The organism is Martelella mediterranea, assembly GCF_004342225.1.
Lineage (GTDB): Bacteria > Pseudomonadota > Alphaproteobacteria > Rhizobiales > Rhizobiaceae > Martelella > Martelella mediterranea_B.
Genome location: NZ_SMAR01000024.1, coordinates 1 through 56,848, shown reverse-complemented (window position 1 = coordinate 56,848; position 56,848 = coordinate 1). Strand labels below are relative to the sequence as shown.

57 protein-coding genes and 2 pseudogenes are annotated in these 56,848 nt (G+C 57.9%); 28 read left to right on the top strand and 31 right to left on the bottom strand.

Going from position 1 to position 56,848, the window contains the following annotated elements; translation table 11 throughout:
• Window positions 1-407 precede the first annotated feature (407 nt).
• The 3 genes from EDC90_RS14430 (at window position 408) to EDC90_RS14420 (ending at window position 2,100) form a co-directional block, all read left to right on the top strand.
• Complete coding sequence (locus tag EDC90_RS14430; RefSeq protein ID WP_132312827.1) at window positions 408-989, top strand: L,D-transpeptidase; 582 nt, start codon at window positions 408-410, stop codon at window positions 987-989.
• Between the two features lie 126 nt (window positions 990-1,115).
• Window positions 1,116-1,448 carry a hypothetical protein gene (locus EDC90_RS14425; RefSeq protein WP_132312825.1) on the top strand — a complete coding sequence of 111 codons (333 nt, stop codon included), beginning with the start codon at window positions 1,116-1,118 and terminating at the stop codon, window positions 1,446-1,448.
• A 319-nt stretch (window positions 1,449-1,767) separates the two neighbouring features.
• Window positions 1,768-2,100, top strand: coding sequence for a DUF736 domain-containing protein (locus tag EDC90_RS14420; RefSeq protein WP_132312823.1), 333 nt, complete (start codon window positions 1,768-1,770; stop codon window positions 2,098-2,100).
• A gap of 62 nt (window positions 2,101-2,162) precedes the next feature.
• Here the strand turns inward: EDC90_RS14420 and EDC90_RS14415 are convergent, their stop codons facing one another.
• From EDC90_RS14415 to EDC90_RS14375, 10 genes are all read right to left on the bottom strand, one after another.
• Window positions 2,163-3,083 (bottom strand): DUF2493 domain-containing protein, encoded by a 921-nt coding sequence (locus tag EDC90_RS14415; protein WP_132312821.1) that lies wholly within the window; start codon window positions 3,081-3,083, stop codon window positions 2,163-2,165.
• Window positions 3,084-3,358: 275 nt separating this feature from the next.
• Entirely contained in the window at window positions 3,359-4,405 is a 1,047-nt protein-coding gene (locus EDC90_RS14410; protein ID WP_018067308.1) for a DUF7146 domain-containing protein, read from the bottom strand.
• A complete protein-coding gene (locus tag EDC90_RS14405; RefSeq protein ID WP_245511063.1) occupies window positions 4,402-8,760 on the bottom strand; it encodes a strawberry notch family protein in 4,359 nt (1,452 codons plus the stop codon). The genes EDC90_RS14410 and EDC90_RS14405 overlap by 4 nt, the downstream gene beginning before the upstream one ends.
• An 899-nt stretch (window positions 8,761-9,659) precedes the next feature.
• A complete protein-coding gene (locus EDC90_RS14400; protein ID WP_132312819.1) occupies window positions 9,660-10,151 on the bottom strand; it encodes a hypothetical protein in 492 nt (163 codons plus the stop codon).
• Window positions 10,152-10,194: 43 nt separating this feature from the next.
• Window positions 10,195-10,368 carry a hypothetical protein gene (locus tag EDC90_RS20915; protein WP_165972849.1) on the bottom strand — a complete coding sequence of 58 codons (174 nt, stop codon included), beginning with the start codon at window positions 10,366-10,368 and terminating at the stop codon, window positions 10,195-10,197.
• A 76-nt stretch (window positions 10,369-10,444) separates the two neighbouring features.
• A complete protein-coding gene (locus EDC90_RS14395; RefSeq protein ID WP_132312817.1) occupies window positions 10,445-10,744 on the bottom strand; it encodes a HigA family addiction module antitoxin in 300 nt (99 codons plus the stop codon).
• 12 nt (window positions 10,745-10,756) lie between these two features.
• Window positions 10,757-11,032, bottom strand: coding sequence for a type II toxin-antitoxin system RelE/ParE family toxin (locus EDC90_RS14390; protein WP_132312815.1), 276 nt, complete (start codon window positions 11,030-11,032; stop codon window positions 10,757-10,759).
• Window positions 11,033-11,081: 49 nt separating this feature from the next.
• Window positions 11,082-11,639: a hypothetical protein gene (locus EDC90_RS14385; RefSeq protein WP_132312813.1), complete on the bottom strand. Its 558-nt coding sequence runs from the start codon at window positions 11,637-11,639 to the stop codon at window positions 11,082-11,084.
• 126 nt (window positions 11,640-11,765) lie between these two features.
• Window positions 11,766-13,727, bottom strand: coding sequence for a ParB/RepB/Spo0J family partition protein (locus EDC90_RS14380; protein ID WP_165972848.1), 1,962 nt, complete (start codon window positions 13,725-13,727; stop codon window positions 11,766-11,768).
• A gap of 291 nt (window positions 13,728-14,018) precedes the next feature.
• A complete protein-coding gene (locus EDC90_RS14375; RefSeq protein WP_132312809.1) occupies window positions 14,019-14,915 on the bottom strand; it encodes an ArdC family protein in 897 nt (298 codons plus the stop codon).
• Between the two features lie 169 nt (window positions 14,916-15,084).
• Between EDC90_RS14375 and EDC90_RS14370 the strand changes: the two genes are divergently transcribed.
• Both EDC90_RS14370 and EDC90_RS14365 read left to right on the top strand, forming a co-directional pair.
• Entirely contained in the window at window positions 15,085-15,717 is a 633-nt protein-coding gene (locus tag EDC90_RS14370) for an SOS response-associated peptidase (protein ID WP_132312807.1), read from the top strand.
• Window positions 15,718-15,754: 37 nt separating this feature from the next.
• Complete coding sequence (locus tag EDC90_RS14365; protein WP_132312805.1) at window positions 15,755-16,192, top strand: hypothetical protein; 438 nt, start codon at window positions 15,755-15,757, stop codon at window positions 16,190-16,192.
• Window positions 16,193-16,219: 27 nt separating this feature from the next.
• On the opposite strand, the pseudogene EDC90_RS14360 reads toward EDC90_RS14365, so the two are convergent.
• Window positions 16,220-16,642, bottom strand: a pseudogene (locus tag EDC90_RS14360) (transposase); the annotation flags it as partial.
• 89 nt (window positions 16,643-16,731) lie between these two features.
• Between EDC90_RS14360 and EDC90_RS14355 the strand changes: the two are divergent.
• Window positions 16,732-18,083, top strand: a protein-coding gene (locus EDC90_RS14355; RefSeq protein ID WP_132312803.1) for an IS3 family transposase whose coding sequence is annotated in 2 segments (ribosomal slippage) — window positions 16,732-17,073 and window positions 17,076-18,083 — 1,350 coding nt in all. Because the reading frame shifts where the segments join, the coding sequence is not laid out codon by codon here.
• A gap of 74 nt (window positions 18,084-18,157) precedes the next feature.
• Here EDC90_RS14355 and EDC90_RS14350 read toward each other — a convergent pair.
• Together EDC90_RS14350 and merR are read right to left on the bottom strand one after the other, a co-directional pair.
• Window positions 18,158-19,045 (bottom strand): annotated as a pseudogene (locus EDC90_RS14350) (ISL3 family transposase); the annotation flags it as partial.
• A gap of 78 nt (window positions 19,046-19,123) precedes the next feature.
• The gene (gene merR, locus EDC90_RS14345) at window positions 19,124-19,570 is read right to left on the bottom strand and encodes an Hg(II)-responsive transcriptional regulator (RefSeq protein WP_006911920.1); all 447 of its coding nucleotides are present in this window, start codon (window positions 19,568-19,570) and stop codon (window positions 19,124-19,126) included.
• 73 nt (window positions 19,571-19,643) lie between these two features.
• Between merR and merT the strand changes: the two genes are divergently transcribed.
• From merT to EDC90_RS14315, 6 genes are all read left to right on the top strand, one after another.
• Complete coding sequence (gene merT, locus EDC90_RS14340) at window positions 19,644-19,994, top strand: mercuric ion transporter MerT (RefSeq protein WP_006911919.1); 351 nt, start codon at window positions 19,644-19,646, stop codon at window positions 19,992-19,994.
• A gap of 13 nt (window positions 19,995-20,007) precedes the next feature.
• On the top strand, window positions 20,008-20,304 hold the full coding sequence (merP, locus tag EDC90_RS14335; RefSeq protein ID WP_006911918.1) for a mercury resistance system periplasmic binding protein MerP: 297 nt from the start codon (window positions 20,008-20,010) through the stop codon (window positions 20,302-20,304).
• Between the two features lie 2 nt (window positions 20,305-20,306).
• Entirely contained in the window at window positions 20,307-20,564 is a 258-nt protein-coding gene (gene merF / locus EDC90_RS14330) for a mercury resistance system transport protein MerF (protein ID WP_021031449.1), read from the top strand.
• 73 nt (window positions 20,565-20,637) lie between these two features.
• Window positions 20,638-20,883 carry a mercury resistance system transport protein MerF gene (gene merF, locus EDC90_RS14325; protein ID WP_006911916.1) on the top strand — a complete coding sequence of 82 codons (246 nt, stop codon included), beginning with the start codon at window positions 20,638-20,640 and terminating at the stop codon, window positions 20,881-20,883.
• Window positions 20,876-22,525 carry a mercury(II) reductase gene (merA, locus tag EDC90_RS14320; protein ID WP_008957401.1) on the top strand — a complete coding sequence of 550 codons (1,650 nt, stop codon included), beginning with the start codon at window positions 20,876-20,878 and terminating at the stop codon, window positions 22,523-22,525. Before merF (EDC90_RS14325) ends, merA begins: the two co-directional genes overlap by 8 nt.
• A 330-nt stretch (window positions 22,526-22,855) precedes the next feature.
• Complete coding sequence (locus EDC90_RS14315) at window positions 22,856-23,305, top strand: hypothetical protein (protein ID WP_132312801.1); 450 nt, start codon at window positions 22,856-22,858, stop codon at window positions 23,303-23,305.
• A gap of 287 nt (window positions 23,306-23,592) precedes the next feature.
• Here EDC90_RS14315 and EDC90_RS14310 read toward each other — a convergent pair whose 3' ends face one another.
• The 7 genes from EDC90_RS14310 to EDC90_RS14280 all read right to left on the bottom strand — a co-directional run bounded on the left by EDC90_RS14310 (window position 23,593) and on the right by EDC90_RS14280 (window position 30,218).
• Entirely contained in the window at window positions 23,593-24,105 is a 513-nt protein-coding gene (locus EDC90_RS14310) for a thermonuclease family protein (RefSeq protein WP_245511062.1), read from the bottom strand.
• A 25-nt stretch (window positions 24,106-24,130) separates the two neighbouring features.
• Window positions 24,131-25,423, bottom strand: a complete 1,293-nt coding sequence (repC, locus tag EDC90_RS14305; RefSeq protein WP_132312799.1) for a plasmid replication protein RepC — start codon at window positions 25,421-25,423, stop codon at window positions 24,131-24,133.
• A 385-nt stretch (window positions 25,424-25,808) separates the two neighbouring features.
• Entirely contained in the window at window positions 25,809-26,129 is a 321-nt protein-coding gene (icmT, locus tag EDC90_RS14300; RefSeq protein ID WP_132312797.1) for an IcmT/TraK family protein, read from the bottom strand.
• Entirely contained in the window at window positions 26,129-27,421 is a 1,293-nt protein-coding gene (locus EDC90_RS14295; protein ID WP_132312795.1) for a DotG/IcmE/VirB10 family protein, read from the bottom strand. The genes icmT and EDC90_RS14295 overlap by 1 nt, the downstream gene beginning before the upstream one ends.
• Window positions 27,418-28,395: a DotH/IcmK family type IV secretion protein gene (locus EDC90_RS14290; RefSeq protein WP_207903919.1), complete on the bottom strand. Its 978-nt coding sequence runs from the start codon at window positions 28,393-28,395 to the stop codon at window positions 27,418-27,420. Before EDC90_RS14290 ends, EDC90_RS14295 begins: the two co-directional genes overlap by 4 nt.
• 41 nt (window positions 28,396-28,436) lie before the next feature.
• Window positions 28,437-29,078 carry a type IVB secretion system apparatus protein IcmL/DotI gene (locus tag EDC90_RS14285; protein ID WP_106308663.1) on the bottom strand — a complete coding sequence of 214 codons (642 nt, stop codon included), beginning with the start codon at window positions 29,076-29,078 and terminating at the stop codon, window positions 28,437-28,439.
• Between the two features lie 3 nt (window positions 29,079-29,081).
• The gene (locus tag EDC90_RS14280) at window positions 29,082-30,218 is read right to left on the bottom strand and encodes a DsbA family protein (protein ID WP_132312793.1); all 1,137 of its coding nucleotides are present in this window, start codon (window positions 30,216-30,218) and stop codon (window positions 29,082-29,084) included.
• A 144-nt stretch (window positions 30,219-30,362) separates the two neighbouring features.
• On the opposite strand from EDC90_RS14280, the gene EDC90_RS14275 reads away from it, so the two are divergent.
• The 12 genes from EDC90_RS14275 (at window position 30,363) to EDC90_RS14220 (ending at window position 42,123) form a co-directional block, all read left to right on the top strand.
• Complete coding sequence (locus EDC90_RS14275) at window positions 30,363-30,845, top strand: hypothetical protein (protein ID WP_132312791.1); 483 nt, start codon at window positions 30,363-30,365, stop codon at window positions 30,843-30,845.
• An 8-nt stretch (window positions 30,846-30,853) separates the two neighbouring features.
• The gene (locus tag EDC90_RS14270; protein WP_132312789.1) at window positions 30,854-31,396 is read left to right on the top strand and encodes a hypothetical protein; all 543 of its coding nucleotides are present in this window, start codon (window positions 30,854-30,856) and stop codon (window positions 31,394-31,396) included.
• 14 nt (window positions 31,397-31,410) lie between these two features.
• Window positions 31,411-31,785, top strand: a complete 375-nt coding sequence (locus EDC90_RS14265) for a hypothetical protein (protein ID WP_018067328.1) — start codon at window positions 31,411-31,413, stop codon at window positions 31,783-31,785.
• Between the two features lies 1 nt (window position 31,786).
• Entirely contained in the window at window positions 31,787-34,813 is a 3,027-nt protein-coding gene (locus EDC90_RS14260; RefSeq protein WP_132312787.1) for a hypothetical protein, read from the top strand.
• Entirely contained in the window at window positions 34,810-35,646 is an 837-nt protein-coding gene (locus tag EDC90_RS14255; RefSeq protein WP_132312785.1) for a hypothetical protein, read from the top strand. Before EDC90_RS14260 ends, EDC90_RS14255 begins: the two co-directional genes overlap by 4 nt.
• Complete coding sequence (locus EDC90_RS14250; RefSeq protein ID WP_018067331.1) at window positions 35,643-36,362, top strand: hypothetical protein; 720 nt, start codon at window positions 35,643-35,645, stop codon at window positions 36,360-36,362. The genes EDC90_RS14255 and EDC90_RS14250 overlap by 4 nt, the downstream gene beginning before the upstream one ends.
• A complete protein-coding gene (locus EDC90_RS14245) occupies window positions 36,359-36,952 on the top strand; it encodes a hypothetical protein (protein ID WP_132312783.1) in 594 nt (197 codons plus the stop codon). The genes EDC90_RS14250 and EDC90_RS14245 overlap by 4 nt, the downstream gene beginning before the upstream one ends.
• Window positions 36,952-38,061, top strand: coding sequence for a hypothetical protein (locus tag EDC90_RS14240; protein ID WP_132312781.1), 1,110 nt, complete (start codon window positions 36,952-36,954; stop codon window positions 38,059-38,061). Before EDC90_RS14245 ends, EDC90_RS14240 begins: the two co-directional genes overlap by 1 nt.
• The gene (locus tag EDC90_RS14235) at window positions 38,061-38,576 is read left to right on the top strand and encodes a hypothetical protein (protein ID WP_132312779.1); all 516 of its coding nucleotides are present in this window, start codon (window positions 38,061-38,063) and stop codon (window positions 38,574-38,576) included. Before EDC90_RS14240 ends, EDC90_RS14235 begins: the two co-directional genes overlap by 1 nt.
• A gap of 81 nt (window positions 38,577-38,657) precedes the next feature.
• Window positions 38,658-40,799: a DotA/TraY family protein gene (locus EDC90_RS14230; RefSeq protein ID WP_165972847.1), complete on the top strand. Its 2,142-nt coding sequence runs from the start codon at window positions 38,658-38,660 to the stop codon at window positions 40,797-40,799.
• Window positions 40,792-40,989 carry a CopG family ribbon-helix-helix protein gene (locus EDC90_RS21565; protein ID WP_081725712.1) on the top strand — a complete coding sequence of 66 codons (198 nt, stop codon included), beginning with the start codon at window positions 40,792-40,794 and terminating at the stop codon, window positions 40,987-40,989. Before EDC90_RS14230 ends, EDC90_RS21565 begins: the two co-directional genes overlap by 8 nt.
• A 297-nt stretch (window positions 40,990-41,286) precedes the next feature.
• Window positions 41,287-42,123, top strand: coding sequence for an IS5 family transposase (locus EDC90_RS14220; protein ID WP_026173651.1), 837 nt, complete (start codon window positions 41,287-41,289; stop codon window positions 42,121-42,123).
• Between the two features lie 198 nt (window positions 42,124-42,321).
• Here EDC90_RS14220 and EDC90_RS14215 read toward each other — a convergent pair whose 3' ends face one another.
• The 5 genes from EDC90_RS14215 to EDC90_RS14195 are packed head-to-tail and all read right to left on the bottom strand — an operon-like array spanning window position 42,322 to window position 46,807.
• Window positions 42,322-42,915 carry a methyltransferase family protein gene (locus EDC90_RS14215; protein WP_018065861.1) on the bottom strand — a complete coding sequence of 198 codons (594 nt, stop codon included), beginning with the start codon at window positions 42,913-42,915 and terminating at the stop codon, window positions 42,322-42,324.
• 8 nt (window positions 42,916-42,923) lie between these two features.
• Window positions 42,924-43,391 carry a DUF411 domain-containing protein gene (locus EDC90_RS14210; protein WP_018065860.1) on the bottom strand — a complete coding sequence of 156 codons (468 nt, stop codon included), beginning with the start codon at window positions 43,389-43,391 and terminating at the stop codon, window positions 42,924-42,926.
• Window positions 43,392-43,407: 16 nt separating this feature from the next.
• On the bottom strand, window positions 43,408-44,031 hold the full coding sequence (locus EDC90_RS14205; RefSeq protein ID WP_018065859.1) for an SCO family protein: 624 nt from the start codon (window positions 44,029-44,031) through the stop codon (window positions 43,408-43,410).
• Window positions 44,028-44,528, bottom strand: coding sequence for a copper chaperone PCu(A)C (locus EDC90_RS14200; RefSeq protein ID WP_018065858.1), 501 nt, complete (start codon window positions 44,526-44,528; stop codon window positions 44,028-44,030). The genes EDC90_RS14205 and EDC90_RS14200 overlap by 4 nt, the downstream gene beginning before the upstream one ends.
• 38 nt (window positions 44,529-44,566) lie before the next feature.
• Entirely contained in the window at window positions 44,567-46,807 is a 2,241-nt protein-coding gene (locus EDC90_RS14195) for a heavy metal translocating P-type ATPase (protein ID WP_207903918.1), read from the bottom strand.
• Between the two features lie 66 nt (window positions 46,808-46,873).
• On the opposite strand from EDC90_RS14195, the gene EDC90_RS14190 reads away from it, so the two are divergent.
• Entirely contained in the window at window positions 46,874-47,275 is a 402-nt protein-coding gene (locus EDC90_RS14190) for a MerR family transcriptional regulator (protein WP_018065856.1), read from the top strand.
• A gap of 69 nt (window positions 47,276-47,344) precedes the next feature.
• On the opposite strand, the gene EDC90_RS14185 is transcribed toward EDC90_RS14190, so the two are convergent.
• The 6 genes from EDC90_RS14185 to traA all read right to left on the bottom strand — a co-directional run bounded on the left by EDC90_RS14185 (window position 47,345) and on the right by traA (window position 54,915).
• The gene (locus EDC90_RS14185) at window positions 47,345-47,665 is read right to left on the bottom strand and encodes a YnfA family protein (RefSeq protein WP_018065855.1); all 321 of its coding nucleotides are present in this window, start codon (window positions 47,663-47,665) and stop codon (window positions 47,345-47,347) included.
• A gap of 409 nt (window positions 47,666-48,074) precedes the next feature.
• On the bottom strand, window positions 48,075-48,380 hold the full coding sequence (locus EDC90_RS14180) for a hypothetical protein (protein ID WP_018065854.1): 306 nt from the start codon (window positions 48,378-48,380) through the stop codon (window positions 48,075-48,077).
• 27 nt (window positions 48,381-48,407) lie between these two features.
• On the bottom strand, window positions 48,408-49,616 hold the full coding sequence (locus EDC90_RS14175; RefSeq protein WP_018065853.1) for a type IV pilus twitching motility protein PilT: 1,209 nt from the start codon (window positions 49,614-49,616) through the stop codon (window positions 48,408-48,410).
• Window positions 49,616-50,530, bottom strand: a complete 915-nt coding sequence (locus EDC90_RS14170; RefSeq protein ID WP_245511061.1) for a type IV secretory system conjugative DNA transfer family protein — start codon at window positions 50,528-50,530, stop codon at window positions 49,616-49,618. Before EDC90_RS14170 ends, EDC90_RS14175 begins: the two co-directional genes overlap by 1 nt.
• Complete coding sequence (locus EDC90_RS14165) at window positions 50,527-51,030, bottom strand: DotD/TraH family lipoprotein (protein WP_132312773.1); 504 nt, start codon at window positions 51,028-51,030, stop codon at window positions 50,527-50,529. The genes EDC90_RS14170 and EDC90_RS14165 overlap by 4 nt, the downstream gene beginning before the upstream one ends.
• Before the next feature lie 129 nt (window positions 51,031-51,159).
• Complete coding sequence (gene traA, locus EDC90_RS14160; protein WP_132312771.1) at window positions 51,160-54,915, bottom strand: Ti-type conjugative transfer relaxase TraA; 3,756 nt, start codon at window positions 54,913-54,915, stop codon at window positions 51,160-51,162.
• 209 nt (window positions 54,916-55,124) lie between these two features.
• Here traA and EDC90_RS14155 point away from each other — a divergent pair, with 209 nt between their 5' ends.
• The 3 genes from EDC90_RS14155 to EDC90_RS14145 form a co-directional block, all read left to right on the top strand.
• Window positions 55,125-55,364, top strand: coding sequence for a TraC family protein (locus EDC90_RS14155; protein WP_132312769.1), 240 nt, complete (start codon window positions 55,125-55,127; stop codon window positions 55,362-55,364).
• Window positions 55,365-55,389: 25 nt separating this feature from the next.
• Entirely contained in the window at window positions 55,390-55,581 is a 192-nt protein-coding gene (locus tag EDC90_RS14150; protein WP_165972846.1) for a conjugal transfer protein TraD, read from the top strand.
• A partial coding sequence (locus EDC90_RS14145) for a type IV secretion system DNA-binding domain-containing protein (RefSeq protein ID WP_132312765.1) occupies window positions 55,578-56,848 on the top strand: 1,271 nt, incomplete at its 3' end. The genes EDC90_RS14150 and EDC90_RS14145, both read left to right, overlap by 4 nt.

The following is a 56,848-nucleotide window of genomic DNA, read 5'->3' as shown; positions in this document are numbered from 1 at the left end:
GACTGAATTCATGTTGTATTTAGTAAGCGTGAACCACGCCGTGATACGATGTAGACGACGTCAGAAACTCCCACTCCATTATCTTTGAATGAAAAATCGCCATACAGTCACCGCAACTACCGCGAATCGTGAGTTCTAGAAAACGGCCAAATGGGTGCTATTTTGCGGGTGGGCACAGCGGCGCAGACCGGAAGTTTTCATGCTCCATTTGGGCTGCACCTTTCCATTCAGTCATGGCTTTGGGTCGGTGGATGTGAATAAGCCGAACGGTGCTCTTCGCCACCGGATTGCCTGGACTGTTTGAGGCCCAGCTGTGAAACTCCTCGTCGCTGATGCCAAGGCCATCAGAATCGCGCGTGTCAACACCATTGCCGTCTTTTTGCTCGTTGAAGTAGATGTAGCTGGAAATGCCGAAACCAAATCAGATTACGGGAGCACTGGCGTCCCTATTCATAGTTTTCCTTCTTCTCGGCTGCGTCGGAGATCCTCCGACGGAAGCGACTAAAGTTGCCGGCCTGCAGAGAAGGGGCGCGGGGCCATCGCTGATTAGCTTCAAGACAACAGAACCGCCCGGAACAATCGTCGTAGAGCCGGCCCACCACAAGCTCTATCTCGTCAAGGAGGCCAACACGGCGCTGGCCTATAACGTCGCGGTCGGTCGAGAAGGCCATAACTTTTCAGGAAAGGCTGTCATTGGAAGGAAAGCCGAATGGCCGACCTGGAAGCCAACAAGCTCCATGATCCGCGACCATCCAAAGGCGAACGCACCGTTAGCCACGGGATTATCCGGCAGCGAGGTGAATCCGCTAGGCGCTCGTGCCCTATACCTTTACCAGGATCGCACCGACACGCTTTATCGCATCCACGGCACAAATGACCCGTCTTCGATTGGTAAGTCAGTGTCGAGTGGCTGCATCCGCCTGCTCAACAGCGATGTCATTGATTTATATGACCGTGTCGGCGTGGGCACGCATGTCATCGTCCGCTAGGACTTATACGAAAGTCTTAGTGAAAACTGTCATCGTATAGTCTGGATTTATTGACACGTCGCAATTTGACCGGTTGATTAATGGGTATAGTACACCTCTGCAATGCATCGAATACGGAAAGATATCATGCCTCAAGCACGCAATTTTCTTCGCTTTACCAATGAAGCCGGCCTTGAGGGTGAAATTCATCATAACGGTATGCTGTATCATATCATTGGCGAACCGTCGGGACCTTATAACTTCCAGATGTTCGGGTATTCACCGCGCGGCCGAAAAGTCGCGATCGGCGGCATCGGAAAACGCTTCGACGCGAATGGGAATGAATATCTGCATTTACGCGTGTCACTCCCAGGCGGCCCGTTCGAAGCAGACTTGACCGATGATCCACGAACAGTCGCATTCCTGCCTCTTTCTTCTCAAAACATCGCGACGACGTCTGATACGGCGACCGCGGTTTAAACAAGCGCGCGCAAAGTGCTTCCAGCAATAAGGTCGCGGCCAATTGGCTGCGGCTTTGTCTCGAAGTCCGCCGCCATCTTTTCCCTTCGCTGTCAATGACCAAGCATCTGCAAGGCAGATGACATCTGTTGAACCGTGCCTCGGCTTCGCCTGCGGCCGCACCACCTCAACAGATGTGTCATGACCGCGAATGAAAAAGCCGTCGGGCGGGCAGCACCCTCCCTCCTTTGCCCCCGGAAAACTTGGTTTTCCAGGGAAAAGGAATGGATGCCTTGCCCATGGCGGACCGTTGAAAACAACGCAATCGACGGAGCAAGAAATGAAGAATATGGAGCGCTTGAACTACGTGCAGTTTGACGGAACGCGGGAAACATTCGAAGGGAATATCGCATCGCTTGAGTTTGACGAAGACATTCGCGGCATCAAACTTGACAGCAACAATGAAGGCTCACCTGCATATCGCGTTTACGGCAAAACCCCGAAAAACCGGGAGCTGGAGATCGGGGCAGTTTGGCGGCGTAAGAACGAACAGGGTCAGGAGTACTTTCAGATGTCGGTGCATATGCCGGGACGCACTGTGCGGGCAAATCTTGGCAAGTATCCGGGCGAGATCGATGACAAGCTCATGTCAGTGATCTTCTGGCGCGATTAGACAGCCAAATCCAGGGCCGGCGCTTCGGCGTTGGCCCTTTGCTTCAGGCGATGGAGATCGGCCTAGAAGCCGATCTTCATGAGCGGAATGCCCGCCTTGCGTGCCTTGTCGGCCAGGTTCTGGTTGATGCCATTACCAGGCGTGACGATCATCCCCTTGGGCATCATTTCGACAATCTTGTCGTTGCGCTTGAAGGGCGCGGACTTGTTGCGGTGCGCGGTCCAGTCGGGCTTGCAAACCACCTGCGCCACCTTGCGAAGTTCTGCCCATTTGGCGGCGATGAGCTCGGCCCCCTTGGGCGAACCGCCGTGGATCAGAACCATTTCCGGGTACTTTTTGTGCGTCTGGTCGAGAGCATGGAAGATGGTCTCGTGGTCCTGATAGTCGGCGCCGCCCGTGAACGCGATCTTGGTGCCGGTCGGGCAATAGATTTCCTTCTCTTCGTGGCGCTTCCTGGCGAGATAGTCGCGACTGTCGATAACCGCTGCGGTAAGCCCATTGAACGAGGTCTTTGAACCAGTGCGCGGTAGCCATTCACAGCCGACACTCACACGGTAATGGTCTGCGGCCAGATCTCGCATTGCCTCGAAGGCATTGCGTATTTCAGTCAGCGTATCCCCTTCGGCAGCTTTCCTTTCCAGTTCGACGCTGCTGATCTCACTGCCATCCTGCACGGCGATCAAGCTTCGCTGTTCGGCTTCATTGTCGTCGAGCTTCTTCTGCGCTCGGGTCAGACGGCGGTGAAACACATTGGCGACGGCCCACAGCACCTCGGACAGTTCGTCTTCCAGACGGGTGTTGGTGAACATGGTTTCAAGGCTTTCGAATATGCCGGCGACACCAATCTCAACAGTCTCTGCGTTGGGAAGAGGGCGGTAGTCGTGCTCATCGCCGTTCGGGCGGTAGCCAAAGAGGGCGATTTCTTGGAGGAGGTGCGCGGTTGGGCTCTGCGGCTGCTGAACTTCGGTTGTGTAGGCGTTCATCGGTTCGTCCTCTCGTTTTCCTTGCGGTTTGTATGGGGCGATAAAAGAACCGAAAGGGCAGGGCTGACACCCGTAGGGCCGAGCGCAAGCGCTGGACCCCGACCGAAAAGAAAAGGGGAGGGTCCGCCGAAGGTGGAAACCGCTTTTGTTGAGAGGGCGGGGTTGTCCTTTTTCCTGTCAGACCGCCTTTGCGGTCGGCTTTCGGTTCATCGGCAAAGCCATACAACCCGCTACGGAAAACGACTTGTCAGGCGAAACTGTGCGTCGGCCAAACGTTATGGCATGCGCAGACCAGCCCATGGTACCGGCCTGGTGATCGCCGCCATGATCTGCCGGTCGAGGTTTTCCCGCAGGACCTGCCTGCCCAACTTGCGCAGATCGTCGTTGAAGTCGTCGAGCGTCGGCACAAGATCGACCACCTCGATGCCTCGCTCTTCGGCCCGGCTGCGCAACTGGCGGCTTGCCAGTTCGCCGGCATCGTCTCTGTCGCGGCCGATGAACAGCCGCGTGCAGCTCAATGGCGGATCGAACAGAGACAGATGCGTTGCCGTCAGGCAAGCGGCCAGCTCCGCGACTGGATACACCGAGCCGATGGACAGCACTGTTTCAATGCCTTCTCCGGCAATGATGTCACCTCCCGCACTGCTTGAGTGAAACCGCACGGCGTTGCCGTAGAGCTGGCCCGAAACCCGCTTGGGTTCGATGATGCGCGCGACAGAGTTGTTTTTCAGATCGAGCCAGGTTCGCGCACATGCCATGACCGCGCCGTCATTATCCGTCACGGCCGCCAGCATGGCAGGCAACTGCCGGGACTGACCGTCCTCATCGCGAAAGAAAACGCGGGGATGATACTTGAGGGCTGGCCCGAAGCGGCTGATATCCCGCCCGCGCAGATAGCGCTCTACGGGCGTATCCTTGAACGGTTTGCCGTAGGAGAAGAGCTTGCGGCCGGATTCGACCTGATCGACATTGGAGGGTGGCTTCTCGTGATCATTCCCGGCTCGGCCAGGATCAGCCGACACCTCCGGCAGATTCAGGAAACGACGGGCTTCCTTGCAGGTTTCGGAAAAACTGCCTGCCCCGACGATACTCTCCAGCAGATCGAGAAGATCACCATATTCATGGGTCGCACGATCGGCCCACTTGCCAGCCCTGCGCGTGCCGGCGTCTCTAAGACGCACGGCCATGGATCTACCGGGGTCACCGTATTTGTTGCCCACCTGCCAATAGTTGCCCGCCCGCCGACCGGCGGGCAGATAGGTACGGCAGAACTGTTCGGTTCGCGCAGCGAGCTGATCGGAAAGTTGGGAGGCAGAAATCATGTCCACCTCTCCCTGACTGCGACGATCTTCGTGCCTTCCAGCACTTTTGCGAGAACGCTTTCGTCGTCCGGAACGAAAAGGCGTGTCTTCCATGCGATGGTCTCCGTATAGCAGCCAAGCGCTTTGAAAGCTTTCAAATCCCCCGGTTTGAAGTCTAGCATCTCGATGCGGTGGCGATCCATCACTTTCGACCTCCGAAGCTTGATTTTATTGGACAATGTGAATTGGGCGTTGCCAATGAGGAGGGCTTGCAGCACCTCCTCGGGATCAAGCTTGATGGCATCCGAAACGCCGAGCTGAGCCGCGAGATTGACCGCATCGATATGGGTCAGCATGCGGCCGAGAACACGCTCTCCGTCCTCGGCAGTGAGGCGGTAGACCTGCGTGTTGGACTGTGGAAGGTGCTGCCAGATTGGCAGCAGAAGGCCAGCCACAATCGTGATTGTCGATGTGTCCAATTGGGGGATGGTCTCGACCTTGGTTGCCCATGCCCTTTCGAACGCAGCACGCTCGACGGGCTTCCAGCTGGAATCCGCCAGCGTCGATCGGTGCATCGCCTTTCTAAACATCGGCTGGATCAACTGCACGCGCCGGATCGGATCGCCCGCTTCGGTGAACCAGGTCGCCGATGGGATAACAATGGCAGCGGCGCCGGTCTTCTTGTCGAGATAGGTTTGGGCGTCAGGCTGACGCTCCAGAAACCGGCGCGCATCGTCGAGCGACATCGGTTTGTTTCGGGTCAGCCTCTCGATCGTCAGGATCTCGGTCTTGCTGTGACCGTGTTCGTAGATCGGTACGCGCTTTTTGACCATGAAGCGTTCACCCGTGAGCGTCTCAAGGCCGACCTCATAGGTGCCAGCCTCAATCGCCTCTTCGACGATCCCGTCGAGGATTTGGGTGAATGCTTCAAACACCGTGTTCTGCATAGCAATCGTGAGCGCAAGGCAGCGATTGAGAAACTGGCTGATCGGGGGCAGGGTTTCGCGTAGCGACCCGTCATGATCGGTCAGCGCCAGACCGGTCACCTCCTCGAACTTCGTCAGCGAGCACGACGGAATCTTGCCAGCATAGAGCTGGCTGAAGAACCTGCGCAATGCAGCGCGGGCGTAGTCGCTCTCCAGATTGTCTTCCGGTCGGAACATATTTTGACCGCCAGTCTGGCGCTGACCTTTGGTGATGGCGCCAAGACTGTCGAGGCGACGTGCGATCGTGGACAGGAACCGCTTCTCGCCTTTCACATTGGTCGCACAGGGGCGGAACAAGGGCGGTTGCGCCTGATTGGTCCTGTGCGTGCGTCCAAGCCCCTGAATGGCCGCATCCGCGCGCCATCCGGCTTCCAGCAGATAGTGGACACGTTTGCGCGTATTCGTCGCTGCAAGATCGGCATGATACGAACGACCGGTCCCGCCGGCGTCCGAGAATGCCAGGATTTTCTTGCTGTCGCCCATGAACGCATCGGTTTCGGAGTAGTTCGACGATGCCGGACGGCGCTCCAGTGTCATGCGCCCGTCGCGCGTCTTGACGATCCGGCGCGAACGTCCGGTGATTTCGGCCACCTGTTCGGTCCCGAAATGGCAAATGATCTGGTCAAGGGCCGACTGGACTGGAGGCAAGGCGCCAAGATGCTCGATCAGGTCGTCGCGGGCCTCGACCGCTTCACGGCTGACAACCGGATTGCCGTGTGCATCGTGAACAGGGCGTGAGCGCAGTTCCCCGTTCTCGTCCTCGAAGGCTTCGAAAAGCTGGATCGGAAACGAGCTGTTGAGATAGTCGAGTACGTATTCGCGCGGAGTTACATCAACGTTGAGGTCATTCCATTCCGACGGCGGGATTTCCGCAATGCGGCGTTCCATCAGCGCCTCACCGGTCGATACGATCTGGACGACGGGCGCGTGGCCGTCATCGATATCCGCCTGCATCGCCCGCAAAACCGAAGGGCATTTCATGGCGGTGATCAGATGGTTGAAGAACCGTTGCTTGTTGCCCTCGAACGCCGATCGCGCAGCGCTCTTCGCGCGCGGATTGAGCGTTGCTCCATCGGCAGTAATGCCGACGGCTTCCAGTGCCTTTTCGAGGTTCTGGTGAATGACCTGATAGGCGTTGGCATAGGCATCGTAGATCTCGGTCTGTGCCTCGGTGAGGTCATGGACGAGCATATCATACTCGACATTTTTGAATGAAAGCAGGCGAGCCGTGTAAAGGCCAAGCGCCTTCAGATCGCGTGAAATCACCTCCATGGCAGCGATGCCGCCGTCCTCCATGGACGCGATGAAATCGGCCCTTGTGCTGAAAGGAAAGTCGCCGGTCTGCCAGAGGCCGAGCCGTGAGGCATAGGCCAGATTGCTGACCGTTGTGGCACCGGTTGCCGAAACGTAGAGAACCCGCGCGCCAGGTACGGCATTCTGCAGCAGAAGACCCACGCGACCCTGCTCCGACGGCTTGCGTTCGCCGCGCTCGCCCTTGGCGCTGACGGCGTTGGCCATTGCATGGGCTTCGTCAAACGCGATCACGCCGTCGAAGTCATGACCGAGCCAGTCGAGGATCTGTGCGAGGCGGCTTTTCTTGTCCTGCCTGGCCTGGCTGCGAAGCGTGGCATAGGTCACGAACAGAATGCCCGGCTGATCAGGGATCGACCGGCCCTGCGGAAAGCTGGAAATCGGCATGATATCGGCGGCCACCCCGCCGAGCGCCTGCCAGTCTCGCCGGGCATCCTCGATGAGCTTGTCGCTGCGTGAGATCCAGAGCGCCTTCCGGCGTCCCTTCAGCCAGTTGTCGAGGATGACGGCGGCAACCTGTCGGCCCTTACCGCAACCGGTCCCATCACCAAGGAAGAAGCCGCGCCGCAACCGTGCATTTTTCAGGACGGTCTTCGATGCGTCATCCGGCAGCGTTTCGACCGAAAAGGCGCTGGCTTCAGCCTTTGACGGCTGGATCGACGCAAAGTCGTCGACGACATCGTAAGCGCCTTTCAGAAACGTGTCGTGGGCCTCACCGGCATAGATCACGGTTTCGAGCTGAGGGGCTGACAAGATGCCATCGGTAATCAGCTGCGCTGGAAGGCGGGGCCGATAAGAAGGAAGCGGGGCCTGCACGGTCGCCATGGCGGCCGACTGGACCAACTCGCCGGGATGCGACTTGGCGTGATCGATCGCGATCGTCTGAACCTCGTAGGGCTCATAGATATCATCCGAGCCTTGACCGTCGGCGCTCATGTCGTCGCGGGCCTGATAGGCGACGTCGCAGATCTCGGCGTTGTCCAAGGGATGCGCTGCGGTTTTTTTGGCGGCCGCGCGTGCATTGGCGCGGATCTGCGCCAATGCCGGGGCGCCCGGAGCCAGGTGCGACGTTGTCGAGGGCGTTGTCGTTGCCAGCCGGGCAGGGCAGTGCTCGACCACAAGGTCCAGCAGCGCGTCTGCGGTTTCGCAGCGTGCAAACGCCCGCGGCTCGACCGACTGCGGCTCCTTGTCGAACACGGTCACGCGCGTTTCGACTGTCGTGCCATGCCGCGCATAGGCTTTGCCCGAAATCGAAGCGGTGAAGACAACCGAAGCCGTTTGCTGCAGATCGCTAAAAAACGAACGCCACGAATGCGACTGCGCCGTAAAGGAAGCGCCGGAAATCAGCACAAGTCGGCCGCCAGGGCGAAGTCGGGCGAGGGCAGAGCGCAGATGATGCGCGGTCGCGGCCCTGTAACGGCGAGTGACGCCCGGGGCGGCCGAAAATGGCGGGTTCATGAGAATGGCCGACGGATCGACCGACGGGTTGAGCCGGTCATGGATTGTGCCGGCATCATGGCGGGTAACGTCTGATCCGGCGAACAGCTCAGTCAGCAAGGCAGCGCGCGTTTGCGAAATCTCGTTGAGATGCAGGTCTGCGCCGGCCATGGCGGCGAAAGCAGCCAAAAGTCCCGAGCCGGCCGATGGTTCAAGAACAAGGTCGGCGGCGGTGATCGCCGCCGCACGCGCGGCGGCGAACGCCAGGGGCAGGGGAGTGGAAAATTGCTGAAGGGCCTGAGATTCATCGGAACGCTTCGTCTGGCTCGGCGACAGGCTGGCGATGGTCTCGATCATCGTCACCAGTTGCTGCGGCGTCTTCGCCTGCTTGCACATGGTGGCGCCGTATTTTTGCAGGAACAGAACCTGGGCGCATTCGGCGGCCTCATAGGCGTGCTTCCACAGCCAGGTTCCGTCTGTATCGGAACCGCCTGAGGCTCGCTCCATGGCGTCTCGCAACGCAGATGACGAGATACTGGTCCCGCTTTCGAGGATCGGCAACAATATCCTGGCTGCGTTCAAAATGGCGGCGGGATCATCGGTGACGGGGGTTCCGGTCGTAACGGCTTCGACGATGGTCATGGGGATCTCCGGCTTGGTTGACGGTTGAGACCTCCCCTTTCTCTGTCCTGGGAAGGTTCAAACCTTCCCGGTCCCCCTCTTGCTTTTGGCTTCGCAGGCAAACCGCAACATAGAAAAAGCCGCCCGGTTTTTCGGACGGCTTTTGACTTGTCGATCTGGGCCGATACCTATGCGGCGAGTACACTATGCGCTTCCGTCAGGCAGTCAGTCATTGTTAAAAAACCCCAGCATGAATCGATGACATTATCGTCGTCGCCCATGATCTCAAAACCGCAAAAGTCTCCGCGAAGATAGGCGTCGTAAACAGGGCGTGTCGCAAAGTTTTCCAGCGGACGCAGTTATTCCGTAACGGGTTGCATTTTCATGCTTTGTTAACCTTTTGCAGTCCGAAGAGGCGCGCGATGAGATCGTTCTGGTCGTTGACGGTCCAAGGGCAACCCACCCAAGAATGAAGGTGCGGCGTTCTTGGCCTATTGCAAGAAGCACGAGAAGCTTCGATAGGATACATCGGCGGCACGTTCGCACTGTCAGATACAGAACCAAATGTAAGAAGGTGAGGGCTATCTATGAGGATTTCTGAATTCTTGGCTCGCGAGGGCGAATTTGAAATATCTCCCGAAGATGCTCAGGAACTAAACCGAAATCTATCGGATCTGTCCGCGTCCGACATTCCACTGGAAAAGGTCGATCAGGTTCTTGATTACCTGATTTTATCTCTAAACATGGACTCAGTTGACACGACAATTAGAGCTAGGATCGACAAGTTAACAACGGACCTTCAAGAAATACGATCCCAGTGTTGAGTTTCAAAAAATGACAATTTTCCTGGAATGATGGATTACGCATCCTAAATATTCTGCCCTAAGCAACGGGGTCGAATGCTAGACAAATGCGGCATATCATTTCCAGTCGCTCGATCCTTTTACCCCGCGCGCCATATCCCCAATTTCGCTCGCCTTGCCGTAGTAGAATGCGCTCATGTAGACACCTTCTTTGGGATGCGGCTTGAACTCTAAATTATAGTAACCGTCGCCAATGATGGCGTGGCACTGAACGAATCCAGGTGCGCACAACGGGCTCTTATCCTTCGCGTAATCAGTGGCTTCTTTGAGAGAAAGAAAAGGTAGAACTCCCGTCTTTTGGCCACTGTCGACCAAGGAAAGAGCAATCTTCTCGATTGTAGCAGAATGATCTTTTTTTCTCTTCCAGAACATTGTGCGCGCCCGTCCTATTCCTGCAATGTCATTAACATCGTTCAGCGTTATTACACAGATCGCCATGCGCGTGCAATGGATCCAAAAATCAGGCGACCATCCACCGGACAGGCTACGCTTCTGGTGTCCGTGGCAGGCATTCATGATACATGCGATCACCCGAAGAAGCGCATCCAAAAGGTACGCTTATCTGCGATTTTGAAGCCTTCTCGCTGGTCGGTTAGAAGCGCATTAAGGCGCGTCCTCTCTGCTTCTGCACCGTCCAAGCGCGCTCGCAAATCCTCGATCTGATCGTGCCCAGCGTGTCGCACTCGACACGCAGGTTCATCGGATCGGGATCGGGGATGATCCGGATTGTCTTGTCATTGAGGGTTTCGCGGTGCAGTTCAAACATGCCGTGCTCCTTGTTCAGATGCACGGCGAAAGCGCCGTCCTCGAACATCGAGGCGGCGCTTTTTGCAAGGCAACTTCTATGCTGCCGTATCGAGCGTCGGAATGCTGGATACGTCGACGGTGCGTTCGGCGTGCCAGGTATCATAGGCACTCTGCATGCGCAGCCAGAGGCCGGCGCCATTACCGAACAGCTTGCCAAGCCGAACAGCAACTTCAGGGCTGACCGGCTTACGCTCTGCCAGGATGGCATGGAGCTGCTGACGCGATATGCCAAGAAGACGGGCGATCTCGCTGATGGACTTGCCCGTGGCCGGAATAACGGTTTCACGCAACAATTCGCCCGGATGCGACGGGCAGCGGTCAGGATTGCGGGCCATAATCGTCACCTCTCAGTGATATTGTTCAAAGTCGACCACATAGGCGTCCCCATTCTCGAACTCGAATGTCACGCACCAGGGGCCATTGACATGCACCGTATAGCGGGTTGGGCTAAAACCGGTGAGGCTATGAAAATTGAAGCCGGGAATGTTTAAATCCTCCGGCTTTGAAGCCGCGTCCAAAGCATCGAGGCGCAGCAGGATTCGCTTGTGAAGACGGGCGTCTATTTTCGACTTTCCCGTCTTCCACAGCGCCTTGAGTTGCTTGTTGGCGAAGCCTTTTATCATGACAGAACCGTAAACAATCTGATTACATATGTCAACCGATAGATTACACCTACGCATAGTGCGATGCGTAGCACGGCTTTCCATCCCACAGACGGGCATGAATGAAGGATTCCGGGCTGAAGCCACTGTTGGAGATCCTGACGCGCCGGGCAGGACCGATGAAGTGATCGGAATGTGGAACGACATGCTCGGTCATCGGCATTTCGTTCTCACTCGATGCGTCGATCGATCCGATCGGCCGGATCTCGGCCATGGACTTGCCGATGAGCTTTGTGACCTGCCAGAAATCGACGTTTGTCTGATCATAGCCCCAGGACGCCACGAAGATATGGCCGATCTCGATGCCGGCATTAGACGGCCGATAGCGATTTTTGCACGCAAGCGTCCTGCGGCGATCCTGGAAGCCCTCTTCGATCCGCTTCTCGCGCGCTTCCGGACTTTTGAACCAGTAATGCCACTCGGGGCGCGCGCGCTTGCCGACGAACAATTTGGCGCAGGGCCTGCCGCGGTTTTCGAATAGATAGGCGACGGCATCGGATTCCGGATCGGAACGCACGTCAGCACATGCGGGGATGAAGTCTTCTCGTTTCGGTCTGTAAGCTCGCATGGATTTTGTCTCCGTATCGAACGGCGGAGAAAACAACTTTCTCGCTCTTGTTTTCCGTTCACGTAAAAGACGGCCGCCCTCTAACTTGAGAGCGACCGTCCACCGGAGACCTGGTGATGATGAGATCTATTCCGCGGCTGTTTTCAGGAACGCCGGCAGCACATCGGGTTCCGGGTTTTCGACTTCGCCCTGCGGCTGCTCATCAGAACTTTCGAAGGCCATGCCCTCGGGCAGCCAGAGCGCGGTGCGCTTGGCCGTTTCCGGATTGATGCCGACCCGTTCGTCCGCGCCCTCCCGGAAAGCCGCTTCCATCGAGGCGGCGAGCGCGTCTTTCTTGAAGTCGCGGCGCTCATCGGCCCACTTCTGTCCGATAACCTCCGCGGCAACGGAAAGGGCATGCTTTTTCGGGACGCGCGACCAGTAGTTTTTCGCGTCCGGACGCCAGCAATATGCAACATCGGTGCTGCAACGGCGGCCAATCTCCTCTAGAACCGGCGAGCTATGGTCATCGTTGGCCAATTGCTGCTGAACAGCCTGCGCCGTCGCCCAGGCGAACAGCGCCTGCTTCTTTTCCATCGGCAGCGCCGACATCGTGATGAAGTCCTGCGGACTTTCGAGCGAGATCCATGACAGGTCGAGCGTGCTCTTGATTTCCTCAAGCATGGCAGCCGCGACTGTATCCTCCAGATATTCACGGCTCTTGAAGACCTCCGCCTGACGCATCGAGATATCGATCGGCGCGGCGGCATAGGCGATGGGCAGGCGGACGATCATCGAGTAGAGCATCGCGTCGAAGGCGGTTTGATAGTCGCTGGCAAGGTGGGCCTGCAGGTTCTGATGCCGGATGGCGCGCAGATCCGCCGAAAGCGAATTCGACACGCCGGCCTCCTTGCGTTTTTCCTCGGCCGACATCGTTTCAGAGCCGCCAGAGCGAACCTGCTGTCGCTTGTCGTCCGGATGCACCAGTCCGGTCTCAACCCTCAACGCCCCGCGGTGATCGATGGACACAACGCAGCCTGCCCGGGCGCGCTGTTCATCGGTGTACTCCGACCGGTTCACGTCTGCGGATAGCGCCTCCAGATCGTTATGGAGTTGATCCCAGCGCGCCTGCACCTCGTCGGTCCAGGCCTCCTCGCCGATCTCCTCCATCTGCTCGATCTCACCGTTCAAGGCATCGAGCTTAGCCTGATCCTCGGGGGCCGGCTCGACGGGGAGGGGGTATTCGCGACCATAGCGCATATACTGGTCATAGGTGACCGAGAGATGCACATCGACCCACTTCCACTCTCCCCTCAGCTTTTCGGCCTCGGCGTTCAATGCCTCGGTCGCCAGACGATGCAACAAAGCAACATCTTCCAGAACAACATTGTCGGCTTCGGAAAACAGATCCCTGCGCACCGTTCCACCGGCGGCCGTATAGGCATCGACGCCGACAAATTGAGCGACACTATCGCTCGCCGACACTTCGTCCTCCGTAGCCAGGTGGCGAACCTGATAGGCGTTGATGCCGTGATAGGTAGACTTGAGCTGTTCGAAGATCTCGACCTGACGGCTCCGATCCTTGCAGATCGTGAACGCCGTCAGCGCGTCCAGGGAGAGCTCGTCGTTGCGGAAAGCCGTGAGAAGAACCGGATCGACCTCGGCCAGTTTGAGGCGGCGCTGCACGAGGTTTTCGGTCACGCCGAACTGATTGGCGATTTCGGTGGTCTTGAAGCCCTTTTCGATCATCGCCGCGAAGGCTTCATACTGGTCGGCGGGGTGCATATTGGCTCGCACGACGTTTTCCGTGGTCGAGCTGATGATAGCCTGTTCCTCGGTCTCGACCTTGCAAGGGACGGCCGTGTCGGCGGGCAGCGCCCCTTCCTCGATCAGCGCCTTCAGCTGCTTCAGCCGGCGACCGCCGCCATGGACCAGGAACTTGTTCTTGCCTGCGGGATAGACGAGCAGGTTTTGCTTGATGCCGCCGTCGGCTTTGATCGAGGCTTTCAGCTCCGCATCGGCGGCCGGTCCAGCCTGCGTCTTACGGACATTCAGCGGGCTGAGAGCAAGCTGCTTGATGGGGATGAGCTTGATAGTCGTAGAGGTCATTCTTGTTCTCCGGTATCGGCCGGGAGGAAAGACTTTCTCTCCTTTTGGAAGCCCGGCAACCGGGCTTCGCTGAACTCTTGCTCTATCGATCAGTGAAACCGACACTGCTGGCAAAATCAACGTTTCGGTTGCTTTTTGTTCTTTCATATGTTGCATAAGTGTCGTTGCGGACATTTCGCAGCCAAGCCCCCCCACTTTGGCGAAACCCCTGTTCGAGGCAGGTGCCGTAACAAAAAAACGGGCTTCGCGCGGCGGCGAAGCCCGTTTGATTTACTAAGATTTTCGGGCTCCTCATGCCGCATGTTGGATGGTTTGTTCGGAAGACGCCTGCAGAAGATAGTCCGCTGCTTTCTGGGCCTCGCTAGCGGCGCGGAAGATGAACTTCTTGTCGTTCTTCAGTGATCGAAGCCAACTCTCCACATAGGCTGCCGATTGTGCAAAGTCGGGAACCAGCTCCAGTGAAACGCAAAGCATGGCGGAACCGATTTCGGCACAAAGCTCCTCGAAGGCGATGTCGGCTTTGCGGCAAAACCTCTGATTCCGATCAAGCCGGCCTACATGGCTGGTAGCGTGCACCATTTCATGGGCGAGGCTGGCATAGTATCCGTTCGCGGAGTGAAACGTCGCGATTGGTGGCATGTGCACATAGTCATCGAGAAGATGATAGAACGCCTGAGGTTCATCAGTCGTTCGTATCTCGATACCGGTCGCAGCGAAGAACTGATCCAGCTCGACATTGGGTTTCGTGCCGAGATCGCGCGGTTCGTCCGGGTCAGCGCCGTAAAAGTAATCAGGCAGGCCGTCGATCTGATCGGCATTGAACACGCGATAGCCGCGCGCATATGGCCGGGTGACAGCTTCGCCGCTATCGGGATCGTCGACCTCGAACGTGCCGAATTTGACTACGGGAGCCGACTTCTCCCCTCGGCGAACCTGGGCATCCATGGCCTTTGCCTGTTTGTAGGTCAGCCAATAGCTTGATCGGTATCCGTTTTCGGCCGCGATGCACCACAGTATGATAACATTGATGCCCTTATAGAACTCGCCGTTTGAGCGGCGGGGGAAGCCGGCGAAGCCGGCACCTCCCGTCCACGGCTTCTGCCAGGGTGGGGTGCCTGCCTCGATCGCCTGGATGATCTTGTCGGTGACGAGCTGATAGACGTCGGCTCCGGTTTTCTGTTTGGTCACGGTCTTGCTCCTTCGTTCGAGCAGGCCGGAACAGCTTTCTCTTCCTTTTAAGCCCGCTCGCCGGGCTCACACATCCCTCTATCTCTTTCGGCATCAGGACAACGGTTCCAGTTTGGCCCGAACCGCCCTATCTTGTCCGACTTGGATGCCGCCTAATCGGAGACGATCGATGTGCAATTTGTATCGAAATGGCTCGACCCATGAGAACATGCGGCGGCTGTTCAAGCCGACGGCCGATTTGACGAACCGGGCCGATCCGACCGGCGAATTTTATCCGGATCGACCTGCGCCCGTTGTGCGCAACAATGGCGGGGAACGCGAGTTGGCCTTTGCGACCTGGGGCATGCCGTCGCCGGTTTTCGCGACCAAAGGGAAACCGGATACGGGCGTTACCAACATTCGCAACACGTCCTCGCCACACTGGCGCCGATGGTTGAAGCCGGAAAACCGCTGTCTCGTGCCGTGGACGGAATTTTGCGAGTGGGAGAACACCAAACCGAAAAAGACAAAGCGGTGGTTCGCGATCGATGCGGACAAGCCGTTGGCGGCTTTTGCGGGGATCTGGACGACGTGGGAAGGCGAGCGTGGGTCTCAAAAAAATCCGCGGCCGGGCACCCACGAGTTATACGGATTTTTGACCTGCGACGCCAACGCCATTGTCCGGCCGATCCATCCAAAGGCCATGCCCGTGATCCTCACAAAGGAAGAGGAAATGGATATCTGGATGAGGGCTCCTTGGGACGAGGCAAAATCGCTCCAGCGGCCTTTGCCGGATGATGGCCTGATATTGCTGTCACTCTGAGTATCAACTACGTTGTCGACAGAAAGTGGGACAAGCAATGGTAGGTTTTTCAGATTTATTTTCGAAGAGCGGACGAAGGATAATAAATGCCAAATACGACTACGAGAAGTGTGAAAGGTTAATAAAGGACAGTAAAGCCTCTTTCCGCCAAAATTTTGCTAGAGATATAATTTTCCAATATCCAGATTGCAAGATCCTGATGAACCATTGCGATGATATATTTTTCGCATTGATTCCGTCAAAAAGATCATTGCTATATGGCGGTTTTGCTGATTACTATTTTCCAGACCTACGTTATCGTTATAACGAAAATAAAGTAAATTTAGCAGAGCTATCTGTTAGAGAATTTAAGGAAGAGATTAGTAATCTTATAGGCGTCATACGTGATAATTATAAAAGCGAATTAGAGCGCGGCCTTATGTCAAGACCCGATGAATTCCACAACTTTATAAAGGGTATTCGGATTAAGTGGTAGATGGAGCCCCCTTGCTCCTTCGAACCCTTAACTCTCCCAGAAGGTTGATAGATCGACGCCGTAGTTTATCTCAGGCTCGGGAAGACCCATGCTGTAGGTCATGGTGGCCTTGCCCAGGAAGGGGGATTCCTTGGTCTGCGGCACCTTCTTCTTGTGCTTGGTGGTGTAGAGCATCCGGGCCCGCATCACCTCGAATGAGTAGCCACGGCCATCGCGGTTCTTATCCTTGGCCAGCCGGTTGATTGACTCCGTGAAGGCGTTGGTGATCGGGATGTCGGTCTCGAAGTAGGTCAGCATCTCCTCATGCCAGCCACTGATAGCACTGACGAGATCTTTCCAGACCTCCTTTTGCCCCTGTGGGATGTCGTCAATCCAGGCAGTCAGCGCCTTCTCGGCGTCACGCCGGGTTGTGGCGTCCCAGATGTGGAAGAACCGCTCCTTGTGCTCGTAGTGTTCCGTCTCAACGCCTTTGAGACAGATTTGGCTTAACGGATAAGGGAGGAATTTGGCTCATCATAGCTCACGCAAAGGAAGTGACGATGAGACAGAAATCCGGTCAGCAGAAGCCGAGTGCAGACAAGGCGATCAAGGATATCCGCCGAGCCACGCGCAAATCCTATTCCGCTGAGGAGAAAATCCGCATTGTGCTGGAAGGCCTGCGCGGCGAAGACAGTATCGCGGCTCTTTGCCGCCGCGAGGGCATCGCCGAAAGCATGTACTACACTTGGTCGAAGGAATTTCTAGAGGCCGGCAAGAGACGGCTGGCCGGCGATACGGCACGGGCCGCGACCACGGATGAAGTAAAATCTTTGCGTCGTGAAACACGCGATCTGAAAGAGGTCGTGGCCGAGCAGACGCTGGAGCTGCGCCTGCTCAAAAAGAGCATGATCGGGGATGGGGACGCAGACGAATGAGATACCCCGCATCCGAGAAGCTGGAAATCATCCGGCTTGTTGAACAATCGCATCTGCCGGTGAAGAAGACACTGGAACAGCTCGCCATTCCACGGCAGACTTTCTATCGCTGGTATGACCGGTTTCAGCGGTTTGGCATCGAGGGACTGGAAGACCGCTCATCCGCCCCGTCACGCGTGTGGAACCGCATTCCCGATGCGATCAGGGACGAGGTGATCGAACTGGCGCTTGAAGAGCCGGAGCTCTCGCCCCGTGAACTGGCGGTAACCTTCACCGACACAAAAAGCTATTTTGTATCAGAGGCTTCCGTCTACCGCCTGCTCAAGGCCCATGACCTAATAACTTCGCCAGCCTTCATCGTCGTCAAGGCGGATAATGAGTTCAAGGACAAGACCGTTCGGCCTAATGAGATGTGGCAAACCGATTTCACCTATTTGAAGGTGATCGGCTGGGGCTGGTTCTATCTGTCCACCATTCTCGATGACTTCTCGCGTTACATCGTGGGATGGAAGCTGTGCACGAACATGAAAGTCGGGGATGTGACCGATACGCTGAATATTGCACTGGCCGCATCCGGCTGCGACAGCGTCAAGGTCGAGCACAAACCGCGACTGCTGTCAGACAATGGCGGATGCTACATCGCCGAAGATCTGGCGGATTGGCTGAAGGACAGGAAAATGGAGCAGCTTCACGGTGCACCCGGTCATCCGCAAACGCAGGGCAAGATCGAGCGCTGGCACCAGACGTTGAAAAACCGGATCCTGCTCGAAAATTACTTCTTCCGGGAAGACCTTGAGGCTCAGATCGGTGCGTTCATCGACCATTACAACCATCGCCGATACCACGAGAGCCTCGGCAATCTCACGCCGGCGGATGTCTACTTCGGCAGAGGAGACCAAATCCTGAAACAGCGTAAGACGATCAAGGAACAGACCATTTTGAACCGACGCTTGCAACATCACGCAAACGCAGCTTAAATCAACAAATAAGACGAGCCAGATCCTCCTGATATCCAGACCCCATTCTGTCCATAATCATTCGATGACGGACAGTGCTCGTAGGCCGCCAAGAGCTGGGGGAATGCCCCTGTCCAGGTCTCCATGATGAGCCGTTCGCGATCTGAGACATCGTGAGCGCGCTTCAGCAGGATCTTCCGGTCACCCTTGAGGGTTCGGCGCTGGTTGGACGTCAGCTTTTTCCTGAGCCCCTTGCGGACCTTTTCCAAGGCCTCGTTGGCCATTCGCACGACGTGGAACTTATCGACCACAATGCGAGCCTGCGGCAGCACCGCCTGGACAGCACGGCGGTACGGTTTCCACATATCCATGCTGACGATCTCGACCTGGTGGCGCTCGGTCATGCTCATGAGGCGCCTCGTCACCGCGTCCTGCTGGCGACCGGGCAGCAGGTCCAGTAGGGTACGCTCCTCCAGGTTGGTCAGGATGCAGCGGTAGCGGCGGTTCAGGTACAGCTCGTCGATCCCCAGGCAGCGGGGTGTCTCGAAGCGATGCCAGGCTGCCAGGAACTCAGCCTTCTTCTTGAATATCTCGCGGACAGTCTTCTCGTCGAGGCCCGTGGTATCAGCCACGTAGGCGTAGGGGTGATTGAAGGCTTCCTTCTCGACGTGGTTGTAAAGCCTCCGCGTCATGCGGTGATCGTCTACCATTTCCGGAAGAGCTGGCCGGAACGTCCTTCCACACGCCCGGCAGGTGTAGCGGCGACGGACCACCCAGAGGGTGACCCGCTTTCCGTGGATGTGTAGGTCGCGATAGGCCACATCGCGCTTACCGAACCTGACAAACTCACTCTCAACGCCGCATTCCTCGCAAGCTAGAGGCTCAGGAGCTTCAACCTGGTAGTGGAGATCATGCTCTTCCATCTTGGTGGCTAGGACGTGGTACTCGGGAAGGTGAAGGATGTTGTCAGGCAAGCTGGTCATGCAAACTTTCCTTGTCGACATGGTCTATAGATGATCGCGACTCTTTGACCGCGTTGTTTTCTACGAACTGAAGGTGAGTTACTCCCTTGGGTCTTCTGCTTCTCTGAGCCCTTCATGCAATGACGCAATTAGCGGGCAAGTGATATTGCCTTGTTGTGCATGGCATCGGTCGACCATTTCGCTCAGCACCTTCTCAATTCTTTCAAGCCTGTCGATCTTCTCGCGAACGTCCCCTAACTTGTGCTCTGCGAGAGCACTGGCTTCTTGACAGTGGGCGCCATCTTCCAGCCGAAGTAGGTCACTGATCTCATCCAGACTAAAGCCTAGCTGCTGCGCCGTTTTCACGAACGTCAACCTGTCGATATCGGCGGCACTATAGCGTCGAATACCTCCGGGAGGTCGTTCGGGCTCCGATAATAGCCCTCGTCGCTGGTAATAGCGGATTGTCTCGACATTGACGCCGGCCGCCTTGGCCAGGCCGCCAATGGTCATGGTGTCCGCCACTTTATCTGCATGTCTCTTCATGATGCTTGACTCCGTACCAAGCTACGGAAGTAACCTTATCGTAGCTCCCCCCATCCCGAAAGGAGAATCGTCAATGCGGACATCTAAAACGGGGCGAGGGCCCCTGGCCGCCGGAGGAGTCGCGGCCCTCCTGGCCTCGGCGTGTTGCCTCGGCCCGCTGGTTCTGATCACGCTGGGCGTTTCCGGCGCCTGGATCAGCAATCTGGCGTCGCTGGAGCGCTATCGCCCGCTCTTTATCGGCGTCGCGCTGGTGGCGATGTTCTTCGCCTGGCGTCGCGTCTTTCGGCCAGTGGAAAAGTGCCAGCCGGGAGAGGTGTGTGCCGTGCCACGGGTCAGGACGGGCTACAAGGCGATCTTCTGGCTCGTATCGCTGCTGGTGCTAATCGCCCTGGTATTCCCCTACGTCTTGCCCTTGTTCTATTAAAAGGAGATCTACCATGAAAGCTCGTTTCGCCTTCATCGCGCTACTCGCCCTGCTCAGCACGCCCGCCTTAGCGGCCTTGCAGACCGTGAAGCTGTCGGTGCCGGGCATGACCTGTGCCGCCTGCCCGATCACCGTCAAGGCCGCCCTCAACAAGGTGGACGGCGTCTCGCAAGTCGACGTGAGCTACGCGGATCTCGAGGCCGTGGTCACCTTTGACGACGCCCGAACGTCGGTGGAGGCATTGACCGAGGCCACCACCAACGCTGGGTATCCATCAACCCCGACATCCTCGCAAGCGGATCGAGAGTGATCATGAAGAATCCCAAGACCCTGCTGCGCGTGAGCGTGATCGGCACCGTCCTGGTGGCATTGTGCTGCTTTACGCCGATCCTGGTGATCCTGCTTGGCACGGTGGGCCTGGCGGCGCTGACGGGCTATCTCGACGTTGTGTTATTGCCGGCCCTGGCCTTCTTCATCGGCCTGACCATTTATGCGATTTGGCGTAAGAAGCAGTTCGACGCCTGTTGTGACAACTGCTCTATCAAATCAAGGAATACGCCCCCTGAGTGACATCAAGCAGCTGCACATCGCGGTCATCGGGTGAGTTGTTTACGAGCTTGTCCGTCACGGTGAAGGAATAAGCGTGAAAGATTCGCAGAAATTTTTAAGCGTCGTGCTTGGCACCGGGTTGATGGTGCTGTGTTGCGCCGGGCCAATCGCCCTGGTGCTATTCGGTACGGCGGGCCTGGCCGCGTTGGCAGGCTATCTCGATTACCTGCTGTTTGCCGTCCTGGCCATCGTCATCGGCTTACCTCTCTACGCGCGATACCACAAGCGGAAGCAGGATGCCGGCTTTACTAATGAAGACTCGGAGAAACGTGATGATTGAACTCAACGTGAGCGGCATGACCTGTGACCGCTGTGCGGATCATGTCAGGGAAGCCTTGGAGAAGCTGCCCGGCGTGCAGTCGGTGGAGGTATCCTATCCTCAGAGGACGGCATCGGTAGCCGTTGATCCGGGGACACCGGCCTCGGCGTTGACGTTTGCCGTGACCCGACTTGGCTACCAAGCTCGACTGGCCAACAGTGGGCCCACTTCCCCGGCAGGCGCATCGGTGTCCAAGGGCCGTGATGAAGACGCCCCGCACATCGCGGTGATCGGCAGCGGCGGCGCCGCCATGGCGGCGGCCCTGAAGGCCGCCGAGCGCGGCGCCCGGATCACCCTGATCGAACGCGGCACCGTCGGCGGTACCTGTGTCAATACAGGCTGTGTGCCTTCGAAGATCATGATTCGCGCGGCCCATATTGCCCACTTGCGTACGGAAAGTCCCTTCGATGCAGGCCTGAGCGCCCAGGCGCCGGTGGTGGATCGGGCCAAGCTGCTCGAGCAGCAGCAGCGACGTGTCGAGGAACTGCGTGACGCCAAGTACGAGGGGATTCTGCGCGACCACCCGGCCATCACTGTCCTGCACGGCGAGGCCCGGTTTATCGATGCCCATAGCCTGATGGTCAAGCTGAACGAGGGCGGCGAGCAGGTCGTCCACTTCGACCGCGCCTTCATCGGTACTGGCGCCCGACCGGCAGTACCGCCGATCCCGGGTCTTGCCGACACCCCCTACCTGACCTCTACCAGTGCTCTGGCCCTGGACACTCTTCCCGAGCGGCTGATTGTGATCGGCGCCTCGGTGGTGGCCCTGGAACTGGCCCAGGCCTTCGCCAGGCTGGGCAGCCGGGTCACGGTGCTGGCCCGCAGCCGCCTGCTCTCCCAGGAAGACCCGGCGGTAGGGGATGCGGTGGAGGCGGCGTTTCGCCGCGAGGGCATCGAGGTCCTCAAGCAGACCCAGGCGAGCCGTGTGGACTACACCGACAATGAATTCATTGTCGACACCAACGCCGGCACCTTGCGGGCGGATCAACTGCTGGTGGCCACCGGACGGACACCCAATACCGAGGCCCTGAACCTGGCGAGCCTCGGCGTGGAAACCGCACATGGGGCTATTCTGGTCGATGAGCATCTGCACACCACGGTGCCGGGGCTCTATGCCGCCGGTGACTGCACCGATCAGCCGGAGTTCGTCTATGTCGCCGCCGCCGGGGGCAGCCGGGCTGCCGTCAACATGACCGGGGGCGAAGCCACCCTGGACCTGAGCGCCATGCCGGCGGTGATCTTCACCGACCCCCAGGTGGCCACCGTCGGCCTGACGGAAGCCGAGGCCATCGAGCAAGGCTTCAGCGTCGATACCCGTGAGCTGGACCTGGAAAACGTGCCGCGTGCGCTGGTGAATTTCGACACCGGTGGTTTCATCAAGCTGGTGGCCGAACGCGACTCGGGCCGGTTGCTGGGGGTGCAGGCGGTGGCGGGGGAAGCCGGTGAGCTGATCCAGACGGCGGTGATGGCGCTACGCGCACGCATGACCGTACACGACATCGCCAATGAGCTGTTTCCCTACCTGACCATGGTGGAAGGGCTCAAGCTCTGTGCCCAGACTTTCACCAAGGATGTGACGCAGTTGTCCTGCTGTGCCGGGTGAACGATATGAGCGCGACCGTGGTGCCACTGGGCGGCGGCACCACGGGTTTTGGGCATGGACACCACAGGGAGCCCTGTCACGATGAACACGACACTACCAGATTGCGGGATGATGGGGGCGATGGGCTGGATAATGCCAGTGATCGGAATTGCCCTACTATTGCTACTGGTCCTGGGCATCGCCTGTTTGGTGAAGTATCTGCTCTCTAGCAAGTGAGCGTACTCAGCGAGCCATCAACCAGCTAATCCGTTGTGGATTGAGTTTGTCGGCCACCTTTAGCTCTCGCATACCAACCAGATAATCCGGATACCCTTTATAAATAAAGGATACATGGTAACCGATGAAATCAGCTTGGAAGATATCGCTGGCGGAGCTCTATTTCTCGACGGGGAGCAAATCGCGCTCTCAAGTGTATTCGACACGCAACCCAAAGGCCATTTTACTCAAGCACTGTTGACCAATGTTATTGACGGCGGAGAGCGTAACCCGAACATACGTTCACTGGTGTTTAAAACGGCTAAATGCACCATATTGGATGAAATGATGGGTTTTGGTATCGAATACCTATACAATAAATCTATGATTGCTTTCGATCCGGATGCCAAACGCGATTTTATCACTTATATAACACAACTTAGAGATTTTTTATATTGTATAGAAGATTTCTTTAATGGAATTATACCCGGTACAAACGAAGATAGAGGTTCATGGATGTCATTGAGTGTTGAAGAGATTCTTTTTGATAAATCTCCGCGTCGAGAAATTCCTTTACTTATCTAGATCTTTTACAAAACACTATGAACCTTCATCGGAATTCGAGATAGGTTTTTGGACGAGCGATCGTGACCCGCATGGGCGAAGACGGCCTTTGGGCGGCTTCGTGCCGCAGGCATAGAGCGCGGTCGGCCATCGGCCGAACGGCCAAGATTTCGCATGATGACAATTCTTGGTCAGTTGAAATCCATTACCCTTGATGCTGACCAACGCAAAAATATACCACCATCGCCTCCGATACAGACTTCATCGCCGTCATCGCCGGCGGCATCGATTTCATATATTCAAACAGATCACCCGCACCAATGGCGCTTTCGCTCGTTCCAGGCGACCGAACCGCCCCGATAACGCAAAGCAAGTCCCTCGCTGACAAGGATTTTCCCGACGTCGCGACCATCGATCTCGACATGTATCAGATTCCGACCGTATTTGTCGGTGGTCCCGCTTTCGATGATTTCGACGGTCCCGGCCTTGCCGATCAGCTCTCGCAACCTGTCGCGGGCTTCATAACCAACCTTTTCCTCGTAGCTACATCGCGGCTTTGAAATTTCGGGCGTGTCGATATCGAGCAATCGCATCCTCTGACCACCAATTTTGATGGTATCCCCGTCGTAAACATAGATTTGGCCAGCGCTGGTGACCATTATCGTTTGCTTGGCATATCGATCCGCCTCTCGACCGATCTCCCGAAGGACCGATTTGGAAATGCCAATGGACCGAAGGAAGCTTCCGGACTCCGGAACAGCGGCGATAATTGCGATGGCCCCGGCAAGACCGAGCAACAATTTGGATCGCATGCGTTTCATGTCAGGTTTTCAGCCTCCTAAACCTCTAATGGAACAGCTCGGCGCCCGGCTGAGACGCGCGCACGGCCAATTTCCGAGCGAGCAGCCCGTGCAAGGATTTTTCGAGATGCAAATCGCCGGATTTGGCCTTCCGGGTCATGCCCCGGATATAGCCTCCCGGCGAACTCACCTCGCCGTCGGCTTGTTTTTGGGCGGTAATGGCGAGGGCGAGCGCAGCGAGCCCTTGCCCTGCGACCTGTCGCATTTCTGCCCACGCCTGGGCCGACACGCCGAGCATGGGGCGAAGTTCAGCCGCGTATGCGTCGAGATCGCGCCAGCTTCGCAGCGGTTCGGCGGAAAGCTCGGTGATGATCGGGCATGCCGTCAGCACGGTTCGTAGATCTATCCGTCGGCCGGATTTCACTGATTTTTCGGGTTGCTCATGCCCCTCAACTTGCCGAGGCTCATTTTCAAGAGCCATTCTTTCAGCGCCGTAGGCGCTGTCAGTCTTCAAAGCTGAGTGTTGCGCGTCAGCGCAACTCCGTTTCTCATTACAAGATACGATTTCAGGTTGGGTTGTAGGTTCTAATAGGTGTCCGTCAGATGACGCCTTGGTGTCAGTTTTCTTGTCCAAGTCACTCATGACGAGGGCATTGAGCGCCTTCCTGAGGCGTTCGAAATCGCGGTGCATCCGCTCCAGATGCTCGACGCTGGCGCGGCCGATCTTTCCGAGAAAGGCCCTGAGCTGGTCGAAGCGCTGGGCAATTGAATGCCAGCGCGACGGCTTGACCGTCTCCTTGGCGATTTCGAGCGTTGCCATGATATCGCGCCGGAGCGACGTAATGTCGTTGCGGAGGACGCGGCGGCGCTGATTGTCCAGGTCGTACCTGTCGGCTTTCGCTGTCAGCTCATCAAACCGCGCTTCGAGCAAAGCGAGGCTGATGCCGTGGGCGTGAACGATGCGGCCGGAACGATCGCGCTGGCCGGATCGCCGACAATTGGCGCTGTCGTGATGCGAGATGATGCCCATGTCGGTCAGTGACCGTAGCGCGGCGCGTGTCGCGTTGATGCTGATATTGAGCTGGCGGGCCATGGCCTCGTTGGACAGCCAAACGATCGGCTGAGATCCGTTTTTCCAGTCCTGGTCATAGGTGGCGTCGAACAGGATATTGAGGAGCAGCATCTGCGTGGTGTTCGTTTTCAGAACGGGACGTATGCGGTTCAGGAGCCGCCTGATTTCGGCGCGGCTATGGTCTCCGATCGGGGCCTTGGCCGCGAGATCGGAAAAATAGGCACGCTCGGGTGTCTGTTTTCGCCACCCGGTCGATGATTTTAACATTCCGCTTTCCTTGCTTTCGAGCAGGAAGCAGGCAAAGGGGTATCGTGCGCAGAAACTGCGTTTTTCCTCTTGCCTACGATGTCGGGTGAATGCTAAAAAGAGCCTATCAACATCTTGGCTATTTTTAGCACCAAGCCCCCGCCGGTTGCAGCCGCGCGGGGCTTTGTCGTTTTGAGGCTACCTCAAATTGTCTCTCCTTTTTGTCGCGCTGAGTTTGACTTCACCGAAGCCAAAGTAGATTCAGCGGCATCCGCCAACTGGTTCTGTCTCGTGTTGATCAGGCGATAGTCGCCACCCCCAGCGCGAATTGCGCTGCCGCCGGCAATGCCTTCCGAGAGCACACATGCGCAGACGGGAGCTTTGGCTGTGTTTGTTCGCGCTATGCTCATCCCTGAACCTCACGCGTCTCAAAACCGTAGTCGATCATTGACCGGTATCTGTAGCCGGGCAGGGCGGGACGTTGGCGGCCAGCAACAAGACTGCGAATGGCCCTCAGTGCATTCGGGAAAGCGTACCCATAGCGCTCGATGAGCCAGAACGCGCAACACGCGAGGAGCAGAGCGATGAAGGTCCATAGCCGCAGGTGCAATGTCAAAAGCAGGAAGAAGAATATCAGGCGCGCATCGAAGATAAGCAGGCGCGGCGTTCGCACTGTTTCCCGCCAGTAAATCGGCGTGCCATAGATGTTGAAGCTGCTTTCCGCCATCAGTTCGCCACCCCGACATTTTCAAGGAACAGGATGCCGATCATTTGACCGGCCCGAACCTTGACCAGGGGTCCGTTCGGCGCGTTGTTGTTGAGGTCGCTGGAAATGGCGTCGCCAGCTGCGGCGAAGCCGGCATAGATGCTTTCGTTCACCGTCGGCTTGTTGGTGATGATGGAGCCAATATTGTCGGAAATGCCAACATATTGCTGTTGCGGTTGAGACAGAGAGCCGCTCAGACCGGATATGAACGCGGCCGCCAGTTTACCGCCGTAGCGCTGAAAATAACGACGATCGATGTCTGTTTTCACGGCGATGGTCGACTGCTGTGCATCGATCGCGTAGGCGCTGGTGTCGTAGTTTGCGCCATCGGGCATCACGATCCGATCGAACTGGATGACGAGCGCGCTCTGCGTCTTGTTCACCTCAAAAGCGCCAATGGCGCGGGCGCCATCAAGGGGGCCATTGATGATCTCGGCGATCACCGGTCCGGGCGTATCGGAATCGGAAGCGTTCTGGATGCGCGCCATGACCGTATCGCCAGCGACCGCATAGGTTTGAACCGACGAAGCTCCGGACGACTGGACGGAACCATTGCCACCGCCCTGTCCATTGCTGGCCGTGAGCGGTTCAGGCGGCGTATACAGGTCCTGTTCAATGACAACCGTTGCCTGTGAGGCCACAGGCTGCCATGACTGAAGCAATCCTTGCTGTTGTGCGCTCATGGCGCTCGCAAGCTGATCGATGCGTCGATAGTCAGTCTGCGGTTTGGGGGGCTGCCGCCGATCGGCGGTTCGGTACTCAACAGGCTGGTCGCGACGCTCAATGACATTGGCGGGCGCGACGGGTCGTTTGACCGGCGGCGGATCTTTCTTCTGCCCAATCGTGTCGATCGACCGCATGGCTTCGTCAGGTGTCGCGATGAAGCTTTCGTCGTTTTCGAAAGCACTCTTGGCACCGGCCTCGTTCGACTGATCGAGCGTATTCTGGTAGCGCTCTGACCGTCCTTGCTGTTCGCCGCCGGGCGTACTCTCGACATTCGGTGGGCGTGCAACGCTCGACGATGGAACGGGCGAAGACGAATAACTCTGCCACAGCACGAAACCAAGACCCACCGCGATCACCAGGATGCCGCCGTAGACAATGCGATTGTTGCGCTGCGCGCTCCGATCAATCGTGGAACGCCGTTCATCGTTCATGGGCGATTCCGTTTCGACTTCCGGCGCGGCCTGGTGCGTTTCGCTGGTGTCGGGGTTGTTGTGGTTCTCGTCAGATCGGTTTTCTGCATCGGTCATTGGAAAATTCTCACTTTCTTGACAGAGCCATCGGACGAGATCAGTGCAACGGGCGTCGGTTTGAGCTTGTAGGCGTGCACCGAGCCAGGACCGGTCTGGCTTTCAGTCCAGGATGGTGAAAGCAGCGTGCTGGTCGTGCGGATGTAGAGATCCTTTCCGTATCGCCATGCCGATACGGACGGTTCGTCCGTGGAAAGCCTCGTGGCGTTTTGTGGAATGCCGGCGCCTTGGACGAACGCCATCATGACCTGGTTGGAGGCGCGGCTCGGCGGAGCGCTGACGGCCGTGGAAACATGCGCGTTCGGGCCAAGACCGTCGACCTGATAGTCGCGCCGATATTGGGTGACCTTTTCGTTTGTTTCGACGTCGATGATTAATGGCCGGTCCTCACCGACCAGAGAAACGGTCAGGTTTGTAAAGGCATGCGGAAGAAGCGGCGTGATCATGAGCTGATTGCTCCCCTCCTGCATCGCATAGACCTGAAACGCATTGGGGCGACCGACGCCATAGCTGGCAATGGGCCAAGCCTTTCCGGTGCGGTCAAAGAAGGCGAGGTTGGAGATCGTTCCGGGTGAGGTTTTGATCGCGGTGGTTTGGGCGGCTGCCTCGAGCGAAACCTGAACCTGATCAGAGATCGCCTTCGGCCGAAAGCCGGTCGCGGGTTGAGCTGCGGCTTTCTGGCTTTCATTCACCCGACGCTTGTAGTCGCGGATCAACTCGGGGGTCATCGGCATTTGAGATTGAACTGCCGCGCCGTAAGCCGTGATTTCTTCCGGCGAAAGCGGGCGGTCCAACTCATCGAGCGACTTGAGTAGGTGGTCTGACCCAATGACAGGAAACTCGCTGTCGGGCTGCTCGTATTGTTGCTGGTCGGCTTGCTGCTGATTAATCTGTTCGGCGCGCTGCGTGCCTTGTGCAGCCGCCTGGGCAAGTCCGCTCGGCGCGTCCTGCGCGAGAGCAGGTGCCGTGGTCATTAGTAGAACGCATAGAACGGCGCCTGAGGTACGCATTGTCATTAGGCGCCTCCACGCGCTGCGATAAAGCGGTTGATCGCGACGGCTTCAGGGGTCTGATAGGTTTCCATCCGATTGATGGTAACTGTCACAAGAAGATCCTGCCCCGATACTTCACTTGCGGATTCATAGGTGATGCGGAGCGGAATCTGCACGACCCACTGATAGACGCCACGAGCGTTTGGCCCCTGTGAAAGGATCACTGCGTCTTGAGCAACCGCCGTGGTATTCAGCCTGCGCTCCTTCACCATTTCGAGCTGACCGCTCTTGTCGAGAGCGTCGATGAACGAGTTCCATCCGGCGGGCTGCGTGAAATACTTCTGCACGGCTGTGAGGTCGGCGCGATAATTGGTGAAGGAGTAGGTCAGCGCTGCGGTAACGGCCTGGGTGGCGAAGTTGGCGACTTCGTTTGCATTGAGGTGCGGTTTATCCAACGCCACCAATGGCAAGATTTGGCCGTTGGTTGTTGTCGCAAAGTAGCGGGGCTCGGGCCGATGGGTGGCAAGGTAGGCCGCTGCGCCCACCGAAACGACGGTTGTGACCAGAAGCGCACAGCTGATTACCGACATCACCCGGAAAGCCGTCCGATACGTCTGTGTGCGCTTCATGACGGTTTCGAGTGCGCCGTAGGATTGCTCGCTCATGCCTCACTCCATTGTGAGCGCTGTATCGAGCGCTTGTTGGGTGAGGTTGCCAAAAGCGAACTGTCCGCCCTCGGGTGTCTTGTAAATGAAAAAGGGAACACCCTTGATCCCGTTCTGGCGCATCCACAACACGTTTCTGCGCAGAATATCAGCCGTCTGATCGTCGATTTTGTCGGAAGCGATCGCAGCAACCTTTTGGCCACCAACGCTTGAAGTCGCGGCATACTCATTTTTCAAGAAAACCGTGCCGACATTGTCCGACTGAAGGATGGCCGCAGAGACATTGAAAGCCGCCTCGCTGAGGATCGGGGCAAGAATGATGCGCAGGTCGATATCGCCGTTCTGGATGAGCGGTTTCATTGAATCGATCGACCATGCACAATGCGGGCACGTGGGATCGGCAAGCAGGAAAAAGGTCGGTGCGTCGGGCTTTGGATTGCCGACCGGAAACCACGCGCTGAAATCATGGGCCTGCTGCACCAGCTCATCCAAAGTCTGGGCGATCGGAATGTCTGGTGTATTTTGAGAGCCCACCGACGCCAGTTTGGGCGGTTTGCTTGCCTCAACCTGATCGGCCGATGCGGCCCGCGTGGCATCGTAGCTCGGTTCAACTACATCCGAAGACGGTGCTTTGACAGGTTCCGCTTCCGCAGGAACTGCCTCGGTCAACCGACCGGGGGGTTCGAGAGCGCTGGGGTTCGATGCAGCGGGCTCCTCGTTGGCGACCTTCGGTGAAGGGGGCCGTGAAGAAGAGGGAGTGTTGGCGGTTTCCAGTGAAACGGTATTAGGCCTGGTCGACAGCAACGCGCCGGAAATGTCCTCGCCTTGCGGCCCGACGACCGAGCCGAAGATCGTCAGTCCGTCCTCGGTTGTCAGCGCAAATTTCTCTGTGCCGTCACCCTGCGGCACAGCCCATGCCTGCATACCACCGACCTTCATCAACGGGCGCGCGCCGTAAAGGTTGAGCTGGTTCTCGATGAAAGGTGCTGCTGATGTGCTGCAACCGACAAAGGTGGTCTGCCAGGGCAGATCGATGTCGGCCTGAGTCACGTTTTCGGCGATCGCCCCGAGTGGCCACAGGCCGAGTAAGGCGGCGGGGAAAAGGACGGACGTAGAAAGCGCCGACTTGCGTTTGAACATTAAGGAGGCCCCCGGTGCTAATTTGTTCCTGTCAATGTTGCATTGAATGGCGTGAGCCTGTAATACATCAAGACATTGGAGCTGTGAAGTCCCCTTGGAAGACGGGTGATTTCGGGGAAAAATCAGACCTCATCGGGGGCTCTCGTGACAAATCAAATTGAGTTATACGAACACGAATCGTATCGACGCAACCCTAATTTGCTGAAAATTGGCCCTAAATCGCTTGTTTTCATGGCGATCGTGGTCGCTGTGGCCGTGTCGGCGGTCAACCTCTACCTGTTTTTGGGTCAACCAAAGGCGGTCAAATCAGGTCGGGTCTCCGATGCAACATCGGTGCAGGTCTCAGAGCTACATTCAGAGGTACAACGGCTAAAAACCGCGCAGGCTGACCTGGTACAGCAACTGAACACGCTGACCGCCAGGAACGGCGTCCTTGAGCGCATTATCGGTCATGTGAATGAGCTGAAGAAGCAGGACGAGTTTATCCTGAACGAACTGGTCACGCTCCAGGGCACCGGCGGGCCTCTTGGCTTTGAGGCCGCAAATGGCGGCGTTGGCGTAAAGCACGAGATTGTAACCCATCCGGTCGTCGCCATGCCGGCCCCGGACGGGGATAGTGCGGAATAGGGCGGGCTATGGATAGTTTTGTCCAGCTTCTGGAGCGCGGTGTCGCGATCATTGCCCCCTTGCAGGCGTTGGTCGCAGGCACCTGCTTTTTGGTGGGTCTTGTTTTCGTGGCGCGCTCGATCGTCGGCATGGCCTCAGCCCACGAGCTCCGTAGTATTGGGGGCGCGGCGTCTGGCTCATACACCGGTCCGCTGGTTCTGTTCTTCGTCGGCTCACTTCTGATTTCGCTGTCGACGGTCATCGGGGCATTCCTGATGAGCTTCTTCTTGCAATCCGAGAGCGTGTCGGCGGAACAGGTATTCACCTACGCGCCCGAAATCACCAAGCCGCTTTCCGCTGAAATGAGCCAGAGAGCCGTTATTGCTCTGGTTCGTTTCGCGCAATTTATCGGCCTTCTCGGATTTGTACGGGGTCTGTTCCTGCTCGCCCGCGCCGGCAACGGCGGACAAGTCGGCGACACGGGACGCGGGATTGTCCACCTCGTCGCAGGGACGTTGGCGATCAACATCGTCGTTGTCCTGCAGATGCTTGAAAAACTTCTGGTCAAATAAAAAGGAGAGACCAAATGCAGAGAAAGTGCACCGGCCTGCTGACATTTTCCGGCTTTTATCTGGCCATGCTTGGGCCAGTGATGGCGCAACAATCGCTGGGCGATCTAGCCAGCAATTTTTCGACGACCACACTTGGCCCATGGGCCGACCTTCTCGGCTCCATCGCCTTCTTCGGCGGCCTTTTGTGCATCATCATCGGCATTGTGAAACTCGTCTCGAACTCCAGGAATCCGCATCAACAGCATTCCCCGATGTCGATGCTCATCTGGTTTCTCGCCGGCGCACTGTTGATCGGCTTGCCGGCCTGGGCTGGCGTTGGTGTCACGAGCTTCCTCGGCTCGGGTGCGGATACCTCGACCATCGATGGAACGCTGAGAAGCATCAACTGATATGGCACGTTTCGGCGAAACCCTCGACTACATCGCAGCGGCCTTGAGCCGATCGGTCTTCCGCAAGTCGCTGGATGGCTATTGCCGTCTGGTGACCGCGGAGGACAACGATACCCTTGTCGCCGACGACGGGTCGCTGGTGAGTGTCTTTGCGCTCGAAGGGTTCCGCTCGCTGGCCGGTGAAACGGAAGTGTCGCAGACTGTCGAACAGCTGCGACGCACGATCACACCCTATTTCGCCTCTCCCGGATGCGCCCTGCAATTCTGGTTCGGCCATTCGCCGGATCTCGGCGCATCTGAAATCGACATGGCATTAAGCTCGATAGGGCGCGTCGCTCATGACAGCGGGCTTGACGTTGGCGACTTGATTGACGAGCGCCGTAGGATTTTGCCGCGAAAGCTGACCGGAGAACGTTCTTATCTGGCGGTGTGGTCACGCCCCTCCAACCTGACAAAGAACGAGATCAAGGCGGGGCAGGCGGCGAGGAGGAAAAACCTCTCAGGCGCGCCCTCGATGCGACAATCGCAATGGCCCGATGCGGCTCTGGAAGCACTCAGAACACGTCACAGGTCGGTCTCGGATGCGCTTTTTCGCGAATTTGCGCTGGTCGGCATCGAAATGGAGCGCTTGGATGCGCGTACGGCCATCACAGCCGCAAGAGGCGTTCTCTACCCCGAGTTTCTGCACGCATCACCAAGTTGGTCTCCTGTTCTGCCAGGGGACATGATGCGGAAGAAGATGCCGTCCACGAATGCCGAACTGAAGAAGGGCGATATTTCCAATCTTACCTGGCCGGCGCTTTCTCGCCAGTTGCTGACCGAAAGCGCGACGATCGTCGATCAGTCGACGGTTGAAATCGGCAACAGCGTCTTCTCGGGATTTGATTTGTCCTTGCCGCCTGAAATCGTTGTTTCGTTCAACGATCTTGTGCGGCGGGTTCTCGACAGCAAAGACAGGATTTCCTGGCGCGCCTCGATGCTGACCGAAGCAGGCGGCTATCAGGGGCAGATCTTCAAAGAACAATATGCGCGGCTGTTCACCTGGACCGCGCCGTCGCGCAACCGGCGTATCGTACAGGCGTTCGATGCCTTGCGCGAAGCCGACGGCATCGACGATACGGCCGTTCGCTTCCGTGTCTCCTTTGCGGCCTGGGCTCCGAAAACGGACAAGGACGTGCTCATGAGACAGGTTGCCAATCTACGGCGAGCCGTCGAGCGCTGGGGATCGGCGCAAACCGATGCGCTGATCGGAGATCCGGTTGAAAACGTCATGTCGTCGGCGCTCGCGATGAACTGCGCGTCAACGGCGCCGCCCATGGCGGCGAGCCTGTCGCACGCGCTGGCGATGAGTCCGATTTCGCGCCCGGCGAAATGCTGGGACCATGGTGCTGTGCTGTTCAGAACTTCGGACGGAAAGCTGTGGCCCTATCAGCCGGGATCATCCAAGCAAACTTCATGGGTCGACGTTATCGTCGGAACGCCGGGCTCCGGCAAGTCGGTCCTGCTGAACTCGATGAACCTTGGCGTGGCGCTGTCACCGCAAAGTGGCCAGTCAGATGATGGTAGCGGATTGTTGCCACGCATTTCGATCATCGATGTCGGCCCGTCCTCGGCCGGATTGATTTCACTCCTGCGTGACAGCCTGCCGGCGAACCGGCGTCACGAGGTCGTCTATCACCGGCTTCGGATGGAAGAACAGTATTCTGTCAATCCGTTCGACACCCAGCTCGCATTGCGGTTTCCCCTTGCTCACGAGCGCGGATACCTCGTCAATCTTGTGACCTTGCTATGCACGCCGGACGGGGCTGAATCGGCCTATGACGGCATTTCCGCGCTGGCAGCAAGCTGCATTAACGAAGCCTATGAGCGGTTTTCGGATGACCGGGAGCCGAAGAAATACGTGCCATCGGAAAGTTATGAAGTCGACGCCGCTCTCGGTGAGGTCGGCTATGTAGCCGACCAGTCCTCGACCTGGTGGGAGGTGACCGACGTTCTGATGGAAAACGGTCGACGGCATGAGGCTGCACTGGCGCAGCGCTTTGCCGTTCCGACGCTGTCCGATCTCATCTTGGTATCGAACTCCGAGACAGTTCGAGAACCCTTCCGAGAAATGGTGACGCGCACCCAGGAGCCGGTGCTTAAAGCATTTCAGCGCATGGTCAGCTCCGCGACCAAGGACTTCCCCATCCTCGCTCGCCCGACGCGTTTCGATGTCTCCGGCGCGCGCATCATAGCCTTTGATCTGTCGGACGTGACCGCGACGGTCGGGCCGCAAGCAAAACGACATACCGCCATCATGTATATGCTGGCCCACCATGCCGTCACCTCTGACTTCTGGTTGGACGAAGACGAGTTGCGGGGCCTGAAGGCACCGCAAGTCTACATCGACTACCATCTGCGCCGTTGGAAAAATAACCGTCAGATGCACAAACGACTGTGCTTTGACGAGTACCACATGACTGGTGGGCTCGGTATTCGCCAGCAGGTCATCAATGACGTTCGAGTGTGCCGCAAAGCGGGTGTCCAGATCGCCTTGGCATCGCAGCTGATGGATGACTTCGATGAGGCCATTCAGAAGCTCGTCACCAATATTTGGTTCTGCAACGTGCCGACCGAAAGCGCGATTTCAGAGGTCTCCGAAACCTACAATCTTTCAGCCTCTGCTCGATCGATCCTCCGAACACTCCATGGCCCCGTCCCAGGCGAGGGCGCTCCGGTCATGGCTTATCTGACCCTTAAGAGCGGTGTTTACACCCAATATCTGATCAATGAGCTCGGCCCGATCGAGCTATGGGCGCTGTCCACGACATCCGAGGACACGGCCCTGCGGTACATGCTCTATGACCGTCTCGGCTCGAAGCGCGCGCGCACCATTCTGGCCGCCCGGTTTCCCGACGGGTCCGCAAAGGCAACGATCGAACGCCGGCTCGGTGAGTTGGAAGATCGGGGTGTTGCCGTTGACGAGGGCAAGAGAGGCGATGTCATCCGCGATCTCGCAGATCAAATTGTGAAGGAGGCAGTAGCATGAGTTTTCGAAACGCAGCCTTGGCGCTTCTGTTGTCGTCATCGGCAGCTGTCGCGCAAGATACGGATGTAGCGACCACATACATCACCTTCAACGATGTGGATGCGGATGCGACACAGGTCGCTCGCAAGATGTATGGGCGCTTCTATCGCATGGTCGAGGCCGAGCGCGTCTGGCTGGAAGAGCCGACCGAAAGCTATGACCAGATGGTGGTGCGCCTCGGCGACAACCGCAAATGCGATCCAAACTGCGGCGTTGTTGCTCTTTATTACAGCGAGCCGGACGCAATGTGGCTTGAAGTCTGGCGGGGCCGTGGCGATGCGGTTGGTATTGGAGACGTCGGCATGGATGGCATTCGCTCCATCCATGGTGACGACGGTCGTGTTTGGAAATGGTTCAGCACGTCCTACTCGCCCCAGGTACTAGGTGATGTTTACGAGTCCCGCGTTTCCACGGAAGATGAGAAGCGCGCCGCCTATGGCGTCCTGAATGCTCGATCGGCACCTCCCGAGGGCGTTGAGCCGCCTGAGTTTCTCGCATTTGACGTGGACCTGAAGAGCGGCGACGAAACCGTCATTACAGCGCGCTCCCTTTACTATTGCGGCAACGGTCCTTGCCCACTGATTGTCCTCGACGGCGATAACAAGGCGATCGCCAACTTCCGGACCTATACGCAAGATTTCGCTCTCGAGCCAGATCGCGACGAGGAAGGTTACCGCCTGATCGAATTGTCGATCGACGACGGCATCGGCGTTTACAGCGTCGGCAGTGGTGAACGGGTCAAGACAATCGGTCTTATGCCTGTCCTGGAGGCTGGTCGGGAGAAGCCGCTATGAAACAGGTTATCTTGTGCTTATCCGCTTTTTCGCTCGGATTGGCATCGGTAGCGGCACATGCGGGATATCTGGATGCTCTCAAGGGACATGAGGGAGGCGACAGCTACTCGGTCATCAACAAAAAGGGCACCGCGCTCGGCAAGTACCAGATCACGGCCGGTACCTGGGCCACGCTCGGATATACCCAGGGATCTGGTGGCAACTGGTCTAACTACACCTTCACAGACAAGGCCCGCGCAGCCGGCGTCTCGTCGCTCGACGATCTCCGGTATTCCGAAGCCGGCAAGGCACTGCAAGAGCGTGCCGTGAACGAGCTGACAATCAGCAACTGGAATTCAATGAGTTCCCAAACACGCGGGCTGGTAGGTCAGACAGTGAATGGCGTGCAGATCACACAGGAAAGCCTTCTGGACGCGGCGCATTTTCTTGGCTCCGGCGCCCTGAATGATTGGGTCGCAAGCGGTTTTGATCCCAACGCGCTACCCGAGAGCTATCTCGCGGCCAACAGCCTGTCCTCCTACGCGGAGCTGCAGGATCTCATCCTGAAGCGCATGGCATCCATCAACGGCAATTCATACGACGGCTTCGGATACACGAACAGCTATTCCGTCGGGGGAATGTATGGCGCGACCAGCGACTTTCCCGGTTTTGGATCAAAGCGGCCAGTTCTCATTCAGGAAGTGCCGCCATATCAGGGAGAAAAGAAAACGCTATGAAGAAGCTTGTATTGTTTTTTGCACCTGCCCTGATGCTGCACGCAGGATTGACCCATGCCGCAGAGGGAACCGACCAGATCGAACATCTATTCGATTCCATGCTCGGCGGCCAAAGCGGCGCATGTGCTGACACCGTTAAAATCAGCTTGACCGACGCAATCCGCGCAGGGATCGACACTGAGGTGGCGCGAAAGGAAGCGGCGCTTCAACAGCCGAAGCCCGTTGATGGCCTTGGTTGCCTGGACAACCTCATGAATCTGGACCTGGATATCGCCATTCAGGTTCCTGACGTGCAGGGCCTGTTCGATTCTGCCTTGTCCAACGCAGAACAACAGATCTGCTCCTTTGCACAAGAAGCCTGGGACAAGGCCACGGAGCCCCTGACATCGGCGCTTCAGCTGCCGTCCTTCGACGGCATCTCGGTAGACAGCTTTACCGGTGGTTCCAGTGACGTGCTCGACTTCGGGTCCGTCAACATGGGCCTGTCACAGGGCGGCGATTATGGCGGCGACGCGGGCGTGAGAGGTGCTGGCGCGAATTCGTTGCTGCGCGATACCTATCAGAAGCTCTATGGCACCGGAGGACAGTGATGAAACACCTGATTTATGGCTTGTTGGTTTCGGTTGCGAGTGTCGGACTGGCTCAGACGGCTGAAGCGGCCTGCTCCTGCGGTGGCGTGCGCAATATCGTTGCCCAATACAGCAACAAAACAATCCAGGACGTCAACGACCACACGACGGATGTCGGGCAGCAGATTGCGGACACGATCCTGAAAGGGGTCGCACAGCTGAGTGCCTATTCTGATCGATCCGTCGAAGCGCAAAAGCGCATCGAGGACGCAGCACAGTTGAATGACACGCTGCGGGCGCGTCAAGAGGCCCGCGGCCAGGCTGAGGGCGGTCGTTACGATCCGGCAGCCTCGGCCTGCTTCGACCTTTCCGGGCTGATGCAATTTGGCGGCGGAACTGCTTCCTATGGCGTCGGCGGGACAGACGTCTCCAATCTTTCGCGCAATCGCTCGCGTGGCAACGGTGCTGAGGGACAGGCAGTGTCCCAGGGCGGGCTTGCGATCGCCAATGCGATTATCAAAGACCGGGACGAGCTGGAAGATGTTGGCGGGTTCAAAGATCCGACGTCTGACATTCGTTTCTTGACCGATGCGCAGACGTTGGACACGTCCGAAGCTAAGGTCGCTCAGGCATATGCGCGCATGGTCAACAATATGGTTGACCCCATCCCGGCAAAGCCAATTACGGAAGGCGAAGCGAAAACGCCGGCCGGCAAGGCGCAGATGGCGGCGCGCCAGGTCGACGCGACACGTCGCTCAGCCTCTCACGCCATTCTTTCCTACCTTGGCGATCTGAGCGCGCCGACCGGCAGCAGCGAGCTCGCCGAATGGGCCAAAAAGGCCGCGCCGACCAACTATCCCTATGAGATTGGAGACGAGGTTTCGAAGCTTCAGGCTTTGGATATTTTCGTTGAAAGTCGCTTCCCGAATCCGGAATGGCATCAGGCGGTTGCCAAAATGTCACCAGAGGCCGTTGAACGCGAAACCCTTCTGACCAATGCCCTGCAGCTCTACGTCTCATGGGAGCGTTTCGGTCTCGAACGGCGACAGGCGGCCGCTCTGTCTGCACTGCTCGCTCTTCAGCTTGACGATCGCGACAGCAGGACAACCGTAATCCCGGTGAACGACTGATGAAAAGGCGGCGGAACCGACAGGCTGATCCGCATAAGACTGGCTGGCTCGCCCGACGCGGCGGCATGCACCAGCTTGCCTTCATCGTCACGTCCGGGTTTTCGGTCGGCATGGCGGCTTGGGATATTATCGCCAGCGCGATGCGGCCGAAGCGTTATTCGCGTGAGAAGTTCTACAAAACGGACGACGATGGCGGCATCTCCCGCTTCAAGGCTCAGACCTCCGGCATGAGCCAACAGGAAATCGATGATGACGCCCGTGCCTGGCTGCGGGAACGAACGGTCTATACGATCAACGCGTTTCTTTGTCTCGCTGCGATCCCGGCCCTGTTTGCCTTCGGCATGTTCAGCATCTTCACGCTCATAGCGCTCATCGTTTTGGCATTTTTGTTGACGGCCAAAGCGGTGAAAGCCGATTTTGCCTACTGGCAAATCCGACAGGGCCGTTTCGGTCCCTTTGCGGACTACCTCCAGCACCGTCTTCCTTACGACATGCAGATAATCAGGAAGGATTGAACCTTGCGGCGATTTCTCAAAGGTCTGCCCCTGGCCTTCATCTTTACCAGTTCCGGCGCGTTCGCACAGGAAATCGATGTCGTGGACATTCTGTCCGGCGGCGGCGACGAACGAACGAACACCTATCTGAACACGATTTTTGGTCCGCTTTTTCCCGGCCCGAACGACAAAACCCTGATCTCGGTGCTGATCTCGGACTTCAATATTCTGTTCTTCGCCCTCGGTGCGATCCTGTTGGCCTACAACATTATTATCGGGACGATGGAATCGGCGCACCACGGCGAAGTCCTCGGCCGACGTCATTCATCCCTGTGGGCGCCGATCCGCACACTGGTCGCAGCAGCGCTGCTCATTCCCATCCCTGCGACGGGGTACAATGGCGTTCAGCACGCAGCCGCCTATCTGGTGCAATTTGGTACGGGCACGGCATCGTATTTCTGGCAGAAAAGCGTGGATCTCGTCTTCAACGACCATATGCCGATCGTTGGCACGGACATGTCCCAAAAGGACGGTCAGTTCATTCAGGCTGTTTGGCGCATGGAAATGTGCCGGGCTGTCTACAACGCTGAGGCTGCAAAGGGCGGGGGCGACATTGCCGGCATTACCAAAAACTGGCGGACAACCGCCAGCGGCAGCTTAGCGCTCTCCTATGACATGCCCAACTATCGGGGTGCGTGCGGCACGATCACGCTTCCTTCAGAAACCAAAGGTTTTCAAAGGGTCGCTGCGTCATCGGACAAAACATACGCCGATTATGCAAAAGCCATGCGCGACGCAGTTACTCAGATCACCAATAATTATGCGCCGATGGCGGATTCGGTCGCCTTGGCCGTTTCTCAACGGCAGCCTTTGCCCGACTATAGGGGTCTTGCAGATGACCTTGCGGAATGGCGCGAGCTCCATGCCAACATCCTCAAGGACTATATTGCAACAGACAAACTTCAAAAGGATGTACAATCCGCGGCGTCCGAAACAGAAACGATCAACATCAACGGCATCGGCGACAAGGAGCAGAACATCGACCTGTCTGCCAGTCTGAAGGATGGCGGATGGCTGCAAGCGGGCTACTACTATCAGCTGATCAGCCGCTTCACCGCCGACGCTTCGGCCGTCGCGGGAGGAATCCCGCAAACAACACCGGGCGGCGCGATCGGAGCGACAGCCAATCCGAAAGGTCGAGTCGGAGAGTCTATTGCCTCGCAGTATGACGACGCCAACTGGTATCTGTTCGGTTCAGCCCAGGGAGACGCCACGAAATTCCTTGAGAGTTTCGCCGGCACCTACAACGGTGTCGTCGAATGGTGGAACGAGAGCGTCGCCAGAAGCGATGTACGCGCCTTTACCAACGAGCGTGCAGCCTTTGCGGATTCAACGGCCGACATGACATCCTATATGGTGTCTGCCGGCAATTTGTACGAAGCCTTCGACTTTCTGAACCCGGCTGCCAATGACGGTGACCCGATGGTGGGCCTGATCGCCGTTGGCAATCAGCTGGCGTTCTATAGCGGCGTCATCATGATTTCGCTCGCGGTACTGGCAGCGGTTCCTTTTCTTGGCCAGTCCGTGATCGCGTTCGCCGGCTTCCTCGGCTGGGTTTTGAGCGGGATCTCGGTTGCCGGCTACTTCATGGCGTTTGTGCTGCCAATGATCCCGACAGTGATTTGGGTCATCGGCGTGACGGCCTTCTTCCTTTTGGTCGTGGAGATGATCTTCGCCGCACCACTGTGGGCGATCGCTCACTTGTCGATGGAAGGCGAAGGTTTGGGCGGTCGGCAGGCCAGACGCGGATACGTCATGTTGCTGGCGCTGACGGCAACACCGGTGCTCATGCTCTTCGGGCTTCTTGTGGGCATGATCATCTTCCGGATTGGCGGAACGCTACTCAACGGGGGCTTTTACTACGCCATCACCGCAGCGCAGGCTCTGTCTGGTGACAGCTACACCCAAATCACCTGGTTCATCGGCATCTTGGCCATCATGGTGTTTATGCTCTTCGCATATGTCGTCATGCTGGAACGCTCTTTTGCCTTGATCGCCGAATTTCCTGGCAAGGTGTTTCGACTGATCGAGCCGGATGCCGTCAGCGATCTCGACACGCATGCAGCGATGCGTGCCAATGTTGCCGCCGGTGGAACAGCCGGTTCAATGGGCAGCCTGACGAGTTCAGCAGGCGGCGGCTTTAATAAAAGAATTGCAAGCAAGGCCCCTAAAACAAATGAATAAGGAAGGACAGGAAATGGTTGGCACCAACTCGCCCGTTTCAGTTCGGTTGGATGTCGATACGCGCGCGAGACTGAACGCCTTGGCTAATCGACTGAACTGCACTCCCCACGCGCTAATGCGTCAAGCCGTTGCTGAATTTGTCGAAAGGCGCTCGACGCCAGTTCCGGCTCAAACGCCAAATCAAAGCTGACAGTGGTCACGCGACCTTTGAGAACGGCCGACGAGGTCAGCCGGGCATTTCTAGTTTTCAGCGACTGGTCTGATCATGCTAGGCGCATATCAGGAGTCCCGGCTGCGCCGCCGCGTCAATTCCTGAGCTTTCCGATTGCATATGCTATCGGTCGACGAATACTGGACACTGAAAAGCTAAGAGAAGAATGGCGGAAAAGCGCCTCCACTTCGGTCACTCAGAGCCGGATTTAAAAGTTATTGAGTGATATCAGAAGGATGTGATTCAACCACCTCTGCCAAGAACGTGGAGGATTGCATGCCCTGGACTGATATCACCCGCCTGCAGCATAACCGTGATCGCCTTCGCTATCCAACCGATTTGACGGATCGTGAGTGGGCTGTAATTGCTCCACTGATACCGCCGGCCAAGCCCGGTGGGCGACCACGGAAAACGAACATGAGGGAGGTGGTGAACGCGATCCTTTATATTGCGGGCAGCGGCAGCCAATGGCGGGCCCTGCCGAAGGATTTTCCTCCGGTCTCCACGGTGCGAGGCTATTTCTATGGATGGCGCGATATCGGCCTTTGGCAGACCATCAACCATCTGCTTGTCTGCGCTACGCGCGAACTGGAGGGGCGCGAGGCCTCGCCCACGGCCGGTGTCATCGACAGCCAGAGTGTCAAGACCACTGAAAGTGGCGGGGTTTCGGGCTGCGACGCCGGCAAGAAGATCAAGGGCCGCAAGCGCCACATTATCACCGATACGCTCGGGCTGATGCTGTTCGCGCATGTCCATGCAGCCGATATCCAGGACCGTGACGGTGCGCCCAGCGTCCTGAAAGCCATCCGCTACCGTTTCCCCTGGTTGCGCCATGTCTTCGCAGACGGTGGTTATGCCGGGCAGAAGTTGCGAAAAGCGCTGCGCGGATGCGGCCAATGGAACCTTGAGATCATCAAGCGCTCCGACACAGCGAAAGGCTTTGAGGTTCTGCCCCGCCGATGGGTGGTTGAGCGCACCTTCGGCTGGTTCGGTCGATGCCGTCGACTGGCCAAAGATTGGGAGAAGTCCATCGCAAGCGCCACAGCATGGGTCAACATCGCAAGCATCAGGGTGATGACAAGGCGGCTCGCACGATATTGTTTCCCGTCATGAACTTTTGAATCCGGCTCTCAGACTAGTTTTGGCGATTCCTGAAAGCAGACATATCCATTGAATATTCTGCAGGTCGCGGTTGCGCGAAACACGGCCAGCAATATTCAGACTTGGTTTATTATCTGACGCTGCCCGTTGAGAGGTTCCTTCAAGCATGCGAGCGGCTCGGCGGAGAAATGGATTTTCATCCCATTGGCATCAGATCCAACGATGCACATCACGGCGGTAGTTCCTGTATTCCACGCCGAGTTCCAAGTCTAAGACACGTTCCTCGATCCGAACCTGAAGGTGGACAGCCACGATCAGCACCAGAGTAAGGGCTAGAGTTGCGAGGCTCGGCAGCGCAAGAAACAATCCGAAGAACAGCACCATCTGTCCGACGAAGACGGGATTGCGAGAGATGGCGAACGGACCTGTCCTCACGATCCGGCCCAGTTCACCGGACGCCGCCCCGATTCTCCAGGAGCGCCCCATATAAACCTGCGAATAGAGTGACAGCGCGGCCCCAGCGAGTACGATCAGTGCTCCGAACGGCGCGAGCGGGCCGCCGAAGAGCGCAACGTGCATCGGATCGGCAGGCGCGCCACCGAGGAACAGGGCGACCAGGGCGTAGATTGAGGTGCCGGTGAACAAGAGGCGAAACAGCAGCGCCGGAAGCCCTTGTCTCTCCGATCCCTTGCCGAAAAGCCAAACGGATCGCCCTGACGCCCGGCCAGCCCACATGGTCCACATCAGGAACAGCGCCATATAGGTAAGCACGACTGCGGCAGAGACGGCTTCGAACGAAGACATGACCGGTTTCAGTTCCGGCCGTCGGGATAGTTGGCGAACACTTCGGTCGATCCGTCGCGGCGAACAAGCAGGACATCATACGGGTCTGCGTCAGGCCCGGGTTCGCCCATGCCAGGCGATCCGTATGGCATGCCGGGCACGGCCAGTCCGATTGCGCCCGGGCGCTCGGCCAGCAGGCGGTCGATCTCGCGCGCGGGTACGTGGCCCTCGATAACATAGCCCTCGATCATGGCGGTGTGGCAACTCGTCTGATCCGGCTGCAAGCCGGCCTTGATCTTCTCCTGCATCAGGTCGGCCATCGGCAGATGTTCGATCTCGGCCGTGTAGCCGTTTTCCTCGACGTGCTTCGTCCAGGCGATGCAACAGCCGCAGCCGTTGGTGGACAGCACTTCAAGGTGCTGCGCGGCGGCCAGCGCGGTTCCGCTCATCAGGAGCGAGGCGATGAATGCGAATCCGGTTCTGCGAAGCAGTGACATGGTGTTTCTCCTTGGTTCAGTCTGCCGTGTCGGCAAGCCGGCGAAGTTTTTGCATTTGGGTTTCTCGTGGCTCATGGCTGTCCAGCATGCCCATGAAATTCCCTTCGGCGTTGACCAGATAGACGCCGGCGGTGTGGTCCATTGTGTAGTTTCCGCCTTCCAGCGGCACCTTTTCGTAAAAGGCGGCAAATGCCTTCGCAGCCTGTTCGGTCTGGTCCTTGGTGCCGCGTAGCGCGATGATGCGGCTGTCAAAAGAAGTCAGGTAACTCGCCAGAAGCTCTGGCGTGTCCCGTTCGGGATCAACGGTGATGAAGAGCGGCGTGATCTTGTCCGCCGCCGGTCCCAAATCATCGAATAGGCTCGTCAGCTCAAACAGGGTTGTCGGGCAAACGTCGGGACAGTGAGTGAAGCCGAAAAAGACCAGATAGGGTTTGCCCTCAAGTTCTTCGTTGGTCAGAGTCTCGCCCAAATGCGTCGTCAGCTCGAAGGTCCCGCCAACTGCAGCGACGCCAGAGCTGCTGGTTGAGACTGTTCCCGGCCGCTCCAGCCCGGGCAACAGCCCGCTGAACATCATGAGAAAGCCGGCCACAACAACAACCGCGCCCCAGGTGACTAACCGGATAGTTTTCAGGCGCTTCATTCGGGTGTCTTCCCGCGACCCTGGTGAGCATCTGTAGCTGCAGGTGTCGCTCCCATCGGGACGACCGAGAATTCGAGCGCAACATCGCCGGCGGCTTCGAACGTGATTGTCGCAGCAAAGCTATCGCCTTTCTTCAACGGCTCTTTCGGATTGATGAACATGAGATGCAAGGCGCCGGGCTCCAGCTTCAGTGTTTCTCCGGGTGCGATCACGACTCCTTCCGCAACATGCCGCATCCGGGCAACGCCGTCCACTACGGTAGATTCATGAACCTGGACTGCCTCTGCTCCATCCGACGATCCGCCGAGCAGCCGATCAGGCTCAGTCCCCGTGTTGGTGATGGTGAGATACCCACCGGCGACCGGCGCGCCAGGCGGCGTCGCTCTCGCCCAGGGATGATCGATTTTGAGCGAACCGAACTCATAATCATGAGCAAGTGCGGGTTGCGCCATCGCTGTCAATGTGAAGCCGATGATGAGCGGCTTTATGAAAGACATTCTTCTGGTCCTCTTTATGAGTATGTCGAATCTGGCAATCAGCCACGGGCCGGATGACCTTCCGTTTCATCGCCAATCGCAGGTGAACTGTCAGCGTACCCGACCGACTCTTCGACCGCTGCCGCAGGCGTCTCCCGGTCGCCGCGAAACCGCAAAAGGCGCAGGGCATTGATCGTGACAAGTACGGTCGCGCCTGTGTCTGCCAGGATTGCCATCCACAAGGTCGTCGTGCCGGTGAGCGTCGTCACAAGGAAGACGGCCTTGAGCCCGAGTGCGAGCGCGATGTTCTGCCAGATGTTTCCGAGCGTGGCGCGTGACAACCCCACCATTTCGGCCACGCCGGTCACGCGGTTCTTGAGCAAAGCGGCGTCGGCTGTCTCGAGCGCGACGTCGGTGCCACCACCCATGGCGATGCCGACCGATGACGCGGCAAGCGCAGGCGCGTCGTTGATGCCGTCGCCGACCATGGCGATGCCGCCATGCTCACGGAGCGCGGCGATTTCCGAGAGCTTGGCGTCGGGCAGCAGTTCGGCCTTTGCCTCGAGTCCGAGACCGGAGGCGATCGCGTCGGCGGTGCGCCGGTTGTCGCCCGTCAACATCACGGCCCGGATGCCGAGCGCCTTCAGGCGCGCGACACCGCTCGCAGCGTCCTCGCGCGGTTCGTCGCGCAGCGCGATGACGCCGATGGGGCGCTTGCCCGACAACACGATCACCGCCGTCTTGCCCCCGGCCTCCAGCGCCTCCAGCTTTCCGCTGAGTTCGGGCGAGAGATCATTCTGCTCGGCGGCGTAGCGCGGCGAGCCGACCGAGACGAAGCCTTCCCGCAGCCGCGCCGTGACGGCCTTGCCGGGAATGGCCATCGCCCCGCCGAAGACCTTCGGCAGTTCGAGACCGCGTTCTTCGGCTGTCTCGACGATTGCCATGCCAAGCGGGTGACTGGATCCATCTTCGACCGCGGCAGCCTTCGCGAGCAGTCCGGCTTCGTCGCCCTCGAGCGGAATGATGTCGGTCACACGCGGCTTTCCGACCGTCAGCGTGCCCGTCTTGTCGAAGGCAACCGTGGCTACCTTGCCAAGCGTTTCCAGCGCCGCCCCGCCCTTGATCAGAAGCCCGAGCCGCGCACCGGCGGCAAGGCCGGAGGCGATCGCCGCCGGTGTGGAGATGACAAGCGCGCAGGGGCAGGCGATGAGCAGCGTCGCCAGCCCGCGATAAATCCAGGTGCCCCAGTCAGCCCCCAAAAGCAGGGGCGGCGCGACAATGATGAGAGCGGAAACCGCCATGGCGGCGGGCGTGTAGTATGCGCTGAAGCGGTCGATGAAGCGGGCGGTCGGTGCCTTCGAGCCCTGCGCTTCCTCTACCAGATGGATGATGCGCGCGATCGTATTATCGGCGGCCGTGTGCGTGATCCGCACCTTGAGCACACCATTGGCGTTGATGCTGCCGGCATAGACGGTGCTGCCCACCTCCTTCAGCACCGGCACGGACTCGCCCGTGACCGGCGCCTCGTCCAACTCGGAGCTGCCCTCGATCACCTCTCCGTCCGACGGCACGCGGTCGCCGGGCCGGACCACGACGACATCGTCGAGGGCGAGTTCATCCGCGGGCACCTCCGTCACCACGCCGGCACGCTCGCGGCGCGCCACGCGCGGAACGAGGTTCATCAGCGCCTCGATGCCGGCGCGCGCCCGGCCCGCGGCAACGTTCTCCAGGATTTCTCCAACCGCGAAGAGGAAGACGACGATCGCCGCTTCCGCGCTCTCGCCGATTGCAACAGCGCCAATCGCGGCAACGGACATCAGCGTTTCGATACTGAATGGCGTGCCGTGCCGGGCACCGGCTATCGCGCGCCGGAGGATCGGCAGAACTCCGAGCAGTGCCGTCGCCAGATAGGCCCATTCGGCCATCGCGGGCGCAACCGTCGCGACAAGAAAGGCGAGACCGAGCAGAACACCGGTTGCGATGACGAGTTGACCTTTACGTGTCCGCCACCATACCCGGCCAGCTGTTTCGGGTCGCAGGGGCGAAGCGTTAGCTCCATCGGACGGCTCACCCGGCATTGAAAGCGGTGTGTAACCGAGCGAGCGAATGCGCCCTTCGACGGCCCCACGAGATGTCCGATCCTCATCGAAGACGAGCGACAGCCTCTCGAGCCCGTAGTTCACGTTGATCTCGCTGACGCCCGGCAGGCGCTTCAGTCCGTTCTCGATCTTGACCGCGCAGGCAGCGCAATCCATCCCTTCGACACGGAGTTTAAGTGTTGTATTGGCCTCGACCGGCATGTGCCACCTCGACTTGTTCGATGCGACACCTTATATGCACCCTGTAGCAACTATAGGGTCAAGGCCGTGAGGCACGAAAACTTCTCCATCGGCGATCTTGCGAAGGCGACTGACACGAAAGTGGTGACGATCCGTTACTACGAGCGTGTGGGCCTTCTGCCGAAGCCGGAGCGCACCGCCGGAAACTATCGCAGCTACTCGGCCGCACATCTCGGCCGGCTGAGCTTCATCCGTCGGGCACGAGACCTCGGTTTCACGATCGAGCAGGTGCGCGATCTACTCAGTCTTTCTGATCAACGCGACCGATCATGCGACGCTGTCGACGCGATCGCCTGCGCGCATCTAGCCGAGGTGGAACGCAAGATTGCGGACCTGCAGGCCTTGCGTCACGAACTGGGGAGCATCATCGATCAGTGCGGTTGCGGTACAATAGCCGAGTGCCGGATTATCGAAGCGCTATCGCCCTGATATGGAAACGAACTGAGCGCGTTGCAGGGTCGTTTCATCGAGTTTGATACGGATCAAGAGGCGTGCCGCTCACTGACGGGGACCGAAAATAATCACGGCCGCACCAACAAGGCAGATCACGGCTCCAGTAACATCCCACCGGTCCGGCCGGGCATCCTCAACGAGCCAGAGCCATGCAAGCGACGCGAAGATATAGACGCCGCCGTAGGCAGCATAGGTCCGACCCGCTGCAGCGACGTCAACCAATGTGAGGAGGTAGGCGAACAGAGCGAGGGACAAAACACCAGGCGCAATCCACCATGGTGATTTATCGAGACGTAGCCAGGCCCAGAACGCGAAGCACCCGGAAATCTCTGCCAAAGCTGCTCCGGTATAGGCAAGAATCGTCATGTGAGCATGGGCTCCGTTCCTAAGTTGTATCTCGCGCGAGCTGTTTTATTTTTGACGTTCTAGACATGTCAACTCGCCCTCTCACAAGAGCCATCCGCCTACATGAGATACAGAGCAATACGGTCTGCACGGACAACCGGCTCCGCACCAAGGCAGAGCCAAGACCTCTTGAACTGGCGCTATGTACGACGTTCCCGTTGGACAGTTGCCCGTGAGACAAATCCACTACCGGCGTGGTTTTGAGGAGCCGGGCAGACCTCATGGCGCGCTGATGAATGTCCGCTCAACCACATCTCGTGCCAGAAGCTGCCAGTCAGCAGACGGCCCCATCCCGGTCATTCCCAAAGCAGGCCAAATTATGGACCCTGCACAAAGGAGTGAGGACCATCACCCATTCTGCAAATGCCCACTAAAGAATGAAGTACCGATGAATTACGTAGGCGAGCTTCCATAGCGACAGGATAGCCGCTGCGGCGAGAGCGATCAAAAACAGCATAAGCCAGTCATGATTTGCAATAGCAGTCTCAATGATGTTCAGAAATTTCAAGAACAACAGGCCGAAGGATAGAGCAACAGCCGCCATCGCGGCGGCGGCCGGCAAGCAGAGAAGCAAGATGATTGGCCAATAGACAAGCTTTCGAACAGCACGTTCTCCGACGCCGGCCTCATAGTTCTTATGATCCCTGACGGGGCGAAGGTACTTTGGAATTTGCATATTTTCCTCCTTCGTCATCAGCGGCCGTCAGTGGCGCGGCAGCAATCGCCTGAGGTCGTCATACGAAACCTTGCCCTCATCAACTTTCTGTTGGGCCGCATCATGCATGGAGCGGGCAAGAACGCGGTCGGCCGACTCCTGCATCAGACGGCTCACGGCTTTCGGCCAGTCGCCGATAGGAACAGAAACAAACTGATCGCGCACATAGTCGTCAAACAGCAGATACTCGCGCAATGGCACGCGGCCGCGATGGTCGCTGGTGCGGACCAGGTGTTGAACGACGAAGAGCTGGAGCGACGTGATCAGGTCGAACGCGCGCGCATCGCGTTCTTCGGCCGGGAAGTTCACGACCATGCGCCGCAAGCCTTCCGCGACCGATCCCGCATGCGTGGTGGTGTAAACCAAGTGGCCGGTCAGACTGGCCTCCAGGCAACCCTCAAGGGAGGCTTTGTCGCGGGCCTCGCCGAGCGAAATAATATCAGGCGCGCAGCGCAGCGCCGCCCACACTCCGTCGCCGAACGACGGCAGGTTGCGCCCTTCGCCGATCTCCGACTGCTCAATGGAAGACGCGCAGTCGCTGTGATCCGTCAGCACGTCGGAATAGGTGAACTCGATAGGCGCCTGCAGATCGACGATCGCTTTCGGATCGGCCGTGTTTTCAAGATGAAAGCGCGTGATCCCGGCAAGCGTCGTGGACTTTCCCTGGCCGGTCGCGCCGGCGACAACGACAATGCCATGCTGAGGCGACATGTACGGGCGGACCTCACTATCGAGTCCGACATCATCGATCGTTGGCGTCTTTGTCGGCAACGGTCGCATCGTCATGGAAATGCCGTCGCCAGCACCTTTCATCACGCCCTTGGCGTTCACACGGAAACGCTGGCGCCGGTGACGGTCAATCGGAACCTCGAACGAGAAATCCAGAGGTCGCCCTTGCCGCAAGATGCTGAAGGCATCTTCCGACCGCCACATGTGGCTCAGGATACTCAAGACCTCTGAGGCGTTCAGAGGTTTTGCGGTCGCAAAATGCTGCGTGCCATGCATCTTGATCCGAATACGACTGTCCGTCTGTATCCGGATGTCCGACGCCCCTTTGATCGAGGCCCCGACCAGCAACTGCTGAAACGGGTCCATGTCACCGTCAAAACGCAACGGCTCATGGTTCAGAACGCGCGCATAGGGCTCCTTCGGATCGTAGGCGTCTTCCGTCAAATTCGATAGATCAACCGCCGGCATTACTTGGCCACCTGAAAACGTCTCTGGATCGGCTTCCATCGGGCCGGGTTTTTGACGAACCGGGCAGCATCATCGATCTCGACACGGCGCTCGCCAATATAGAGCTCGTCGACATTACCGGCCGCGCGCGTCTCACTCGACTTCAGCACGAGGTTGGTAATGAGACCTGCTTCCACTGCCTTGCGATACTCGACCATGCCGAGATAGTCGCGCCGCAACAGGTTCATGTTTTCCTGCAATGCGGCGTCGGCCTGTTGCTCGCCCTGCGCCCAGCCTTCATCAAGATACTGCGACCAGATTTTCGTTTCATCGTCATCCTGCGGCAACAATCGATCGTCAGGCTCACGCGGCGTATCGAGCGGGAGCACAAGATAGTCGCGCCAGGTCGGCAGAATGGCGACCAGTCGACCGGGCTCCTCGATGCGGTAGTATTCGTCGGCGGCAACACTCTTGCGGCCGTTGTCGGTGACGTTGATCGCCGCCGTGGCGCGGGTGATCACCGGCGGCAACACGTAGCCTGTTTCCCGCGGCGCCTTGAATGCGACCCGGTTGAAATTGAAGGTTTCAGAGAGTTTGATCGATTCACGCTCCAGATCATTCATGATCTCCCAGCTGCGCCGCTCAAATCCCGCTTGTGCCCCATAGGCAAGGGCTGCGTCCCGAAGGACCGAATAGCGCTGCTCCTCAACCTCGGTCGTGCCAAGCTTTCCGCGTTTGGCCCGGGAAGCAAACTGCTTGTAGGACAAAGGCGCATATCTCGGACTGGTGAGGTCGTCAGGGCCGCCGAGCTGCGGGATGGGCGGCGGTTCCGGGGTTTCGTCCTTCATTGTTGCGCATGAAGACAAACACGCGGCCATAAGAAAGCCTGTCAGCGTCATGGCACGAAGGCGACGGTGAGAAAGGGTCTGGCTCACGGCTTGAGGTCCTCCTGATGCGGGATCGGGCTTTGCTCAGGGCGGGCGTAATAGATCGTCATGTGTCTGGCGCCCTGATCGATCACAAGGCGCGCTCGCCCCTTCGCCTGCCCGTAGGCTTCCCGAAGCAATCCCAAAGCCGTCAGATTGTAGAAATTGGTCGAGATCAAAATCGGAGCGCCGGACTTTTCCCCGGACGCCGACACACTGTAGTCAACTTCGCTGGCAACCCGCGTTGTCAGCTCATCCAACGTTCCCTGCCACTCGGCATCAACGATCTTCATAAGCGGGCCTTGGGCAATCTCCGGATTGCGCACCTCAACCGTATTCGTAGCGCGCGGTTCCAGGACATTTTGATAGAGCGCTGCATCGTTCAACTCGCTTCGAACGAGATGGACTTGATTGTCGATGTAATTGATCGTAGGGGAATCCGACGGGGTGTCTCTTGTGCTGGTACAGCCAGCGAGCACAGCCAGTGCCAGGCTGATCGCGATGCGCATGGGAAAACCTCTTGCGGTGCGGAAAATGCAGCGTATTACACCTGCAATTCACCACAATGGCCTCCTTGATGCAACATCCAATAGAACAAAAGGGGTAGTTAATCGCCGCTTTTGCCAATCCTGGTGCGCTTATCTCCCAATAGAATGATACTGCGACTTTTCTTGCTCAAGACGAGTTTCGCGCCGTTGTGTCCGATCTATCTCGACACACCTGTCATAGGCCGCGCAGATCTGGCGGGCATCACGATAGATCCTTGATCTTGCTTCTGGAGAAAGCTCCGGCATTGCGCGTGCGATCATATCTTGCGCCGGCACACCGCTGCTGTCGCCAAAACGCGCCCTGATATCATGAGCGACACCCCGCAGCTGGCCGATGGCTTCGCCGTCGTCAATCGCTGCCCTTTCAAGCGCGCGACGTTCGTCAGAGCGCTCCGGCAGACTGGACGCTTTTGCCAGGGCGGACAGCACATCTTTGGCGGCCGGCGACAGTCCGTCGATCGGCGCGGCCATCTGGCTCCGCAGCTTCCTCTCAGCCTCTTCGACGCCTTTGACACTAACCTTGAGTGACCGGACAAAATCGCCGGCACTGCTGGCTGCAGGAAGCACGGCTGCAAGTGCCGTTTTCCGGTCCTCATCGGGACGACCGAGGAAGTTGGCCTTGCCACGCAACTCACCGAGAGACGCCGGGTTCTCATGCATTGATCTGACAATCTGACTGGCGTCTCCGCCGGTCATCACTGCGGCCGACACCTTCTCGAGGATCGGGACCGGATCGTGCCAGACCTTGCCCATGTTCTTGAGTGCGGATTGGCACAGCAACTTGGTGACGGCCGCCTGATTGGCCGGATCACGGGCAACGGCTTCGACCGAAACGGACCATTGCGTCACGGCCGGAATAAGCGGAACATCGGGAAGGCGATAACGTGCCCGCTCCTTTTCATAATCGGCCTCAAGGCCAGCATCGCGCCGCTCCGTGACCATGACGGACGCAACATCAACGCGGCTCTTGTCGTCTGCGGCCAGCTGGCCGACATGCACGAGCTGCCAGTTTTCCTTGATGAAAGTCTGCGCCGATGGCGGAAGATGCGCGACAAGCGACTGAAGCTTGTCCTCATCCGGATCGCGACCAAGAGACCGAACTTCCACCGGGGAAACGAGTGCTGCGATCTGGTCATTGAACATGACCAGATCGACCGCTGACGACATCTGCGTCAGCTCGGTTTCGGCAGCGCGGAACCAGCGCCCCCGTTTGCCGCTGTAGCCGTTCGTGTTGCGGTCCACTTCCGACAGCCGCGAAAGCGCCTGACTGACCGCTGGCGTCAGTTCAGGAAGCCTGATCTCTCTTTCAGCTTCAACAGGCCGCGCGCCGGCAGCAGGCGTGACATTCGGCGAGACTTCGACCGCTTGCGGACGCGCAAGCGAAAGCCGTTCGGAAATTGCCCTGAACCGTTCCGCAATATCTGAGAACCGCGAACGCATGGCATCGAGCGATCGACGCCAAAGACCGCGCAGTTCGCCGATGTCCGGAAGGTCGCGCCGACGCACAAATGCGTCCCGTTCTAGCTGATAGTCGGGCGTATGCTCGTAGGCTAACGTAGAATCTTTGAGCCGGTCCCGCGACAGCGTGTCCAGCAGATCCTTGGTTTCCGGAAAGTCATTCCGACCTGCATAAAGCGTGACCGTCTCGCGATGACGCGATAGCGCGACATAGGAAAGCTGCGCATCCATCATCTGTGTGGCAAGCACATGCACCCGGTCGACAGTCGATCCTTGAGACTTATGGATCGTGGTCGCGTAGCCATAATCAACGTTGTTGTAATGCTCATGGTTGACCGTAACGACCCTGCCATTGTCGAGCCGAACATCAAGAATGCCGTCACTCGCTTTCTCAACGGTTGCCAGCATTCCGTTCTTGACGCCAAGGTCACGATTGTTTTCCAGAAACAACAGCCGATCGCCAACGGCGAAAGCGCGCGGGCCACGCACCGCGTCAAACGTCACTTCATTTTGAAGCCCCCCGTGGGCTTTGATGGTCTGGCGTGCCCGCTCATTCAGACTGAACACCGCGTCCTTGGTGTGCGCCAGCATCAGCGTATCGGCGCCGGCGCGCCAATCAGCTCCCCACGCACCAACCAACTCAGACATGGCATCGTCACGATGGCCCCGGATATGGATGTGTCCGTTATCGGCATAGGCTTCAAGCGCCGCGCGGCTATCACCGCGACCGAATGCGAGGGACGCGTCCCGCATCCATGTTTCGCTCTGACGGCGCACCTCCGTCAGCTCGACAAACCCGGTGTTATCCGCAATGGCGCGAAACGCAGCGCCAGCCTGAATAGGCTGAAGCTGCCGCGCATCTCCGACGAGAATAAGCTTGGCCTGTGCAGCGTTCACCGCATCAACCAACATCGCCATGTCGTTTGATGAGACCATTCCGGCTTCATCAAGAACGAACACGTCGCCTTTCTGAAGGCGGTGCTTGTCGTGCTCCCACGAGATGCGCCAGGACGCAAGCGTCCGGCTCTCGATACCCGCCGATTCAGACAAGCCCTCGGCCGCCTTGCCGGCAAGCGCACCGCCAACAACACGCCGCCCCTGCCCTTCGTACACCTGCCGCACGACATCCATCACCGTGGACTTACCCGCACCCGCATAGCCGACCACCGTCGAAACGCCGCGATCGGACGTTACGGCGCGGACCACCATTGCCTGTTCGTCGGAAAGAGAGAATCCATGCGACTTCGAGAATTCCGCAAGCGCCGTCTCGACACGACGCGGCGGGGCGCCGAACGACTGATCCGTCGCGCGCTGACGCACGCCATCAATCATCCCCGCTTCCATATGCAGAACGTCTCGCGTCGTCATTTTCTCCCGCTCAAGAAGCTTGTTCGTGAACGGGTCGCGGATTTCCTGGGAAAGCGTCACGAGGTTTTCGAGCGCACCGACCCGAAGGAATAGCCCGGAAAACTCTTCAGTCGTTGACGCATAGCGGTGGATGAACTTCGCAACATCACGTTCATCGAAAACGGACTTTTCCGCCGTGATCATTTTCACAACAAGCGAAGGATCTTCCGCCAGCCTGCGAAAATTCTCACGCATGACCTGTTGGTGCTGCTGCACCATCTCGGTCTGAATGCCACGCGCCTCCATGTCGTCGACGGCGGGGCCGCGATGCGTCGTCGGCTCCAGCGGAATGTCCCGATCTTCGAAGCTGCGATGATCAACCGTCGCGTCATATCCATGCGCGAGCAAATGACGATTGACCTCCTGTGACCAGGCTGCACGGATATCAGGAAGCCGGTCCTTCCAACCCGCGAAGTGGCGATAGACGATTTCCCCTTTTTGACCCTCCACCTTTGGCGGCCTTCGGACCGGTTCACCATCACCATCCAACACTGGAACCCGTTTGGGGCCAAAGCCTGTCTCGGTCAACGGCCGCAACGCCACCATGATGTGAACATGCGGATTGCCCGTCGCATCATGATAGTTCCAGTCTGCGACCTGCCCGCGGGCCGTGAACTGATCACGCAAGAAGTCACGCACCAGAGCCTTGTTCTGCTCTACGGACAACTCAACGGGCAGTGCGACGACGAACTCATGCGCGAGCTGTGCGTCATCGCGCTTTTCACTGGCTTCCACACGGTTCCAGAAACGCTCGGCAAACTCGTGTGGCGAATATCGATCATGCCACGCATGTATCCACCGCGGGGCGCCTTCGGGCAATGCCACTTCACTGTGGATACAGCCCTTCTTTCGGCTGTAGTCAGCGATCTCGCCAGAGCGTGCGACATTCATATGTGTCGCGTGGCGATATGCAGCGGCAGCAACGGCACTCTGCCCTTTGCCACGGGATATCTGATGAGCGCGCAAATGATAGATCGCCATGGAAATAGCGTACCATCCTACATTGTTGAAAACAATGTATAAGTGCGCATTTAACAAAACGATCGTTTTGTTCGCATGACGGAGTGCGGCATCGGCTTCGCCGATCCACACTGCTCAGCATGTTCCCTTTTTCACGCATCATCGGTGTTTACAAATACAGAACATCTCTGCAATCTTCTCATCGTTTAATGCCGAAAAGGAGAAAGCACATGGCCCGCGCCAAATCCCCTTCCGCGATCCGTGACCAGATCAGAACTCTGCAAAAGCAGTTGCGCGAAGCTGAAGAGAAGGAAGCACTCAGGATTGGACAAATCGCTATGAAAGCCGGCGTCGAAACCCTTGATCTTTCGGAGAATGAACTTGAGGCGGCTTTTGCCGAGATGGTTCATTCCTTTCGTTCCGGGCGGGAGAATGAGCAGCGACCTTCTGACATTGCGCAGAACGCTTAGCACCCTGCAAGGTGAGTATAGAAAAATGCGCAAGCGCGAACGAAGCGAAGACACCCGCCACAAGATCGAGCTTGGCGGACTGGTCATCAAAGCAAGCCTCGGAGATGAGGACCGCGCCTACATTCTTGGCGTTCTGCTGACAGGAAATCGGAGAAAGGGTGACGCTCAACTTCGCGAACAAATGATCAAGCTGGGTCACGAGGCGTTGCGCCAATGATCACCAAACCCAGACGTTCCGAATTTGCTATTCTGCTCTATGCCGGTCTCTTCCTTGTCGGCATTTCGGCACTTGTCTGGGTTTATTTTTTTGCGCTTCGTTCATGGAACGCCACGAACGGATCGGCCTACCGCCTATCAGTTTCGCAGGCGATCGACTGCCTCAAATTCTGGTCCTCCGATCTTTGCCGAAGTCACTTCATTCAGGCACTCGGCTACGTCCCGGCCGATCTGGCTAAACTGCAATGGTTGTTGGCTGCCACGCTTGTGGCAGGCATCATTGCCATTGCGATCGGCGGCTATATTGCCTTCCTCATGCCACCGGATAAATGGATCAAGTCCGGCCGGACTGTCGCAGGCATGCCCGAATTGCTACGGGCCGCAAAAGCCGAAAAGATCGACAAGCGGGACGGCCTTCATTGGTTCAATGGATGGCGGCTGGCGCTCGAACGTGAGGTGCGACACTTCATCATCTTTGGCTCCATTGGCGGCGGCAAGACACAGACCATGATCGGGCTGATCGTCTCCGCGATCGCGCGACATGACAAGGTTCTCGTCTTCGATATCAAGGGAGACTTTACCGAGAAGCTGCCTCCAACGATGAAGCCGAATGGTTCCAGGGTGCAGCCAATCATCATTGCTCCACAGGATCGGCGTTCCCATGTTTGGGATATCGCCAAGGATCTGCGCATTGCAGAGGATGCCGTTGAGCTGGCCACGCGACTAATCCCCGAATCAAGAGATCGGTTCTTTTCCAACTCGGCTCGTGCCGTGCTGGCCGCATGCACCATACGCCTTATGCATGAGAACCCTGGAAGGTGGACATGGGCCGATCTGGTAGCCGAGACGCGCCGTGACCATCTTGAACTTCTTGAGGGCGCGCATCGCTATCATCCCGATGCGGTTCGCTTTCTGGACGCTGACTATCGACAAGTCGCCTCGACGCTTTCGACGCTCACCGCTGATACGAACACGCTGCGACTGCTTGCAACGGCGTGGGCGAATTATGAAGGTCTGGAACGTTTTTCGTTGCGCGACTGGCTGCTCTACAAAACAGATCGGCGCACCGTCATCCTGCAGAAGTCTGGCCGGTTTTCCGACCAATCTGACGGCTGGATCAGCGCGTTTCTCACCATTGCCTCCGGCATCGTGTCCGATCCGGAACTTGGCGACGCCAAGCTCCGTCGCATCTGGTTTTTCGTCGACGAATTCGCCCAGCTGCCAAAGATCAGCCGGTTTTCAGCGCTGCTGGATATCGGACGATCGAA

Bases quoted from the DNA above. Each gene is read 5' to 3' on its own strand.
- EDC90_RS14175 (WP_018065853.1), bottom strand. From the start codon at position 49,616: ATGCCGGCGGTTGATCTATCGAATTTGACGGAAGACGCCTACGATCCG.
- EDC90_RS14395 (WP_132312817.1), bottom strand. From the start codon at position 10,744: ATGGCCCGCAATCCTGACCGCTGCCCGTCGCATCCGGGCGAATTGTTG.
- EDC90_RS14365 (WP_132312805.1), top strand. From the start codon at position 15,755: ATGGTAGGTTTTTCAGATTTATTTTCGAAGAGCGGACGAAGGATAATA.
- EDC90_RS14245 (WP_132312783.1), top strand. From the start codon at position 36,359: ATGAAGAAGCTTGTATTGTTTTTTGCACCTGCCCTGATGCTGCACGCA.
- EDC90_RS14235 (WP_132312779.1), top strand. From the start codon at position 38,061: ATGAAAAGGCGGCGGAACCGACAGGCTGATCCGCATAAGACTGGCTGG.
- EDC90_RS14410 (WP_018067308.1), bottom strand. From the start codon at position 4,405: ATGATTTCTGCCTCCCAACTTTCCGATCAGCTCGCTGCGCGAACCGAA.
- EDC90_RS14255 (WP_132312785.1), top strand. From the start codon at position 34,810: ATGAGTTTTCGAAACGCAGCCTTGGCGCTTCTGTTGTCGTCATCGGCA.
- EDC90_RS14220 (WP_026173651.1), top strand. From the start codon at position 41,287: ATGCCCTGGACTGATATCACCCGCCTGCAGCATAACCGTGATCGCCTT.
- merA (WP_008957401.1), top strand. From the start codon at position 20,876: ATGATTGAACTCAACGTGAGCGGCATGACCTGTGACCGCTGTGCGGAT.
- EDC90_RS14260 (WP_132312787.1), top strand. From the start codon at position 31,787: ATGGCACGTTTCGGCGAAACCCTCGACTACATCGCAGCGGCCTTGAGC.
- EDC90_RS14270 (WP_132312789.1), top strand. From the start codon at position 30,854: ATGGATAGTTTTGTCCAGCTTCTGGAGCGCGGTGTCGCGATCATTGCC.
- EDC90_RS14215 (WP_018065861.1), bottom strand. From the start codon at position 42,915: ATGTCTTCGTTCGAAGCCGTCTCTGCCGCAGTCGTGCTTACCTATATG.
- EDC90_RS14415 (WP_132312821.1), bottom strand. From the start codon at position 3,083: ATGAACGCCTACACAACCGAAGTTCAGCAGCCGCAGAGCCCAACCGCG.
- EDC90_RS14420 (WP_132312823.1), top strand. From the start codon at position 1,768: ATGAAGAATATGGAGCGCTTGAACTACGTGCAGTTTGACGGAACGCGG.
- EDC90_RS14165 (WP_132312773.1), bottom strand. From the start codon at position 51,030: ATGCGCATCGCGATCAGCCTGGCACTGGCTGTGCTCGCTGGCTGTACC.
- EDC90_RS14430 (WP_132312827.1), top strand. From the start codon at position 408: ATGCCGAAACCAAATCAGATTACGGGAGCACTGGCGTCCCTATTCATA.
- EDC90_RS14290 (WP_207903919.1), bottom strand. From the start codon at position 28,395: ATGACCACGGCACCTGCTCTCGCGCAGGACGCGCCGAGCGGACTTGCC.
- EDC90_RS14390 (WP_132312815.1), bottom strand. From the start codon at position 11,032: ATGATAAAAGGCTTCGCCAACAAGCAACTCAAGGCGCTGTGGAAGACG.
- EDC90_RS14195 (WP_207903918.1), bottom strand. From the start codon at position 46,807: ATGCCGGTCGAGGCCAATACAACACTTAAACTCCGTGTCGAAGGGATG.
- EDC90_RS14405 (WP_245511063.1), bottom strand. From the start codon at position 8,760: ATGACCATCGTCGAAGCCGTTACGACCGGAACCCCCGTCACCGATGAT.
- merF (WP_021031449.1), top strand. From the start codon at position 20,307: ATGAAGAATCCCAAGACCCTGCTGCGCGTGAGCGTGATCGGCACCGTC.
- EDC90_RS14380 (WP_165972848.1), bottom strand. From the start codon at position 13,727: ATGACCTCTACGACTATCAAGCTCATCCCCATCAAGCAGCTTGCTCTC.
- merT (WP_006911919.1), top strand. From the start codon at position 19,644: ATGCGGACATCTAAAACGGGGCGAGGGCCCCTGGCCGCCGGAGGAGTC.
- EDC90_RS14280 (WP_132312793.1), bottom strand. From the start codon at position 30,218: ATGTTCAAACGCAAGTCGGCGCTTTCTACGTCCGTCCTTTTCCCCGCC.
- EDC90_RS14295 (WP_132312795.1), bottom strand. From the start codon at position 27,421: ATGACCGATGCAGAAAACCGATCTGACGAGAACCACAACAACCCCGAC.
- merR (WP_006911920.1), bottom strand. From the start codon at position 19,570: ATGAAGAGACATGCAGATAAAGTGGCGGACACCATGACCATTGGCGGC.
- EDC90_RS14185 (WP_018065855.1), bottom strand. From the start codon at position 47,665: ATGACGATTCTTGCCTATACCGGAGCAGCTTTGGCAGAGATTTCCGGG.
- repC (WP_132312799.1), bottom strand. From the start codon at position 25,423: ATGTTAAAATCATCGACCGGGTGGCGAAAACAGACACCCGAGCGTGCC.
- merP (WP_006911918.1), top strand. From the start codon at position 20,008: ATGAAAGCTCGTTTCGCCTTCATCGCGCTACTCGCCCTGCTCAGCACG.
- EDC90_RS14240 (WP_132312781.1), top strand. From the start codon at position 36,952: ATGAAACACCTGATTTATGGCTTGTTGGTTTCGGTTGCGAGTGTCGGA.
- EDC90_RS14285 (WP_106308663.1), bottom strand. From the start codon at position 29,078: ATGAGCGAGCAATCCTACGGCGCACTCGAAACCGTCATGAAGCGCACA.
- EDC90_RS14265 (WP_018067328.1), top strand. From the start codon at position 31,411: ATGCAGAGAAAGTGCACCGGCCTGCTGACATTTTCCGGCTTTTATCTG.
- EDC90_RS14425 (WP_132312825.1), top strand. From the start codon at position 1,116: ATGCCTCAAGCACGCAATTTTCTTCGCTTTACCAATGAAGCCGGCCTT.
- EDC90_RS14180 (WP_018065854.1), bottom strand. From the start codon at position 48,380: ATGCAAATTCCAAAGTACCTTCGCCCCGTCAGGGATCATAAGAACTAT.
- EDC90_RS14370 (WP_132312807.1), top strand. From the start codon at position 15,085: ATGTGCAATTTGTATCGAAATGGCTCGACCCATGAGAACATGCGGCGG.
- EDC90_RS14310 (WP_245511062.1), bottom strand. From the start codon at position 24,105: ATGAAACGCATGCGATCCAAATTGTTGCTCGGTCTTGCCGGGGCCATC.
- EDC90_RS14250 (WP_018067331.1), top strand. From the start codon at position 35,643: ATGAAACAGGTTATCTTGTGCTTATCCGCTTTTTCGCTCGGATTGGCA.
- EDC90_RS14315 (WP_132312801.1), top strand. From the start codon at position 22,856: ATGGTAACCGATGAAATCAGCTTGGAAGATATCGCTGGCGGAGCTCTA.
- EDC90_RS14150 (WP_165972846.1), top strand. From the start codon at position 55,390: ATGCGCAAGCGCGAACGAAGCGAAGACACCCGCCACAAGATCGAGCTT.
- EDC90_RS14205 (WP_018065859.1), bottom strand. From the start codon at position 44,031: ATGAAGCGCCTGAAAACTATCCGGTTAGTCACCTGGGGCGCGGTTGTT.
- EDC90_RS14210 (WP_018065860.1), bottom strand. From the start codon at position 43,391: ATGTCACTGCTTCGCAGAACCGGATTCGCATTCATCGCCTCGCTCCTG.
- EDC90_RS20915 (WP_165972849.1), bottom strand. From the start codon at position 10,368: ATGTTTGAACTGCACCGCGAAACCCTCAATGACAAGACAATCCGGATC.
- icmT (WP_132312797.1), bottom strand. From the start codon at position 26,129: ATGGCGGAAAGCAGCTTCAACATCTATGGCACGCCGATTTACTGGCGG.
- EDC90_RS14385 (WP_132312813.1), bottom strand. From the start codon at position 11,639: ATGCGAGCTTACAGACCGAAACGAGAAGACTTCATCCCCGCATGTGCT.
- EDC90_RS14155 (WP_132312769.1), top strand. From the start codon at position 55,125: ATGGCCCGCGCCAAATCCCCTTCCGCGATCCGTGACCAGATCAGAACT.
- EDC90_RS14200 (WP_018065858.1), bottom strand. From the start codon at position 44,528: ATGTCTTTCATAAAGCCGCTCATCATCGGCTTCACATTGACAGCGATG.
- traA (WP_132312771.1), bottom strand. From the start codon at position 54,915: ATGGCGATCTATCATTTGCGCGCTCATCAGATATCCCGTGGCAAAGGG.
- EDC90_RS21565 (WP_081725712.1), top strand. From the start codon at position 40,792: ATGAATAAGGAAGGACAGGAAATGGTTGGCACCAACTCGCCCGTTTCA.